This is a genomic window from Paracoccus sp. L-17 (assembly GCF_056857655.1).
Genome location: NZ_JBSXNM010000045.1, coordinates 54,797 through 109,859 on the forward strand (window position 1 = coordinate 54,797; position 55,063 = coordinate 109,859).

Genomic DNA, 55,063 nt, shown 5'->3' on the forward strand with positions numbered 1-55,063 from the left:
GCCGCCATTATCGGCGAGAACGGTCGAGAAATGTTCGATCAGCCCTTCGGCCTGCGTGTTCGACAGGTCCTGACGGGCGATCAGCACATGCTCGTAAAGAGGCATGGCGATCCTTTCGGGTTCGGGCGCACTTCATAGGCGGGCTTCGACCTTCCGCGCCCGCCACGAGAGGTTGCGCGGATTGCATGTCTCGGCGGAAGGATGCGGCCTTATAGCCGGGAATGCTGCGGATGCAAGGCGATTCGGTGCCGCGCGTGTGGGCCAGTCCGCCCCTTGCCGAGCCCGCCGCGCGCCGGCATCGTGGCGGGGACAGCAGACAGGAGGCGGCGGATGGCGCTGGAAGATGCGAAGACCCAGGTCGATCAGGCGTTCACGCGCGACGATGCGCGCGGCCTGTCCTACGAGAATGCCTTTGGCGGCGCGACCAGTTTCCTGCGTCGCCGCTATGCCAAGGATCTGGCGGGCGTCGATCTTGCCGTGACCGGCATCCCCTTCGATCAGGCGGTGACGAATCGTCCCGGCACCCGTTTTGGCCCGCGCGCGATCCGCGAGGCATCGACCCTGCAACCCTATGATCCGCCCTATGGCTGGGGCTATGATCCGCTGAGCCTGCTGAGCGTCGTGGATCACGGTGACATGGCCTTCGATTACGCCAATATCCGCGAGGTGCCGGCCCGGATCGAGGCGCATGTGGGCAAGATCCTGGATGCCGGGGCCGCGCCCGTGACGCTGGGCGGCGATCACTTCATCACCCTGCCGATCCTGCGCGCGGTCGCGGCCCGGCGCGGGCCAGTGGCGCTGATCCAGTTCGACGCCCATTCCGACACCTGGGTCGATGACGATCCGGACCGGATCGACCACGGCACCTTTCTCTACAAGGCAATCCGCGAAGGCGTGGTCGATCCCGCGTCCAGCGTCAGCATCGGCATCCGCACGGAAAATCCCGACACGCTGGGCGTGACCATCCTGGATGCGCCCGGAGTCCATCGCGACGGCATCGACGCCACGCAGATCCGCATCCGCGAGGCGGTAGCAGATCGTCCGGTCTATGTCACCTTCGACATCGATGCGCTGGACCCGGCCTTCGCGCCGGGCACGGGAACCCCGGTCTGGGGCGGGCTGGCCAGTTGGCAGGCGGCGGCGCTGCTGCGCGGCCTGGCGGGTGTGGACCTGATCGGCGGCGACGTGGTCGAAGTCTCACCCCCCTATGACACGACCGGCGCGACGGCGGTGGCCGGCGCCCATGTCGCGATGGAGTTGATCGCGCTTTACGGCTGGACCCGGCGCTGATTGCGTCCCGCGATGGCCGGCGGCCAGCCCACGGACCTGCGGATATTTGAGGACCGAGACAGGACGGGTCGCTTGCCGATACCGTCTGGCTTGGGTAAGCGGTTCGGATGCTTCCCGAAGACCGCCTTGTCCAGATCGTTCAGCGTTTCGAGTTTCTCGAAGCGCGGCTGAACGCGGGGGCCGAGCCTGCCAGGATCGCCGAGATCAGCCGCGAATATGCCGAGCTGAAACCGGTCGTCGACGAGATCGCGGCATGGCGGACGGCGCGCGAGGGCATGGCCGAGGCGCAGGCGATGCTGGCCGATCCCGAAATGCGCGAACTGGCCGAGGACGAAGTGGCCCGACTGCGCGAGGCGCTGCCCGCGCTGGAACAGAAGCTGCGGATCGCGCTGCTGCCGCGAGACGCGGCCGACGCGCGGCCCGCGATCCTCGAAATCCGGCCCGGCACGGGCGGCGACGAGGCCGCGTTGTTCGCGGGCGATCTGCTGGCCATGTATCGCCGCCACGCCGAGGCGCAAGGCTGGGATTTCCAGGTTCTCGAACTGGCCGAAACGGAACTGGGCGGGGTCAAGGAGGCCGTCGCCCGGATCGCCGGCGAAGGCGTGTTCGCCAGGCTCAAATACGAATCCGGCGTTCACCGCGTCCAGCGTGTTCCCGCAACCGAAAGCGGCGGTCGCATCCATACCAGCGCCGCCACCGTGGCCGTCCTGCCCGAAGCCGCCGAGGATGCCGATATCGACATTCCGGCGGGCGATATCCGCATCGACACGATGCGCGCCTCGGGGGCGGGCGGGCAGCATGTCAACACGACCGATTCGGCCGTGCGGATCACCCATCTGCCGACCGGAATCGTCGTCACCAGCAGCGAGAAGTCGCAGCATCAGAACCGCGCCAATGCAATGGCCGTGCTGCGGGCCCGCCTTTATGACATGCAGCGCCAGAAGGCCGATGCCGACCGCGCCGCCGACCGCAAGTCGCAGGTCGGCAGCGGCGATCGAAGCGAGCGTATCCGCACCTACAATTTTCCCCAGGGGCGGATGACCGATCATCGGATCAACCTGACGCTCTATGCACTGGACAGGGTGATGGCCGGTGATCTGGCCGAGATCATCGACGCGCTGACCGCCCATGACCAGGCGGCGCGGCTGGCCGCCGAAGCATGAAACTGTCGCAGGCCCGGCGCGCGGCCGCGGCCGCGCTGCGTGCCGCCGGTATCGAGGGCGGCGCGCGCGATGCCGATCGCATCCTTGCCGCCATCCTGGGATTCGCGCCGCAGCGTTTGCGCCTTGTCGACGACCGCGATCTGAACCCGGTCGAGATCGCGCGTCTTGATCGTGACATCGCCGCCCGCGCCGCGCGGCAACCGGTTGCGCAGATCGTGGGCTTTCGCGACTTCTACGCCCATCGCTTCCGGGTCACCCGCGACACGCTGGACCCACGCCCCGAGACCGAAACCCTGGTTCGGGCGGCGCTGGATCTGCCGTGGCGCAACCTGCTGGACATGGGCACCGGCACCGGCGCGATCCTGATCTCGTTGCTGGCGGCACGGCCCGGCACGGCAGGGACGGGCACCGACATTTCCCAGGCCGCGCTTGACGTGGCGCGGACCAATGCCCAGATGAATGGCGTGCCGGCATCGTTCATGCGGGCCGACTGGTATGACGGCATTGTCGGACGTTTCGACCTGATCGTGTCGAACCCACCCTATCTTGCGCTGCACGAGATGGACGATCTGGCCCCTGATGTCCGGCAGTGGGAGCCGCATTGCGCCCTGACAGATGGCGGCGACGGGCTGGCCGCCTATCGCATCATTGCCGCCGGGGCGGCGGACCGACTGACCGAGGGTGGACATGTTCTGGTCGAAATCGGGCCTGCCCAGGGGCCCGATGTCGCCGGCCTGTTCCGCGAGGCCGGGGCGCAAACCCGCCTGATCCGCGATCTGGATGGGCGGGATCGTGTCGTTCTGGCCGGTTTCCAGCCCTGAAACGGCAGGTTGTCGCGATTTTGCGGGAAATCGGACAAGTTTTCCCTTGTATCGGCCGGTCGCGCATGGTTAGTCGGCATCGTGCCGGGGCCGACAAGCCACCGCACGGGTCAGCCTGACACAGCCGAAACCGACTGGCGCGCGCCGCGTGCCGTCAGGTGCAAGGCCGGGTTGAACGGTATGGCGTCTTTCGCCGCAGATGCCGCCCGCAACGCCGTCCAGACCAAACTGGAACCACTGACAGACAGAGTGATGAGATCATCGAAATCCCGTTCGCGCAACAAGTCGAACCGCCAGCGTTCGCTGGGCAATATCGTAAACCGCGTCTTTGACAGCTCGGGTCCCGAGGGCAAGGTGCGTGGCACGCCCCAGCAGATCATCGAGAAATATCTGACACTGGCGCGCGATGCCCAGCTGTCCAACGACCGCGTGGCCGAGCAGAGCTTTCTGCAACATGCCGAACACTACACGCGGATGCTGGGCGAGGCGCAGCGCGAGATGGCCGAGCGCCAGAATCAGCACCAGCAGAACAATCCGCATCATCAGCAGAACCGCCAGGGCGGCGATGACGAGCAGGGTCGCGATGCGCAGAATCGCGATTCCGGTCGCGGCGAAGTGACGCCGCAGCAGAATGGCCGCGATCATGCCGGCAGGGACCGCGATCAGAATCAGCGCGACGGCCACCCCCCGCGCGATCACGCGCAGTCAGAGAGCGAATCGGTCCCGGATCGGCGCGCCGATGCCCCTGCCACGACCGAAACTTCGGTGGAATCGGTCACGCGTAAATCGCCCGGTCGTAACCGCCGAGCCGCGCCGCCTGAATCCGGCGATGGCCTGCCCGATGCCGTGGGTGCCGGCGAAGACGACAAGACCGGACCGGTCGAGACGCCCGAGGCCGGCGCTGCAAAGCCGGCCCGGTCGCGGGCACCGCGCGGCACCGCCCGCGCACCCGCGACGCGCAGTCGCCGCAAGCCCGCCGCCGAGCCGGACGAAGGCGTCGCGGTTCCCCAGGGCGGCCAGAATGCGGCACCCGAGGAAAACCAGTCCTGATCCACACCCGGAGCCCGTCCGCGCGCGGCGCTGCGGCCCACCGGGGCGGCAGGATCGGCAGGTCGGCGGATCCTCGAGTGTGGCTCGACGGCGCAGCGCCCGCCGTGACCGGATTGCGCGAATAGACCTTGGGTCGACGGCAGGGATGGCTCGATTCTAGCCGCGGGTTTCGGCCAACAGGCGGGCCAGCGCGCAGAAATGGTCGAGGTCGATTTCCTCGGCCCTAGCGGTGGGGGCGATATCCGCCCGTTCCAGCAGCCCTTCGATGGCGGGGTGAAGTCCGCGCAAGGCGGCGCGCAGCATCTTGCGGCGCTGGTTGAAGGCGGCGGCCGTCACCTGCGACAGGATCGCGGGATCGGCCGGGAAGCGCGGCTGCGGCAGCGCGGTCAGCTGGACCACGGCGGAATGAACCTTGGGGGCGGGCACGAAGGCCTCGGGCGGCAGCGTCATCACGATCTGCGCATCGGCCCGCCACTGTGCCAGCAGCGCGAGGCGGCCATAGGCCTTGCTGCCGGGTCGGGCGACGATCCGTTGGGCCACCTCTTTCTGGAACATCAGCGTCAGCGATTGCCAGAAGGGCGGCCATTCGGGCGGGGTCAGCCAGCGGATCAGCAATTCGGTGCCGACGTTATAGGGCAGGTTCGCGGCGATGCGGATCGGCGGTGTCAGAAGCGCCAGCGGGTCGATCTCCAGCGCGTCGCCGTGCAGCACCGTCAGCCGCCCCGGATAGGCCCCGGCGATCTGGGCCAGAGCGGGCAGGGCACGAGCATCCTTTTCGATGGCCAGGACATGACGCGCGCCCTCGGCCAGCAATCCGCGCGTCAGGCCGCCGGGGCCGGGGCCGATTTCCAGCACATCGCATTGGCTGATGTCCCCCGCCTGACGGGCGATCTTCGCGGTCAGATTCAGATCCAGAAGGAAGTTCTGGCCCAACTGCTTCCTGGCCCGCAGATCGTGGCGCGCGATCACCTGCCGCAGGGGCGGCAGATCGTCGATGCCGCTCATGCCGGCGCGGCCGGGGGTTTTGCACCCCCGGACCCCCGCAGGGTATTGGGACAACGAAGAAGCCTCATTCGCGGGCGGCCGCCATGTCGCGGGCCATCTTCAGGGCCGCGATGGTCGAGGCCGGATCGGCGCGGCCGGTGCCGGCGATGTCGAAGGCGGTGCCGTGATCGGGCGAGGTGCGGACGAAGGGCAGGCCCAGTGTGACATTCACGCCGCCCGCGAAATCCAGCGTCTTGATCGGAATCAGCGCCTGATCGTGATAGGCGCAGATCGCCGCGTCCCAGCGGGCGCGGGCCGGAGCGTGGAACATCGTGTCGGCGGGCAGCGGGCCGGTCAGGTCCAGCCCCTCGGCGCGAAGCCGGTCCAGCAGCGGCAGGATGCGCTGACTTTCCTGGCGGCCCATCGCACCGCCCTCGCCGGCATGAGGGTTGAGCCCGGCGACCGCGAGCCGCGGCGCGGGGATGCCGAAATCGCGAATCATCGCGGCGTGGGTGATGCGGATCGCCTGTTCCAGCGCCGCATCGGTCAGCGCCTCGGGCACCTGTTCCAGGGGGATGTGGATCGTCGCGGGCACGACACGGCAGGGCGGCGCCACCGTCGTCGAGGCCAACATCATCGCCACCGGCATGCCGCCCGCCAGATCGGCCAGATATTCGGTATGGCCGGGAAAGGCAAAGCCCGCGCCATCCCTCAGCGCCTGTTTGCTGATCGGCAGGGTGGTGAGCCCCGCCGCCTCGCCGCGCATGACCAGGGCCACGGCCTGCGCGATCACCGCGATCACGCCGGCCGCATTGGCCGGATCGGGGCGGCCGGGACGGGCGAGGGCGGGGAAATCGTGGCGCAGCACCGGCAGATGGCCATCGGGCACCGTGTCGGAGGGGGCGGCGATCTGGGTCCATGCGGTGCCGTCGGGCAGATGGCGCGGATCGCCCATCCAGGCGAAATCGACGCCTGAAGCCAGAGCCAGCGGCGCCAGTTCCGGGCCGATCCCGGCAGGTTCGCCACAGGTCAGGATGATCCGCCCCGGCATCGTCTCAGGGCCGCCGGATCACCGCATCGGCGCGGAGTTCCGCCAGATAGGCCTCGGCGGCCTCGTTGGCCTTGCGGTTGAAAAGATCCTCGCGCAGGGTTTCGCGGCTGGGCAGGCCGCCGGGGGTCGGGACCGCGTTCTCGACCCCGTCGGCGGGTCGCGCGGTGACCGGCACATCGGGTCCGGTGTCTGCCAGAAGCGCGGGCTGGCGCGAACACAGCATGACCAGATCGGCCGCGCCGCCGTAGCTCACCACCGCTGCCTCGTCCGGGTCGAGAGAGGCGAGCCGCGTCGCGATCAGCGTGGGAATCCGGTTCTGCGAAGCGGTCTGCCTGGCAATTTGCGCACCGGCCTGCGGCCCCGCCTGGACGTAGAGATCGTCGCAGGACCGGGTCCGGGCCGCCAGCGTCGCCGCCTCGCTGGCCGAACCCATCCGCAGCGTCATGTAGTCCAGCACCTGTTCACGCGCGCCGGGGCGCAGCGTGCCCTGCGTGTCGCGCAGCAGGAACAGCACCACGGCGCCCTGCACCGTCAGCGGCCGGCTGACCTGTCCCGGTTGCAGCGCGGTCACGATCGGGCGCAGGCTGGGTGGCAGATTGTCCAGCGCGACCCAGTTCAGGCGTCCGCCCTGCGCCGCCGATCCGGCAGCCGAATATTGCCGCGCGGCGGCGGCGAACTGCGCTTCGGACGGGTTCGAGCCGGCGATCTGGCTGGCCCGCGCCATCGCCTGCTGTTCCTGGCCCGGGGGCGCCGGGATGACCAGTTCCGACAGCAGCACACGATTGACGACCGGCGTTTCGACCACGCGCTTCAGTTCCTGATCCAGTTCGGCGTCGCTGACCTTGATCCGGGGCAGCAGACGCTGGCGGATGACCGCCCGCCAGGCGACGCCCGCCTTGACGAAATCGCGATAGGCCTGCTGCTCGACTCCGGCGCGTTCCAGCGCCACGGTGAATTCGGCGGCGCTGAGACCGGCGCGGCTGGCGAATTCCTCGAGCCCGTTCTGCAGGCCTTCCTCGGTCACCTCGATGCCCAGTTGCTGGGCCGCATACATCCGCAGCCGGTCCTGGACCAGCGCGTCCTCGGCCGCTTTGGCATCGACGGCCGGCGCGCCCAGGATCTGCATGAAACGCTGGCGCTGGCCGACTTCGTAGCGGGTTACGGCCTTGTTGTTGACGTAGATCACCGGCTCGAACGGATTTTGCGCGGCCGCGGGCGCCGCTGCGCCGAAAGCCATCACCGCCGCGATGGCCAGGCCGGAAAGGATGTGCCGCATCTGCTGCCCCCAAATCTGTCTTTGGCGCGACACTAGCGCATGCATGTTCGTCGCGCCACCGTGCCCGACGCGTCATCGCTGCGTCCGAACCCGCCCAGCCGCACCGACAGGTCGAAGCTGGTTTCGGGGCGCACGCTGTCCGAGGCGGTGAAGCGCCGCGAGACACCCATTTCCATCGTCAGGCACTCGTTGCGATAGGCCAGATCCAGCGACGCGCTTTGCGCCCGGTCGGCCACGAAGTCGTAGCGGGTTTCCGCGTTGGCCCACCAGCCGCGCCTGACCTGCCAGCCGACATTGCCCGTCAATTCGCTGATATCGCTGTCCCGGCCCTCGGCGGCGTCGCTGTCGATCCACAGATGTCCGGCCGAAACCTGCAGATCCGGCCGCAGCAGGCCAAGCCGCAATTCGTTGCGCGAAATGTTGAAATCGTCGTCGAACAGGGCCCGGTTGGCGATCGCCAGCCCGTTGCCGCTGTCGTAATTCGCGGCCAGCAACCAGTCCGACCGCCGCCCGGCCAGCGGCGAATCGGGCGCGAAGGCCCGATCGGGACGGTTGCGCAGCACGCGGCCGGCGGTCAGGCCCAGCGACCAGCCGGTCGGATCGATCCGGGTCCAGCTGAGTCCCAGATTGGCCCTGAGTCCTGTCTCGCGGGCATCATAACCGGGAAAGCGGTTGTCCGAGAAAAGGTTGCCTTCGTCGAACTCGATCAGGCGACTGTCTTCGTTCGGGATCTCCTTGTCGCTGCCGGGCGGGCTCCACAGCAATTGGGCGACAGGTTCGACCAGATGGGTCGCGCCGCCGCTGCCGCCGATCAGCGGCCAGCGCAGTTCGACGCCGATCCGGGGGTCGACGCGGGTCTCGACATCGTCATATCGGCTGTCCTGCGCGATCCGGTAGAGATCGGCATCCAGCCCCGCGATGGCCGCGCCGACAAGACCGCCCGGCAGGATTTCCTGCCGCCGCCAATCCAGCCCGACCGAGCCGCGCGCCACGTCCCGCCCGACCTGATCGGCATCCGACGGCCGACGATGGGCATGGGCGGACCATTCCATCAGTCCCTGGCCACCGATCAGATCCGGGACGAAGCGGCGCTGCCAGATCACATCGGCGACCTGCGCGGGCGAGGTGGCGTTGTTTTCATCGTCGCGCAGTGATTCGTAGTTCCCGACGCGGCCGAAGAACAGCTTTTCGCGGGTGATCCGCTCCAGCGAGATGCCGCTCCACAGCCGGTCGGCATCGGTAATGCCGTAATCCAGCAGATAGCCGCGATCGGAGGCCGCCTGGACCTGGATGCCCAGCCGGTAGCCGCGCGGCAGATCGAAGGCTGCATTGCCGAAAACATAGCCGCGCGTCTTGCCCGGCATGATGTCGTCTCGGCTGATCGCGCCGTTCCATTCGGTTACGCCACGTGCGAATGCCTGACGATAGCGCAATTCCAGCGTCCGCGTGCGATTGGCCGAAACATAGGGCGTGATGGTCAGATCCGCCTGATCGCCGAGGGTCTGGAAATAGGGGATTTTCACCCCGAAACCCAGATTCGAGGTCGTGCGGATTTCGGGCCGTAGAAAGCCCGATTTCCGATCGACCGTCGGGTCAGGCGCTGTGATCGTGAAAGGCGTTGCGGCAATGGGGATGCCGAAGGCGCGAAGCTGCGGGTTCTCGAAGGTGATCAGCCTGGTCTGGGCGTCATGCGTGATCGAACGGGCGCGGATTTCCCACAACGGGGTGGGATTCTGGGGGCTGACCAGACAGGCCGAGGCGACAACGCGGTCCAGCCTGGTGAATCGCCCCTCGCCGCTGCGGGTGGCCTGGCGTGCCGCCAGTTGCAATTCGCGGGCGATGATCAGCCGCGCGCCGCGGATGATCCCGTCCTGCAACTTGCGGTCAAGCTGCGCGGAATCGGCGATCACGATCGCGTCACGCCCGGGATCGGTGACGCCCGGGCGCGACAGGTGGATCGGGCCCTCGATGGTCAGATCGCCGCTGTCGCCGTTCACGATGATGCGCGAGGCAACGAGGCGCGCATCCTGATACCAGACCACCACGCCACCCGACGCGATCAGGGTATTGTCGGCCTGCAGGATCATCCTGTCGGCCAGCACCGTCGCCGCGTCTGCCGTGGCGCTGCTGGGTGTGAACGGCTGACCAAGGGAATCGCCGGTCGTATCGGGGGCCACCGATTGCAGCGGCGGCTGTTCGGGGGTGCGATCGCCAAGCACCATCCGATCGCTCAGCGGCGTGGCCAGGGGCGCAAGGGCGGGTTGCTGCGCGCTTAGCGTCGACAGCGGCGCGCCGCCCGCGCCCGAAACCTCGCCCGCGCCGCCGGTCGTCATCTGGGCCCAAATCGCGCCCGGCAGCAATGCAGCCGCGATCCCGGCCGTGATCGAAAGTCCTTTTCCGCGTGCGCCGATCATCCATCCTCCCGCGCCAGGATCACGCCCAGGGCCAGCAGCGCACCGACCAGCGGCGGCGCCCAGCCCGCCATGATCGGCGGCACCTGTCCGTTGTCACCCAGAATCTGCGCCAGATTGCGCAGAAAGAACAGCCCGATCCCGGCCCCGAAGGCGATCAGCACCGCAACGCCCGTATTGCGCCCGCGAACGTGGCGCATGGTAAAGGCGGCCGCGATCAGCACCATCGCCGCCATCACGAAGGGGCGGGCCAGTTCCATCTGGAACCAGACCTTGTGTCGCGCGGCCGAGAATCCGGCCCGCTCCAGCCCGGCGATGAAGCCCGGCAATTGCCAGACCGGAACCGCCTCGGGGCGGCCGAACCCGTCGCGAATCCGCTGCGCGGTCAGGTCCGAGGCCAGAGACAGGGTTTCGTCCGTTCGGGCCGAAGCCTCGGGGTTGGGCTGGTCCAGCGGATAATCTCGCGCGTCGCGCAAACGCCATTCGCCCGGCACCAGCTGCGCCTCGGCCGCCTCGATCCGCCGGTCCGGGCCGCTGCCCGCGCCGAAGACGAGGAAGGTGGCATCGTAGAGCGTGGTCGCATCGGGACTGGCGCGTCTGGCGCGGATGACGATCTGCCCGGCCTCCTTGCCGTCGCTGATCAGCGCCTGCCGCAGCCAGACTGCGCTGTCGCCCAGTGAAACCGTCTGACTGCCGTCGCGCTCGATCTCGGCCACGGCCCGGTCGAATTTGGCCCCGGTCGCCGCAACCATGGGGTTCAGCAGGCCCACCGCCAGCGCGCCGACCAGCCCGGCCGTCACTGCAGGCGCGGTCACGACCTTGATCCCGGACCTTCCCGAAGCCCGGATCGCGACCATCTCCGATGACCGCGCAAGCCCCAGAAACAGCGCGATCCCGGCCAGAACCGTGATCAGCGGCAGGATCGAATAGAAGGACGAGGCAATGTTCAGCGCCGCCAGCCGGAAGGCTCCGCCCAGCCCGATATCGCGCCCGGAAAAGCGGCGGATCATCTCGATCATGTCGATCAGCAGCAGGATCAGCAGGAACGCACCCGCGATCAGCAGAAGCCCGCGCAGAAAACGCCGGGCGACATAGCGCGCAAGGATCATGGCGCCGCCCCCGCCGCGCGTGCGGGCCCACGTAATCGCCGGGGTCGCGCCGCCAGCCACAACAGCGCGACCGAGATCGCCGCCCCGGCCAGGGCGGGCACATACAGAACCGGCCAGAGCCGCGGGTCGCGCCCGGCCTGATCGGCCGCGGCATTGCCCAGGAACTGAACCGCGATCAGGCACAGGATCGCCCAGAAGACCTGCCGCCAGACCCCGAATCGCGAATATCCGCCGATCAGCAGCGTGGCAAAGCCGATCATCGCCGCGACCGGCGACAGCAACGGCTTGGCGATCCGTTCATGCGCCTCGCGCAGCGATTCGGCGGCGCTGGCCCCGGTCGCCTGCAACAGCGCCGCATCGGGGTTCAGCAGCCGCCAGGTGCCGTAGTCGCGCAGATCGCGACCGCTGCGGGCGCGGTTCTGGAAAAGGCTGCCGATGTCATAGCGAAATTCGTCAAAGCGCGTCAGCGACAGCCGCCGGTTCTGGTCCCGGACCTGCAGGTTCTGGACCATGCCCGACAGCAGCACCAGCACAGGCCCGGTCGTGGCCCTGACGACCAGCGCCTCCTCCGAGGTATAGATCTTCTGGTCGGCGGGATCGCGCGCATCCTCGATGAACAGGTCCAGCAGGCGGCCGTCGCTGGCAATGTCGCGGATGAACAGCGTCACCCCGTCGGCCGGATACTGAAAGATCCCCGGACGCAGGAATTGGCCGGTGACATTCTCGGCCAGTTCGGCCTGCCGCTCGGCCAGCCGCGCCCGCGCCGCGGGCACGAGACCGTGAACCAGCACCGCCACCATCAGGCCGACGAAGACGCCGAAGATCAGGACCGGACGCGCCAGCCGCCAGGGCGACAGGCCCGCCGCCTGCATCGCCACCATCTCGGACTCGCCCGACATGCGGTTGGTGCCATAGGCCGCCGCCGCGAAAGCCGCCACCGGCAGCACGATCGAGATGACCAGAGGCAGGGTCAGCGCGGTGAATTCCAGCACGACAAGGGCGGTCTGGCCATCGTTCAGAAGCTGATCGAACAGGTTGACCGCGCGATTGACCCAATAGACCGAAACCAGCACCAGGGCGAAAAAGCCGAACAGCGTCAGCAACTGGCTGAGGATATAGCGGTCGATCCGGGGCATCGGGGCGGGCGGGCTTTCGGCTGCGGTGTCGGGCCCTGCTTACCGGCTGGCGCGGCTCTGGCCAAGAGCCGGAAGCAGGACTAGGGTCCGATGCGAACAGATCGCCAGGAGGCCCGCATGACCCAGCCCGTCGAAATCGCCTTTACCGAAACCGCGCCCGGCACGCTGGCCACGCATGAGGGCCGGGTTGCGCTGATCGTCGCGCCCGGCGGGAATCTGCCAAGGGGCCTGCCGCGGTCGGCGCGGGCCGCCGCGCGGCGGGCGCTGGATTCTAATGCCGGCAAGGCGCTGAAGCCGGGCGGGGCGCTGGAACTGGCCTTCCCCGCGGGCATGGCCGCCGAGGCGCTGCAACTGGTTTCGCTGCCGGCCCGCGCCTCGGCCGCCGAAGCCCGAAGAGCCGGCGCCGCCATCGGTGCGAAACTGGGCCGGACCCATACCCTGGTCCTGGCGGGGGCGCACAGGCAGGCCGCCGAGATCGCCCTGGGCCTGGCACTGCGCGGCTATGACTTTTCGGTCTACCGGACCGGTTCCGAAAGCGGCGATTCCGCTGCCGCCGAGAACAGCGAGACGCCGCCGCAAAGCCTGTCTCGTCAGGGTGCGGCCGGCGATGCGCGGCTGTCGGATGCCCAGACGCCGGGAGAGGCGACCGGCGACGACGGCGAGACGCCCGTTTCGGCCAAGGCCCGCGTGACCTTCATGGCCAAGAACCCCGAGGCGCTGGCCAAGTCGGCGAAGGACGGCGCCGCCGTGGCCGAGGGTGTGTTCTTCACCCGCGATCTGGTCAGCGAACCGGCCAACGTTCTGACCACCACGGATTTCGCCGACCGCCTCAAGGCGATGGAAGAGATCGGCCTCGACGTCGAAGTGCTGGACGAGGACAAGCTGGCCGAACTTGGGATGCGCGCGCTGCTGGCGGTGGGGCAGGGAAGCGCCTCGCCCTCGCAGGTGGTGGTTCTTCGCTGGAATGGCGGCGACAGGGATGCGGCGCCGCTGGCCCTGTGCGGCAAGGGCGTGGTGTTCGATTCCGGCGGCATCTCGATCAAGCCGTCGGCCGGCATGGAAGAGATGACCATGGACATGGGCGGCGCGGGGGTCGTGGCGGGCGTGATGCGCACGCTGGCCCTGCGCCGGGCCAGGGCCAATGTCGTCGGCCTCGTCGGTCTGGTCGAGAACATGCCCGACGGCGCGGCCCAGCGACCGGGCGACATCATCCGTTCGATGAAGGGCGATACGATCGAGGTCGTCAACACCGACGCCGAGGGCCGTCTGGTTCTGGCCGACGTCCTTTGGTATGCGCAGACCCGGTTCCAGCCCGCCGCCATCGTTGATCTGGCGACGCTGACCGGCGCGGTGATCATCGCGCTTGGCCATGACAATGCGGGCGTGTTCAGCAACGACGACGATCTGGCCGGCAACATTCTGGCTGCCGCGCGGGCCGAGGGCGAGGGCGCGTGGCGCCTTCCGCTGGGCAAGTCCTATGACGATCTGATCAAGTCGCGTCTGGCCGACATGAAGAATACGGGCGGCCGCGCGGCGGGCTCGATCACGGCGGCGCAGTTCCTGCAACGCTTCGTGCGCAAGGGCCAGCCCTGGGCGCATATCGACATCGCCGGCGTCGCCCTGCCGCCCTCGGCCACCGATCTGGCACCGAAAGGGGCGACCGGCTGGGGGGTGATGACGCTGGACCGGCTGATCCGCGACCGCTTCGAGGCCGAATGAGACGCGCGAGGCTGGCAGCCCGGACATGCGCCGCCGACAAGGAACCGGGCCTTCGCGCCGGCGCCCGACCCGGCGGCGTGCGCCGATCCGACAGCGGATGGTACCCGGTATCCTGAGCGATGGGAAACGCGCTGTTCTATCATCTCACCCGCTCGCCCGCCGAATCGCTGCTGCCGGTTCTCATCGGCAAGTCGCTGGCGGCGGGCTGGCGCGTGGAATTGCGCGGCACCGACCCCGAGCGCATGGACCAGCTGGACCGCCATCTGTGGCAGGGCGACGGTTTTCTGCCCCACGGTCTTGCCGGAGGCCCCCATGATGCACGCCAGCCGGTTCTGCTGACCGTCGCGGGACAGCCCGCCACCAACCGAAGCTCGTGCCTGATGGCGCTGGAGGGGGTCGAGGTCGCGGTGCAGGAGGTCCAGACATTGCAACGCGCCTGCATCATCTTCGATGGCGGGGACGCCGTCGCCACGACCCGCGCTCGCGACCAGTGGAAGGCGCTGACCGGCGCCGGCGTGACCGCCGAATACTGGTCCGAGGAAAGCGGCCGCTGGGAACGCAAACGCTGACCCGCGGATCCGCGCGGCGTGATTCGCGGCGGCGATCATCCGATGCCGGGGTGCCGTCCCTTGCTATGCCGGCCTCGGCGTCAGGCCGCCCTCATGGATCAGGAAATCGGCGATGGCATCGGCGCCCTCGGCCCGGCGCAGCGAAGCCATGATCACCGGACGGCAAGCACGCGATTGCCGCGCATCGCGTTCAAGCAGGGCAATATCGACGCCGACATGGGGCGCCAGGTCGATCTTGTTGACCACCAGCAGATCCGATCGCGCCAGGCCCGGGCCGCGCTTGCGCGGAATGTCCTGCCCGGCGGCGGTGTCGATGACATAGATCGTCAGATCCGCCAGTTCCGGGCTGAAGGTCGCCGCCAGATTGTCGCCGCCGGATTCGATCAGCACCAGATCCAGATCGGGAAAGGCCGCGTTCAGATCGGCGATGGCGGCCAGGTTGATGCTGGCATCCTCGCGGATCGCGGTATGCGGGCAGCCGCCGGTCTCGACGCCCCGGATCCGTTCCGCCGGCAGCACCTGCGCGCGCATCAGCGCCTCGGCATCCTCGCGCGTATAGATGTCGTTGGTGATGACCGCCATCGACAGGCGTTGCGCCAGCGCGCGGGCGAGCTGTTCGGTCAGGGTGGTCTTTCCCGCGCCGACGGGGCCGCCGATGCCGACGCGAAGGGGGCCATGATGGGTCATGATCGGAAAATCCTCGTCTGCATGGTCTCGTGCCGCATGGCGGCGATATCGGCGCCCCATGTCGCGCTGTGAAGCTCGGTTTCGCCGGCCGTCGATGCGCGATGCGCCGCGCGCAGGATCGCCGGCTGCAGCGCGGCCAGCATCGCCTGGCCCTCGACCGGGCCCAGCGGCATGAACCGAACCGCCGTGCTGATCAGCGCCGCCGCCTGCGCCTGAAGGTAGGCCGCGATGCTTTCCGTGTCCGGCAGCGGCATGTCGGCGCAGGCGCGTCCGAAGGCCACGGGCAGGGCGGCGGCGGGCAGCGCCTGGCCCAGGGCCGAGGCGTTGGCGGAAAACGCCGTGCCCTGTTCTACCGTCTCGGCCAACCGCTGCGCGCTTGGGCAGGTCGCGCGCGCCAGATCGTCAAGCGCGTCGTGGTCGGCATCCGCGCGCAGCGACAGCGCGACCAGAACCGCATCCGTCCAACCTGCCCCGTGTTCCAGCCAGTCGCCCAGCCATCCGGGCAGCGTGGCGCGCGTCGCCGCGCCCTGATCAATCGCCCATTCCAGTCCCTGCGACCAGGCGAAGCCGCCCACCGGAAAGGCGGGCGACAGGTATTGGGCCAGACGCAGCCGGGCTGCTTCAGGCGTGGTGATGATCATGATCGTGCTGGTCGTTATGGTGGTGGTGGCCGGGGCCTGCGGCGTGGCCGTGATCATGGCCGAAGGTGCGGCCATGGCCATAGGCGCCGCCTTCGGGGCTGAAGGCCAGACAGGCTTTCTCGATCTTCGCGCCAAGCTGGCGCAGCATCGCCTCCAGCACGTGATCCTGGCGGATGACCAGCTGATCGGGCTGGATTTGGCAGGGGGTGTGGCGGTTGCCGATATGCCAGGCCAGGCGTGGCAGGTCGCCCCGGATCAACAGCACCGGCTCTGGCGCGGCGCGCACGAGGATGCGGCGACCGTCGGACAGATCGAACGCATCCCCATCATTGAGGCTGGTCGCCTCGGCCAGATCGACCATGAAATCGCCCGCATCGCAGACCAGCCGCCTGCGACGCAAAAGCCGGCCTTCGTAATCCAGTTCCACCTGCCCGGCAAAGGGACCCTCGGCTTGGCGGATGATCTTGTGGGCATGGGTCATGGCGGCCTCAGAACAGGAAATAGCGCTGCGCCAGCGGCAGATCGGTGGCCGGTTCGCAGGTCAGAAGCTGACCATCGGCGCGGACCTCGTAGGTTTCGGGATCGACCTCGATGGCGGGCAGGGCGTCGTTCAGCGCCATATCGGCCTTGCCGATGCCACGGGTTTCCGCGACCGCGATCAGGGTCTTGGACAGGCCCTCGCCCGCGCCGTCCTCCAGCCCGGCCCGGCTGACAAACAGCGCCGAGGCGCGGCCGGAATGGCCCCACATCGGCTGCGAATAGACCGGCTGGACCGGGATCGAGCCGTTCGGATCGCCCATCTGCGCCACGCAGATCTGGCCGCCGACCAGCACCATTTCCGGCTTGGCGCCGAAGAAGGCGGGCGACCACAGGACCAGATCGGCGCGCTTGCCCGGCGCGATGCTGCCGATATGGGCCGAGACTCCATGGGCCACCGCCGGATTGATCGTGTATTTGGCGATATAGCGGCGGGCGCGCAGATTGTCGTTCTGGCCCGTCTCGCCCTCCAGCCGGCCGCGCTGGACCCGCATCTTGTGGGCGGTCTGCCAGGTGCGGATGATGACCTCGCCGATCCGGCCCATCGCCTGACTGTCGGACGAAATCACGCTGAACGCGCCCAGATCGTGCAGGATATCCTCGGCCGCGATGGTTTCCCGGCGGATGCGCGATTCGGCGAAGGCCACGTCCTCGGGCACCCGGCGGTCGAGATGATGGCAGACCATCAGCATGTCGAGATGTTCCTCGATCGTGTTGCCGGTATAGGGCCGCGTCGGGTTGGTGGACGAGGGCAGGACATTGGTCATTCCGACCATGCGGATGATGTCGGGGGCGTGGCCGCCGCCCGCGCCTTCGGTGTGATAGGCATGGATGGTGCGCCCGGCGATGGCGGCCATCGTGTCCTCGACGAAGCCGGATTCGTTCAGCGTGTCGGTGTGGATCATCACCTGCACATCCATCCGGTCGGCGACCGACAGGCAATTGTCGATGGCGGCCGGGGTGGTGCCCCAATCCTCGTGCAGCTTCAGCGCGCAGGCCCCGGCGCGGACCTGTTCTTCCAGCGGTGCGGACAGGCTGGCATTGCCCTTGCCCGCAATGCCGATATTGACCGGCAGATCGGACACGGCCTCCAGCATCCGGGCGATGTGCCACGGTCCGGGCGTGCAGGTGGTGGCCAGCGTGCCATGCGCCGGTCCGGTGCCGCCGCCCAGCAACGTGGTGATCCCGGAATGCAGGGCGTGATCGACCTGTTGCGGACAGATATAATGGATGTGGCAGTCGAAACCGCCGGGCGTCACGATCTTGCCCTCGCCCGCGATGATCTCGGTTCCGGGTCCGATGATGATGGTCACGCCGGGCTGGGTGTCGGGGTTGCCCGCCTTGCCGATGGCGGCGATGCGGCCGTCCTTCAGCCCGACATCGGCCTTGACGATACCCTGATGGTCGAAGACCACGACGCCGGTGATGACGGTATCGACCGCGCCGCCCGCGCGGGTGATCTGGCTTTGCCCCATGCCGTCGCGGACGACCTTGCCGCCGCCGAATTTCACCTCTTCTCCGGGGATGGTCAGGTCGCGCTCGACCTCGATCAGCAGCTGGGTATCGGCCAGGCGGATGCGGTCGCCGGTGGTCGGGCCATACATCGCCGCGTAGTCGGCGCGGGACAGGGTCTGCGCCATGCTACAGTGCCCCCATGATGTCCTGGCGGAAGCCCTGCACCACGCGCTTGCCGGCATAGGGGATCAGGCTGACCTCGCGCGACTGGCCGGGTTCGAACCGGATGGCGGTTCCGGCCGGGATTGCAAGGCGCATCCCGCGTGCCGCCCGACGGTCGAAATCCAGCGCCGGGTTTGTCTCGGCAAAGTGGTAGTGGCTGCCGACCTGGATCGGGCGATCGCCGGTATTGGCGACCATGATCGCCACCGGATCGCGGCCCTCGTTCAACACGATCTCGCCCGCTGCGACGAGGATTTCGCCCGGCACCATCATCCTAAACTCCGAAAGCCAGCATCAGGCCGGCCACGGCCGTTCCGCCGCCCAGACCGCGCAGCAACGCGCCTGTCCGGATCAGCCTGCCCGCCTGAATACCCGCCAGGTGCAGCGCCGATGTCATCAGCGCGAAACCGGCCGCATAGGCGATCAGGCCCTCGGCCGGCGCCTCGGCGCCATGCGCCCAGCCATGGGTGAAGCCGAACAGCGCAGCGCCCGGCAGCAGAACCGCCAGCGGCGGCCTTGCAGCCATCGCCACGAGCGCGACCAGAACCACGACCGAGGCAAGGATCATCGGCTCGACCCCCGGAAAGCCGAAGCCGGCATGGCCCGCCACGCCGCCTGCGACCATCGCGCCGACGAAGCTCAGCGGCAGCGCCAGCAGGGCGCGACCCCCGATCTGGGCGGCCAGCAGGCCGACGGCGATCATTGCCAGCATGTGATCGGCGCCGCTGACCGGGTGGATCAATCCGCCAAGGAACCGACCCTGATCGCCGCCGCCATGGGCAAGGGCGGTCCGCGGCACGAGCAGCGTCGCGGCAATGATGAGAAAGCGTGTCATGTCAGACCTCCTGCCGGATCGGATGGTGGACGGTGACCAGCTTGGTGCCGTCGGGAAACGTCGCCTCGACCTGCACCGTTTCGATCATCTCGGGCACGCCGGCCATGCATTGTCCGGCGGTGATGACATGGGCCCCGGCCTGCATCAGATCGGCGACACTGCGGCCGTCGCGGGCGCCTTCGACCACGAAATCCGTGATCAGCGCGATGGCTTCGGGATGGTTCAGCCTGACGCCCCGGGCCAGGCGGTTGCGGGCGACCATGGCGGCCATCGAGATCAGCAGCTTGTCGCGTTCGCGCGGAGTCAGGTTCATCTCAGATCTGCCAGGTGCGAGGAAGCGGAGCGGGACGAAGGACGGCCAGAAGCCGGATGATCTGCCGCCGCAGGGGCCAGCCATCGGCGGCCAGCAGCCGCAGGACCAGCCGGCCGGGCGGCGCGCTGGCCGCCGCCGTGACGCCGGGTTCGTCCAGAACCGCGCGGGCAGAATGCAGCAGATCCGGCGCGTGATCCGCCACGATCGCCAGCGAGGCCATCGCGCGGGCGCCATCCAGCATTGCCGCATGGTCACGTCGCGTCAGCGCCGCATCATCCAGCGCCAGCGTGTCGTGATGCAGCAGACGGCCCTGCCGGCGAACGATCCGACGGTCGCGCAGATGCAGGCGGCGCAGCGTCTCGCCCATCGCCAGCCGGCCCAGAATGACCGTTTCCAGCAACATGCAGCCCGCGCCCGGCGCCAGATCGACCTGGGTCACGCGGTTCAGCCGGGCGCCGTCGAACAGGATCGTCTCTTGCGGCAGCCAGTCCAGCCAGCCGCCTTCGCCGACGCTCAGCGCGACACGCGCCTCTGCCGGCGGGCCCTCGGCGCGATAGGCGCGCTCGGCCGTCTGGGTGGTCGCCAAGGCCCTGCTGCCGGGCCGCAGATCCACCGCGAAGGACAGATCGTCCCCCGAGGCAAGTCCGCCCGAGGTGTTCAGAAAGACGATCTCGGGCAGGCCGGCGGTCACACGCGGCAGGATCGCCCTGGCCGAGCCCGATTGCGCCAGATCCAGCAGCCCCGTCGCCGCCATCGCGACGCGGGCGCGGCCGCGGCTGCGCTGCATGGGAAAAACCTGGTGGCCTGCATCGAACATGATCGGAAAGGGCGCCGCCTCGTGCACAAGGTCAATGCGCGACTTCGGGCCTCTGCCCCTCTGAAAGGCAAAATCCCGTTCGCTGCATCCGTCTGCGGCGATGTGCCCGGGAATTGGGCAGCGTTGCGTCAGCCAGACACCGCGCGCAGCAGGCGCTTGCGGGACGGGGGGATCGCCGCGACCTCGACGCCGGTAAAGACGTGCATGGTCTGCATCGCCGGATCGACGACCGCATGATCGCTGACCCAGCCTCCCATCGCCAGATAGCTGCGCAGCAAGGGTGGCATCGCCGCCATCGCGCGGCGCGGATCGGGCTTGCGCAGGCGCAGGGCGCGGGCGAAACGGAACACCTTGGGTGCCTTGACGCGCGGCAGCCAGCGGCGCGGGGCAAGGTGGCGCTCCTTCAGCATCGCGAAGGCTTCGGCGTGGTCGTCGGGTTCGGTCCCTGTGAAGCTGGAACAGCCGAACAGCATCTGGGTGCCGGTCTCGTCCACATGACGGGTGATCGCGGCCCAGGCGGTGCGGATGATGTCGGGATCTCGCGTCTGCGGATCAACGCAGAAGCGGCCCAGTTCGATCATCGGGCCGTCAAAGCGTTCCAGCGCCCCGAGATTGTAGAATTGCGCGGAATAGGAACGCCCGATCCGGGATCCGTCCGAGAGCGGCAGAAAGCGGAAGCAGCAGACGAGCCGGTGATCACGGATATCCTGGATCAGCACATGACGGTAGCGGGCGTCCAGATCGTCGGCATCCCTTTCGCTGCTTGCCGAAGCGCCGTTTCGCGACAGAAAGCATATCCAGCGCAGCCGCTGCGCCGCGTGCAGATCGGCCTGCGTTTCGGCCATTCTGGCCAGATAGCGTCCCTTGGCGAAAGGCTGCATCCTGCGCTTGTCCCGTCTGTCGCGCCACTGGGTCTAGCCCAATCATGTGTCGGTTTGGCGAAAGCGCAATATCGAAGCGGTGATTTTCCGGCGCTGCGCGGTCTATTCCGGGGAACCGCCGCCGCCGCGCCTGTCGTGCGGGCTGTCGCCCAGCACGTCCTCGACATAGAGCCGCTGGATCAGGATGATCGAGACCAGCAGCAGCGGCGTTGCCAGAACGACACCGAACAGGCCGAACATGCTGCCGAAGGCCACGATGGCCAGAACCGTCAGGACCGGCGGCAGATGGGCGGCGTATTTCTGGATCATCGGCATCAGGATATTGCCCTCGATCTGCTGGATCACCAGGAACAGCAATGCCACGTAGAGGGCCTGATCGACGCCCTGCGTCAGCGCGAACATCACCGCCGGAACGCCTGACAGGAACGGGCCGACCACCGGAATGATATTGGTCAAACCGGCGATCAGACCCAGCAACAGCGCCAGCGGAACACCCAGCAGCCACAGCCCGGTCCCGGTCAGCAGCGCCACCACCAGCATGTCCAGCGCCTGTCCGCCCATCCAGCGCCCCAGCGAACGGCCGCATTCGTCAAGCACGCTGCCCGCCCGTTCGCGGTAGCCAAGCGGGACCAGCCGCAAGAAACCGCTGCGATAGCTGGGTGCGTCAAGACCCAGAAAGATCGCCATGATCAGGATCAGGACAAGATTGGCCAGCCCGCCGAAGATGGTGGTGACGGTGCCCTTCACATAGCCGAAGATCGACGGGATGCTGCCCGTGGCCCCGCCGCCGCCGTCCATGCCGTCGCCGATGCGGCGTTCGACGAACTGGGCGATGCTGCTCTGGTCCAGCCAGTCGCTGATCTGCTGCCAGGCATCGGGCAGGCTGCTCAGCAACTGGCTGAATTGCTTCGAGACGGCCGGACCCACGGCGCTGAACAACGCGGCGAACAGGGCCACGAAGGCCGTGGCCGTCAGCAGGACACCGGGCTTGAAGCCCAGGCCCAGGCTGCGGTGCAGCACCGCCGCGCCTGCGCGCAGCGCGATCGCGACCAGAATCGCGGCAAACCCCATCAGCAGCACGCTGGACCAGGTCCAGGCCGCCAGCAGCAGCAGCACGAGGGCCAGGACCGCGACGATGGTGGCGAAGGGAACGTCGTGGCGCCTCGACAGGCTTGGCTTGTGGTCGGGATCCTGTCTGTCGCGCGGCTCTGTGCTCATGCCGGGTTCCTTCGGTGGCGTGACGATCTGGGCCAAGGACTAGCATGTTTTGGCGCACCCGACAGTGCCGGATCCGCCGCCGCGCCGGCATGGCCGCTGGTCCTTGCCGGGCGCGGGCAAGCCTGCTAACCGGACGCGGATTCATTGCCGCGGGCCCCAGCCGCCTGCCATCAGACAAGGTAGAACAGACATGGCCATCGAACGCACCCTTTCGATCATCAAGCCCGACGCGACCCGGCGCAACCTGACCGGCAAGATCAACGCCAGGTTCGAGGAGGCCGGCCTGCGCATCATCGCGCAAAAGCGCATCAAGCTGTCGCCCGAACAGGCCGGCAAGTTCTACGAGGTCCACAAGGATCGCCCCTTCTATGGTGAACTGGTCGAGTTCATGGCCTCCGAGCCGGTGGTCGTGCAGGTCCTGGAAGGCGAAGACGCCATCGCGAAGAACCGCGACGTGATGGGTGCCACCAACCCGGCCGACGCAGAAGAAGGCACGATCCGCAAGGAATTCGCCCTGTCGGTCGGCGAGAATTCGGTCCACGGCTCGGACGCGCCGGAAACCGCGAGGGAAGAGATCGCCTTCTTCTTCTCGGGGTTGGAACTGGTCGGCTGAACAGCCGGACGTTCAACACTCTCGGGAAAGGGGCCTTCGCGGCCCCTTTTTCCCTTTCGGGAACCAGCCGCCGGGCCGATCATTCCGCGACGCGGCACCCGCGGCCCGGCGCCGCCCCTGTCCCGGGGCTGCTGGCGCGAGTTGCGGCTGCCGCCGCCGCAGGCTAAGTCTCTTTCGGGGATTGTCAGATCAGGGGGCCGCGATGCGCGCATTCGTTTTTCCGGGCCAGGGGGCGCAGACCATCGGGATGGGGCGCGAGTTGGCCGAAACCTATCCGGCCGCGCGCGATGTCTTCGATCAGGTGGACGAGGCATTGGGCGAGAAGCTGTCGGACCTGATCTGGAACGGCGATATCGAGACCCTGACCCTGACCCAGAATGCCCAGCCCGCGCTGATGGCGACCTCGATGGCGGCCTTCCGGGCGCTGGAGGCCGAGGGGATCAACATCCAGGACGCGAATTTTGTGGCCGGTCACTCGCTGGGCGAATATTCGGCGCTTTGCGCGGCGGGCTCGCTGACGCTGGAGGATACCGCGCGCCTGCTGCGCCTGCGCGGACAGGCGATGCAGGAGGCGGTTCCCGTGGGACAGGGCGCGATGGCCGCGATCCTGGGGCTGGATTTCGAGACGGTTGAGCGGATCGCCCGCGACGCCGCGGGCGACGAGGTGGTCGAGGCCGCCAATGACAACGACCCTGCGCAAGTGGTCATTTCCGGCCACAAGGAGGCGGTCGAGCGTGCCGCCGAGGCGATGAAGGCGGCCGGGGCCAAGCGGGCGATGATGCTGCCGGTCTCGGCCCCGTTTCACTCGATGCTGATGCAGCCGGCCGCTGCGGTGATGGCCGATGCGCTGGCCGGGGTCGATATCCAGCCGCCGGCCGTACCGCTGATCGCCAATGTCCGCGCCGAAGCCGTGATCGAGCCCGGCGCGATTCGGCGACTGCTGGTCGAACAGGTGACAGGGACCGTCCGCTGGCGAGAATCGATCGCCAACATGGCCGAGGCGGGTGTGTCGGAATTCTGGGAGATCGGGGCGGGCAAGGCCCTGTCGGGGATGATCCGGCGCATCGCGCGGGACGCGACCGTGCGCAATATCGGCGTTCCGGCCGATGTCGTCGCGCTGCGGGGCTGACCGGTCTGATCGGGTATTTGAACAACGAAGAAGAGGCAGGAATGTTCGATCTGAGCGGGAAGAATGCATTGGTGACGGGCGCCTCGGGCGGGCTGGGCGGAGCCATCGCTGCCGCCCTGCACGCGGCCGGCGCGAACGTGGCGCTGTCGGGCACGCGCGAGGAACCGCTGCGCGCGTTGGCCGACGGGCTGGGCGATCGGGCCTTCGTGGTGCCCGCCAACCTGTCGGACCCGGAGGCCGTCGCGGCCCTGCCCAAGGCGGCGGCCCAGGCGATGGGATCGGTCGATATCCTAGTCAACAATGCCGGGATCACGCGCGACAACCTGTTGATGCGCATGTCGGACGAGGAATGGCAGCAGGTCATGCAGGTGAACCTGACCAGCGTCTTCCGGCTGAGCCGCGCGGTGCTGCGCGGGATGATGAAGGCGCGGTGGGGGCGGATCGTCAGCATCACCTCGGTTGCGGGGCAGACCGGCAATCCGGGGCAGGGCAACTATGCCGCCGCCAAGGCCGGGCTGGCCGGCATGTCGAAAAGCCTTGCCTATGAGGTGGCCAGCCGGGGCATCACCGTCAACTGCGTGGCGCCGGGCGTCATCGAGACGGCGATGACCGGCAGGTTGAACGAAGCCCAGAAAGGCAAGCTGCTGAGCCATATCCCGGCCGGGCGGATGGGTACCCCGGACGAGATCGCGGCCGCGGTGCTGTATCTGGCCAGTCGCGAGGCCGGCTACGTCACCGGCGCCACGCTGCATGTCAATGGCGGGATGGCGATGGTCTGAGCCCGCTCTGGCCGGCCTGTGCCGCGCTGCAACGCGGCGCGGAAATCCATGGAAAAGCGGTTGCATGGGGGCTCATGGGTGCTATATGCCCGCCTTTAGCAGCAGGGAAACCGCCCTGTGCTGGACCGGGCCTTTGCCTGTGTAAAACTTTGGGCGGATGCCCGCGAGAATGAGGATGTGACATGAGCGATATCGCTGATCGCGTGAAGAAGATCGTGGTCGAGCATCTGGGCGTCGAAGAGGACAAGGTGGTCGAATCCGCTTCGTTCATCGACGATCTGGGCGCCGATAGCCTCGATACCGTCGAACTGGTCATGGCTTTCGAGGAAGAATTCGGGATCGAGATCCCCGACGACGCCGCCGAGACCATCCAGACCGTCGGCGATGCGGTGAACTTCATCAAGGGTGCGGTCTGAACCGCCCGATCGCCGACACGCGGATCTTGAACGGCGTCTGTCCCCCGGGGGCGGCGCCGTTTTCCGTTGCGCGTCCGGCCTGGAGGCGTTCGCAGGCCGGCCCGGGTGCACCGCAGCGGGCGTCATGCCTGTTTTGGAACCTCCGCGCCTTGCCGATGTTGTTCAGACGAATGACCGAAAGGAGCCGATCATGGCCGTCAATCTGAAGGGGCTGAAAGACAACGCCCGCAAGACCTCGATCTCGGAACTGAATGCGCGCCTGGCCGATGCGCTGGCGCTTGGCATGGCGATCAAGCAGGCGCATTGGAATGTGAAGGGTCCGAATTTCATTGCCGTTCACGAATTGCTGGACACGGTCTATGCGAACAACCAGGAGCATGTGGACACCATGGCCGAGCGCGTGCAGATTCTGGACGGTGTTGCTGTCGGAACCGCCGAAACGGTGTCCAGGGACGCGACGCTGAAACCCTATCCGACCGACCTGACCAAGGCGCAGGACCATATCAAGGCGATCTGCGAGCGGATGCGCGACCATGGTGAAAAGCTGCGCGCCGCGATCGGCGCGACCGACGACGCGGGCGATGCCAATACAGCCGATCTGTTTACTGCCGCCTCGCGCACGGCCGACAAGGATCTGTGGTTCCTGGAAAGCCATCTGGAATAAGGCCGGCGAACGTCAGGGCGCGCGCCCGCGGGGTCGGCGCGCGTCTTGCCGTCAGCGGCCCAGCCTGGCGTGGATCTCGGCCAGATTGACCTCGCCCAGCGGCATCTTGTTGTCGGGGTCGTCGAAATCGTAGCGGAACAGCTCGAAATCGTCTTTGTAGATCTCCCAGACCAGATGGCGTGACAGGTCGTCGAAATAATCGCTGATCCTGTGCGCCCTTTTCGGGCCGTGGCCTTCGGATTCGTTGAAGCGCGGCACCTTGGCCAGATCGACCTGCACCGGCGTTTCGCAGCCATCCAGAACCTTCTGCATTCCCTCGTCGAACCGTTCGGTAAAGAAGATCCGGTCATAGCTGCCGCCATTCACGATGAAGGTCGAGATATGCGAAGACATCGCCGACCAGTGGATGTCGGGATCCATCGGGCGCCGCCAGCGGATCGTGTCGCGCGCAAACAGAAGAAAACGCCGAAAGCTGGCGATCTGGTCAAAGTCGAACCCGTCCTCGGGGCTGCCGACGGTCACTCCGTATCGCTGCATCAGCTGCGGCACCAGATTGCCGCGATAGCGTTTGCCGTTGCGCTGGATGCCCGCGATCTTGTCGAAGAACGATGACAGGATGCGGCCATAGGGATTGCGCACGCAAGTAAATGTCAGGGCACTGTGGTCGCGGACTGCCCCTGAAATGCGGTCCTGGCTATGTTCCTGAGACCACTTGGCGATGCCTTCGGTTGCATCGTGGATATCGCCGTCGAAAAATCGCCCGTGATCGGAAAAGAACATGATCTGGCCGATGCTGGAACAGGCGCATTTCGGCACCACGCGATAGACCATGCTTCCGGTCTCGGTCATCCAGACGCCGGGAAATCCCATCGCGCGACACTCCGTTTTCTGGGCGAACCGCGCGAGCCCCTGCCCGGCTCGGGCAGGCGGTGCTTGCCCGCGCGCCAGAATTCTTTAGACACAGAAAGCAAATGCCGTGGCAAGTTTCAACTTTTTCCCGTTCTTTCGAAACCTTGCAATCCCATCTTCTTGTCTGACCCATGGCCCGGATCGCTTTCATCCTTCTTGCCCACAAGGATCCCGCAGGCGTTATCGCCCAGGCCCGCCGGCTGTCGCAGACCGGCGATTACGTGGTCGTTCATTTTGACCGTCGCAGCCCCGAGGCCGATTACCGCGCCATCCGCGAGGCGCTGAAGGACGAACCGGGCATCGCCTTCCCCCGGCGCCGGCACCGGTGCGGCTGGGGCGAATGGTCGCTGGTCGCGGCCTCGCTGGAGGCCTTGCGCCTGGCCGAACACCGCTTTCCGCTGGCCACGCATTTCTACATGCTGTCGGGTGACTGCATGCCGATCAAATCGGCCCAATACACGCATGATTTCCTGGACCGGGTCGATTGCGATTATATCGAGGCGGTCGATTTCTTCGACGGTGGCTGGATCAAGACCGGGATCCGCAAGGAGCGGCTGATCTATCGCCACTGGTTCAACGAACGCAGGCACAAGCGGCTGTTCTATGCCGCGATGGCGTTGCAGCAGCGCCTGGGGTTGGAGCGGCCCGTGCCGCGCGGCATCCAGGTCATGATCGGCTCGCAATGGTGGTGTCTCAGGCGGCAGACGGTCGAAGGGGTTCTGGCGCTGCTAAAAGCCCGCCCCGATCTTGTGCGCTTCTTTCGCACGACATGGATCCCCGACGAGACGTTCTTCCAGACGCTCGTGGCCCATGTCGTGCCCCGCGACCAGCGGCGCAGCCAGTCGCCGACATTCCTGATGTTCACCGATTACGGGATGCCCGCGACCTTCTACAACGACCACTACGATCTGCTGACCCGGCAGGGCTATCTGTTTGCTCGCAAGATCAGCGCCGAGGCGATCGAGCTTCGCGACAGGCTTGGCGCGCTGTGGCGGACCGAGGGTCAGGATTTCGCCATTTCGAACGAGGGGCGGCGGCTGTTCGCCTTTCTGACCGGCAGGGGGCGCGTGGGCCGGCGCTTTGCGCCGCGCTTCTGGGAAACCGACGGATCGCTGGGGCGCAGCCATGTGATTCACGTGATCGTGGCGAAACGCTGGCACGTCGCCAAGGAACTGGCTCGCCGGATCCGAGACGCGGGGACGATTCCCGCGGTCGACTACATGTTCAACGAATTGCAGGCGAACCTGCCCGATCTGGGCGGCATCGCCTCCACCCTGTCCAAGCGTCAGCATCACCGCCGCGCCTTGCTGCGCCTGTTGTTCGAGGAGTTCGGCAGCCGCAGGCTGGTGCTGTGCATCGACCCCTCGGCGGTGTCGCTGATCAGCGATTTCGCGGGCGACCGCGCCGAGACGCGGATTCTGTTCATCGAAAGCGATCTGGACGACGACTACATGCGCGGTCACATGCAGCGCATCGGCCTGATCGGCGGCTTGACCCCGCCCGACCTTGTCGATCGTCTGCTGCCCATCGTCCGCGACGACCTGATCCACGAGGCCGAGCAGGTGCGCGACATGGGATTCGAGAGGTTTCAGGTGCTGTCGAACGACCAGGGCGCGGATGAAAACGCCGCCGCCATTGCCGGTTTCCTGGACATCGACCGGGCAGCCGGCGCCGCCCTGATCGCGCATCTGGATCTGCGCTGAGCCGGGCGGCGGGGCATTGTGAAGCGTGCCACGTCCTGACAGGATGCCGCCAGCCAGGGGCCTGCGCGCCCCGTGCCGAGAAAGGGATTGCCATGCCACGTGCCTATGACGACGACAACATCTTCGCAAGAATCCTGCGCGGCGAGATTCCGAACGATACCGTGGCCGAGAACGATCACGCCTTGGCGTTTCGCGACATCGCGCCCAAGGCACCCTCGCATGTGCTGGTGATCCCCAAGGGCAGGTATGTCAGTTTCGAGGATTTCGCGGCCCATGGCACGGAAGCCGAGATCACCGGTTTCATGCGCCTTTGCGCCGAGGTGGTGGCCATCGAGGGGCTGGGCCTGGAAGCCGGCAACCAGGGCTTTCGCGCCATCACCAATGCCGGGGCACATGGCGTGCAGGAGGTGGCGCATTTCCACCTCCATATCATGGGCGGCCGGATGATGGGACCGATGCTCAGCCTGCGGGACTGAATTTCAGCCGCGTGTCATCTCGACGAAGACATCTTCCAGATCGGGCTGTTCGCTGGCCACGTCGATGATCGGCACGCCCGCTCCGCGCAGCGCGTCCAGCAACTGATCGGCCCGGATCCGCGAGGGCGGATAGCTGATCGCCAGCCGCCCGTCTGCCCGCCATTCGGCGCTTGCGCCTTCGGGCAGGGGCGGGATCTCGATCCGTCCGCCGGCATCGATCACCAGCGTCTTGCCATCCGTGCGCGCCAGCAATTCGCGGGTGCCCTGGCGGACAATCAGTTCGCCATGGTTGATGATCGCGATCTCGTCACACATCTGCTCGGCCTCTTCCAGATAATGCGTGGTCAGGATGACGGTCATGCCGGCCTCGTTCAGGCGGCGGACATTCTGCCACAGCATTTCGCGCAGGGTGATGTCCACGCCTGCCGTGGGTTCGTCCAGGACCAGGATCTGCGGGCGGTGGACCAGCGCCTTGGCAAGCAGCAGCCGCCGGCGCATCCCGCCCGAAAGATTGCGCGCATAGGCATTGGCCTGGTCCCTCAGCCCGACGAGATCCAGCAATTCGTCTGTCCAGCGTTCGGATTTCGGCACCCCGTAAAGACCCGCCTGCACCTCCAGGCTGGCGCGGGGGCTGAAGAACGGGTCCATGTTCAGTTCCTGTGGCATGACCCCGATCGCGGCGCGGGACTGGCGCGGGTTCACATCCTGATCGAAACCCCAGATGCCGACCTTGCCGGCGCTCTTGTTGACCAGACCCGCGAGGATGTTGATCAGGGTGGACTTGCCGGCCCCGTTCGGCCCCAGCAGGCCGAAGATGCTGCCCGACGGGATGGCAAGGTCGATGCCCTTCAGCGCCTCCTTCGCGGGCGCGTTGCCTTGGGCGGCATAGGTCTTGCGCAGACCGGCGATATCGATGGCGTTGGGCATGGATCGGTCCTTGCGGTGCTTGCGAAGGCAGGCGGCGCTGCGGTAATGAGGTTAGACCAGATCATCCAAGCCGCCACAAGAAGGCCAGCCATGACCCAGCATGTGACCCCCGAGAATCCGCTGTCCACGGGACAGGAACCCGATGCGGTCCTTATGCCGGCTCCGGAAGAGGTGGTCGTGACGACCTGGAAGGTGGCCTGCGACGGCGATGATGCCGCCGGGCTTGGCCATCCCCGGGTCTGGCTGGCGATCTCGCCCGATCAGGGCTATGTCGATTGCGGCTATTGCGACCGGCGTTTCGTGATCGACCGCGACCACGCGGAGGGCGATCACTGAGGCGGGACACGTGACTGAACCAGCGTCCTCGACCGGCTTTTACCCCAATGCCGCCGCGGCGCCCGGCGCCCCTCGCGCTCTTTGCAAATACCTGCGGGGGTGAATTGGCCGCAGGCCAAGAGGGGGCCGGCGAGGCCCCCTTTGGTCGCGGGACGCAAGCGCGGCCGACTTTGCCGCACGCGTATGCGGCCGGCCGATTTCAGTCGAAGATACCCGCCACACGCCCCAGCAGCATGAAGGCCCGGGCCGAGCGGGTCTGGGCCAGAACCTCGATTTCGGCATCATCGAGCTGTGGCACCAGGCGGCTGATGGCGGTGTCGAACTGGCGCAGGAAATGATGCGCGGCGTCGCGGAAAATCTCGTCTCCGCGCAGGATCCCAGATACGATCTGCAAGGCGGACTGGTCATGGATGCCACCCAGGGACGCGGCGTTGCCGCCCCGCGCGCCTTCGGCAAATCGGCGCCAGACGGCCGGATCCGGGGGCGACGGCTGCAGGTCGTCCATATACAGATCCTGTCCGGCCAGCAGCGTCACCACATCCTGCGCCGCGCGCAGCAGCCGTGAATTGTCGTGGTCCTTCAGCGCCGTGCGCAGGGCCGCGATGGCCTCGGTATCCTCGGGTCCGTTTGGAAAATCCAGCGCCCGGATCAGCGTCCGTGACGGGACGGAAACCGATTCGGGGGCGTCAAAGCGCAGCGCCGCCTGCCGCGTATCAGCGGGCCGAGGCGGCGGCGCCGCGGTCGTCACCGCGCCCGCGGCTCTTGTCGCCGGGCCGGTCGCGGAAACCGGTGCGGGCAGCCCGGCGGGCGCGGCAACCACGCTTGTGCCCGAAGCGATGTCGCCGGTCGCGGCCGGCCGACGCGATTGTGGCGGCGCGCCGCGTGTCGCAGCCATCTCGCGCAGCTGGGTCAGACGCTCGCGCAGGTCTTCGGCCTCGGCCCGCAGGATCGCGATCGACCGCGCCAGCGTCACGGCCATCCAGATCAGCGCCAGCGGCAGGATTGCGCCCGCCGCCGCGACCAGCCGTCCCACGCCCCCGGCCGCGCCATCGCCGCCTGGCGCCAGCACCCAGAACAAGGCAATCAGGAACAGCCACGCGACGCTCAGCGCGATGCCGAGGCGCGTCAGGGCGTCCCTCTGGGTCAGGGATGCGATTTTGGCGACCAGCGACATGGGACCTACTCGAAGCGGATCGCCACGATCTCGTAGCTGCGCACGCCGCCGGGGGTGGTGACATCGACGCTGTCGCCCTCGTCCTTGCCGATCAGCGCGCGCGCCAGCGGCGATCGCAGGTTCAGCAGGCCGCGCTCGATATCGGCCTCGGCCTCGCCGACGATCTGGTAGGTGCGCTCTTCCTCGGTATCCTCGTCGATCAGGTCCACCGTTGCGCCGAACTTGACCGAGCCGGACAGTTTCGCGGGATCGATCACTTCGGACCGCGACAGGATCGATTCCAGTTCCTTGATGCGGCCCTCGATGAAGCCCTGCTTTTCGCGGGCGGCGTGATATTCGGCGTTCTCGGACAGGTCGCCATGTTCGCGCGCCTCGGCGATCTGCCGGATGATGGCGGGCCGTTCCTTCGATTTCAGCTCTGTCAGCTCTGCTTCCAGTGACTGAAAGCCGCTGCGGGTCATCGGTATCTTGTCCATCGCTGCCCAATCCTTCGCGGGTATGCGGTTATCGCGGTCACGCTAATCGAACGCCCCCGCCATTGGGGATGGCCGGGGGCGCGTCAAATCCTGTGCGTGCCGCATCGTGAACCCAATTCCGCGCCATTTGCAAGCCCGCCTTGCGCAAGGGCGGCGGAATACGGCCTTTGCGCGTGGCGTCACGATTGCCCCTGCGGGCCCCGCGCGTTAGGTGTTCTGCCAGCCATACGCAAGGAAAGAGCGGCAGCCATGACGAATGACAGCACGGTCGAACGCGAATCGATGGAATATGACGTCGTGATCGTGGGCGCGGGCCCGGCCGGGCTGTCGGCGGCCATCCGGCTGAAGCAGATCGACCCCGAACTGCAGGTCGTCGTGCTGGAAAAGGGCAGCGAGGTGGGCGCCCATATCCTGTCGGGCGCGGTGCTGGATCCATCGGGACTGGACCGGCTGATCCCCGACTGGCGCGACAAGGGGGCACCGGTCGACACCGAGGTTACCGATGACAATTTCTACGTGCTGGGCGAGGCGGGCGGGATCCGGGTGCCGAACTGGCCGATGCCGCCGCTGATGAACAATCACGGCAACTACATCGTCAGCATGGGCAATGTCTGCCGCTGGCTGGCCCAGCAGGCCGAGGAACTGGGCGTCGAGATCTTTCCCGGCATGGCCGCCAGCGAGGTCGTCTGGGATGGAGAGCGGGTGAAGGGTGTCGTTGCCGGCGAGATGGGGTTGAACGCGGACGGCACGCCGGGCCCTCAATACGAGCCCGGGATGGAACTGCACGGCAGGTATGTCTTCATCGCCGAGGGCGTGCGCGGCAGCCTTGCCAAGCAGATCATGGGCAGGTTGAACCTGTCGGCCGGCCACGAGCCGCAGAAATACGGCCTGGGCATGAAGGAAATCTGGGAGGTTTCGCCCGAGAAGTTCAAGAAGGGCCGGGTCGTGCACACGATGGGCTGGCCGCTGGGCAGGAACGCCGGCGGCGGCAGCTTCATCTATCATTTCGAGAACAACCAGGTTCTGGTGGGCTTCGTCGTCCATCTGAACTACGAGAACCCCTATCTCTACCCCTACGCCGAGTTCCAGCGTTTCAAGCATCATCCGATGGTCGCTGAGCTGCTGGAGGGGGGCAAGCGCGTCGCCTACGGCGCGCGCGCGATCAGCGAGGGCGGCTGGCAGTCCATGCCGCAACTGTCTTTCGCGGGCGGCGTGCTGCTGGGCTGTTCGGCGGGAATGGTCAACGTGCCCCGCATCAAGGGCAATCACAACGCGATGATTTCCGGGATCGAGGCGGCCGAGGCCGCGGCCGCCGCGCTCAAGGCGGGCCGCGAGGGCGACCGGCTGGAAACCTATGACGCGGCGGTGCGCGGCGGCGCCATCGCAAGGGATCTGAAGAAGGTCCGCAACGTCAAGCCGATCTGGTCCCGCCTGGGGCTTTGGCCCAGCCTCGTGCTTGGCGGTTTCGACATGTGGGTGGCGAATCTGACCGGCCGAAACCCGCTGGGCACCTGGAAACATGGCAAGACCGATGCGCAGGCGACCGGCAAGGCCGGGGATTTCAAGCCGATCGACTATCCTCGCCCCGACGGAAAATTGTCCTTCGACCGGCTGACCAACGTGGCTTTTTCCTTTACCAATCACGAGGAAAGCCAGCCCAACCATCTCAAGCTGAAGGACCCCTCGGTCCCGATCGACGTGAACCTGCCGGACTATGCCGAACCGGCGCAGCGCTACTGCCCGGCGGGGGTCTATGAGGTGATCGAGGAAGGCGGCAAGCCACGCTTCCAGATCAACTTCCAGAACTGCGTCCATTGCAAGACCTGCGACATCAAGGATCCCTCGCAGAACATCGTCTGGACCACGCCGCAGGGCGGCGACGGGCCGAATTACCCGAATATGTGATCGTGGGCCGGGGCGCAGCGATTGCCCCGGCCGGACGCCGCGTTTAGGGTCCGCCAAACGCCTTCGTGATGAACGGGATCGACGCCGTGACCCAGACCCGCTTGAACCTTGCCCTGATCGCCGCGCTGAGCGCCGCGACCCTGCCTGCGGTTTCCGCCGTCGCGCAGGGGCGGCCCGAACCGCGCCCGGTCCAGGCCCAGACGCCTGTCGAAACCCTGCCGCAGCCGCCCGTCGATTCCCTGCCCGCGGCTGAACCGGCCCAGGCAGATGCCGCCGGGGGCCGCGCACCCGCACCTCTGACCATGGGTCTGGCAGGCCCCTATTTGGCGGCGCGGCTGGCGACGGTCGAAAATGATTTCAAGGCCGCCGCGCGCTATTATTTTCAGGCTGTGGCGCATGATCCGGGCGACAGCTATCTGCAGGACAACGCGCTTCTGGCGATGGTCTCGGCCGGCGAGATCGACCGGGCGGTGGAACTGGCCGACCGGATGCGCGGCGATGGCCAGCCGACCGAGCTCTCGGCTCTGCTTGTGCAGGCGAAGATGGTCAGGGATGGCGACTGGGCCGGCCTTGTCGAGGCGATCGCTCCGGGCGGCAAGACCGACGACGGCAATCGCCTTATGGACGGGCTGGTGCGGGCCTGGGCGCTGCTGGGCGACGGCAAGGCGCAGGACGCGCTGACCGCCTTCGAAGACCTCGCCAAGCTTCCCGGCGTCGGCCCGGTGGTGAACTACCAGCTTGCGCTGGCCCGCGCGCTTGTCGGCGACTACGAGGGCGCCGAGACGCTGCTGGCGGAACCGGCGACTGGCGGGCATTTGCCGGGAATCGTCGCGCGGGCCCAGATTCTGGCGCAACTGGAACGCCGCGACGAGGCAGTGGCGATGCTGGACGATATCCCCAATATCGAGGCCGAACCGCAATTGCTGGCCCTGCGCGACCGGCTGGCCACGGGCAAGCCGGTTCCCTTCGATGTGGTCAAGGCGCCTGCCGACGGGATCGCGCAGATTTTCCTGACCTTCGCAACCGCGCTGGCCAGCAGCCCAGAACCCGAGCCGCTGTCGCTGATCCATGCGCGGCTGGCCAGTTGGCTTGCGCCCGACAATGCCGAGGCGCGGCTGGTGACGGCACAGCTTTTGCAGGAGCGCGAGCAATTCGATCTGGCGGAACCCGAATTCGAGGCGCTGCGCCGGATGGGGCAGATGCGCCCGGTCGCGGAACTGGCCCGGATCGACGCACTGTCCCGCGCCGATCGCGAGGACGAGGCCGAAAAGGCCGCGCTGTCCTTGACCGCCGCCTATCCCGATCTGCCGCAGGGCTGGATCGCGCTTGGCGATCTTCTGCGTCAGCAGGAAAGGTTCGCCCAGGCAGTGCCGGCCTATGACAAGGCGCTGGCGCTGCTGAAGGATGGCCCTGACGAGGCACGCTGGTTCCCGCTTTACGCGCGTGGCATCGCGCTGGAACGATCGAAGCAGTTCGACCGCGCCGAGGCCGATCTGCTTGCAGCCATCGAGATCAATCCCGACCAGGCCAGCTTGCTGAATTATCTCGGCTATTCCTGGATCGACCGGAACGAGAACCTGGATCGCGGACTGGACATGATCCAGAAGGCCGCCGAATTGTCGCCGGGCGACGGATACATCCTCGATTCTCTGGCCTGGGCCTATTACCGGCTGGGCCGCTATGACGAGGCGGTCGCGCCGATGGAAGAGGCCGTGGGCTCGATGGCCTCGGACCCGCTGGTGAACGATCATCTGGGCGATATCTACTGGATGGTGGGCCGCCATCGCGAGGCCGAGATCCAGTGGCAGCGCGCGCTGTCGCTGAAACCGACCGAGACCGGAGATGTCGATCCCGACCGGATCCGGGCCAAGCTGGATCGCGGGCTGGACGCAGTGCTGCGCGACGAGGCCAGGACCGGCGAGAACGAGACCCCCGTGCCGCAGGCCGAAGCCGCCAGCCGATAGCATGATCTTCGAGGCCGCGCGGGCCAAGCTGAACCTTGCCCTGCATGTCACCGGCCGGCGCGAAGACGGCTATCACCTGCTGGATTCGCTGGTCGCCTTCGCCGATATCGGCGATCGCATCGCGCTGATGCCGGGGCCTCTGTCGCTGAAGATCGACGGTCCCTTCGCGGACGACCTGTCGGCCGGCAACAACCTGTGCCTTGACGCGGCCCGTCTGGCAGGCGGCGCGGCACAGATCACGCTGACCAAGATTCTGCCGGTCGCCTCCGGTGTCGGCGGCGGCTCGGCCGATGCGGCTGCGGTCCTGCGCGGGCTTGCCCGGATGGGCCATCCGCTGCCGGCCGATCCCTGGCGGCTGGGCGCTGATGTACCGGTCTGCATCGCTTCGGTCCCTGCCCGCATGGCCGGGATCGGCGAGAAGGTGACGCCGCTGCCCGCCTTGCCGCCGGTGCCGCTGGTGCTGGTCAATCCGGGCTTTCCCGTGGCCACGCCGCAGGTCTTTTCGGCGCTGACCTGCCGCGAGAATTCCCCCTTGCCGCCCATCCCCGCCTTCGCCGACAGGGCGGCGCTGATCGGCTGGCTGCGCGGCACCCGCAACGATCTGGAAACGCCGGCCCGGACCATCGCGCCGGTGATCGGCACGGTCCTGCGGACCCTCGATGCGACCGGCGCGGCCTTCACCCGCATGTCGGGTTCCGGCGCGACCTGTTTCGGTCTTTTCGACAGCGTGGCGCGCGCGCGCGCATCCGTGGAAACGTTGAAACAGCATGGCTGGTGGGCGGTGGTCTCGGAACTGGCACCGCGGCCCGCGCCCGGATAGGATAGGGCCAGCAACAGGGGAAAGATCGACATGCTGCGTCTCGGCGTCAATATCGACCACGTCGCCACCATCCGCAATGCGCGCGGCACGCCCTGGCCTGATCCGCTGCGTGCGGCCCGAATCGCGCAAGAGGCCGGGGCCGACGGGATTACCGCCCACCTGCGCGAGGATCGCCGCCATATCAGCGACCGCGACATCGATGCGCTGATGGAACACCTGACCCTGCCGCTGAACCTGGAAATGGCCGCGACGCCCGAGATGCAGGCGATCGCTCTGCGTCATCGTCCCCATGCTGTCTGCCTGGTTCCCGAAAAGCGCCAGGAGCGCACGACCGAAGGCGGTCTGGACGTGGCCGGCAACGACAATGCGATCGGCGATTTCATTGCGCCGCTGCGAGAGGCGGGCTGCCGTGTGTCGCTGTTCATTGGCCATGACGCCGCCCAGATCGAAGCCGCCGCCCGCATCGGCGCGTCGGTGGTGGAACTGCATACCGGCGCTTATTGCGATCACGACACCGAAGGCCGGACCGCCGAACGCGATGCCGAATTGTCCGGTCTGGCCGAGGGCGCCCGCCTTGCCGCCAGCCTGGGGCTGGAGGTCCATGCCGGCCACGGCCTGACCTTCGACACGGTCGGTCCCATCGCCGCCCTGCCACAGATCGCCGAACTGAACATCGGCCATTTCCTGATCGCCGAATCGGTGTTTACCGGTCTTGGCCCCGCGATCCGCGAAATGCGCCGCCATATGGAGGAGGCAAGGGGATGATCCGCCACGCCGTCGTCCTGACCCTGCTTGCCGCCGCGCCCGCGCTTGCCCGGGACGGCCCCGTGACCGTCAGACCCTGTGACGACACCGCCCGCGTCGATACCATCGCCGAACCCTGGCAGAAGAACACCGCCACCTATGCCGACGGCCAGGTCCGCATCGCCCTGCTGGACATGGTCGAACCGGAAGGCGGCGCGCTGCGTCTGCTGGTCGTCAGCCCGCCGCGCGACGAATTGGGCCTGCGCCGATGCCTGATTGTCGGTCTCGAGAACGGTCTGGGCTTCTACGACATGGATTTCGCCCGGCATCAGGCCAGCTATGACCCGGCGCGCGGTCTGACCATCACGCTGCCCGCGCGCCACTATCCGGTCGATGGTGAAACCGGTGCCGATGATGGCTGGTTCCGGCTTTCCGTCACCGTCAACCGGCAGACCGGCGCGATCGCGACGCAGGGTTTCAAGTGATCATCGTGCGTTTCTCCGTTGTCCAAATACCCGTTGTCCCGCCGCGGATTTCAGGCGCATGATCCTGGGGATCGGCACCGATCTGGCGAATATCGAACGGATCCGGAACACGCTGGACCGGTTCGGCGACCGCTTTCGCAACCGGGTCTTCACCCCCGTCGAACTGGCCAAGGCGGCCAGACGCAAGGACGATGCCGGGACGCTGGCCAAACGCTGGGCCGCGAAAGAGGCGTGTTCCAAGGCGCTTGGCACCGGGCTTGCGATGGGGATCAGCTGGCGAGACATGGCGGTCAGCAACCTGCGCAGCGGCCAGCCCGTCATGGAACTGACCGGCTGGGCGGCCGACAGGCTGGCGCGGATGACGCCCCCCGGCCATACCGCCATCGTCCATGTCACGCTGACCGACGATCACCCCTGGGCGCAGGCCTTCGTGGTGATCGAGGCGCGGCCGCAAAGCCCGTCTATCGCTTGACTTTGCCCCCTGCGGCGGACCATCAACGCAGCCGAACGCGGCCGCCGTGCCACGACAGGACAGGGGACGACATCATGGCCGACAGCGCGGCGGGCAAGAAGAAGGAAGGCATCTGGGAGACGGTCAAGACGATCTTCTGGGCGCTTCTGATCGCGGGCATCTTCCGGACCTTGTTCTTTCAGCCTTTCTGGATCCCCTCGGGCAGCATGAAGGACACGCTGCTGATCGGCGACTTCCTGTTCGTCAACAAGATGGCCTATGGCTATTCCCGGTATTCCTGTCCCTTCTCGCTATGCCCGATCGATGGCCGGATCATGGGCTCGGAACCCGAACGCGGCGATGTCGTCGTCTTTCGCCATCCCACGCGTGGCGTCGATTTCATCAAGCGCGTGATCGGTCTGCCGGGCGATACGGTGCAGGTCCGTGGCGGTCGCCTGTGGCTGAACGGCGCGGAGGTGCCGCTTCAGCGTCAGGACGATTTCATCGAGATCAAGGAACAGCAGGGCCCGCAGGGCCTGATCCCGCGTTGCACCAACGATCCGGTCCCCGAGGGCGGCGAATGCGTCAAGGAACGCTTTACCGAAACCCTGCCCAATGGTGTCAGTCACGACATCCTGAACATCGTCGATGGTTGGGTGGCCGACGACACACCCACCTTCACCGTTCCCGAGGGGCAGTATTTCTTCATGGGCGACAACCGCGACAATTCCGAGGATTCGCGCTTTCCCCAGGAGGTCGGCGGACTGGGTTTCGTGCCGGCCGAATTCCTGATCGGTCGTGCCGATCGGATCATGTTCTCCTCGGCCGGACGCTCGCTTCTGTATTTCTGGACCTGGCGCCCGGACCGGTTCTTCAAGGCGGTCGATTGAGACCGGGCGCCGATATCGTGGGTTTCATGACCCGGCTGGGCCATGATTTCGCGCGTCCCGAATTGCTGGTGCGCGCGCTGACCCATGGCTCGATCGCCACGGCGACGCGGCCCGACAACCAGCGGCTGGAATTTCTGGGCGACCGGGTGCTGGGCCTGGTGATGGCCGAGGCGCTGTTTCAGGCCGATCCGGCCGCCACCGAGGGCCAGCTCGCGCCGCGCTACAACGCGCTGGTGCGGGGCGAGACCTGCGCCGCCATCGCGCGTCGGATCGGGCTGGGCGAGGTGCTGAAACTGGGCCGGTCCGAGATGATGTCGGGCGGCCGCCGCAAGGAGGCCCTGCTGGCCGACGCGATGGAGGCGGTGATCGCCGCGATCTATCTGGATGCGGGTTTCGATGCCGCGCGGCAGGTGGTCCTGATCCTGTGGCGGGACCGGCTGGACACGCTGGAAGACGATCCCCGCGACGCCAAGACCGCGCTGCAGGAATGGGCGCAGGCCAACGGGATGCCGCCGCCCGTCTATGAACAGACCGCGCGCAGCGGTCCCGATCACGCGCCGGTCTTTCACGTGACCGCGCGGCTGGCCGATGGTCGCGAGGCACAGGCGCAGGGTGTGGGAACCAAACGCAGCGTGGAACAGGCCGCGGCCCAGGCCCTGCTTGCCAGGCTGGAGGACCGCTGATGACAGATCCCATCACGCGCGCGGGTTTCGTCGCCCTGATCGGCGAGCCCAATGCCGGCAAGTCCACGCTGCTGAACCGCATGGTCGGCGCCAAGGTCAGCATCGTGACCCACAAGGTCCAGACCACCCGCGCGCGCATCCGCGGCATCGCCGTCGCCGGCGCCGCCCAGATCGTCTTCGTGGACACGCCGGGCATCTTCCGTCCGCGCCGCAGGCTGGACCGTTCCATGATCGCCGCCGCCTGGGGCGGGGCCGCCGATGCCGACATCATCCTGTTGCTGGTCGAGGCTCATCGCGGCCTGACCGAGGGTACGCAGGCGATCATCGACAACCTGAAGGCGCTTGAGGTCAGGACGCCGGTCGCACTGATCATCAACAAGATCGACCGGGTCAAGGCCGAGGCGCTGCTGGCCCTGTCGCAGCGGCTGAACGCGGAATTCGGCTTTGAACGAACCTTCATGATCTCGGCCGAAAGGGGACATGGCTGCGACGATCTTCGCGACTGGCTGGCCACGACCCTGCCTGCCGGACCGTGGCTCTATCCCGAGGACCAGATCGCCGATCTGCCGATGCGCATGATCGCGGCCGAGATCACGCGCGAAAAGCTGACCCTGCGCCTGCACGAGGAAATTCCCTATCAGTTGACGGTCGAGACCGAGGGCTGGGAGGAGAAGAAGGACGGCAGCGCGCGGGTCGATCAGGTGATCTATGTCGCCCGGCAGGGACACAAGGGCATCGTTCTGGGCAAGCGTGGCGAGACGATCAAGGCGGTCGGTCAGGCGGCCCGCGCCGAGATGGAGGAATTCATGGATCGCCGGGTTCACCTGTTCCTGCAGGTCCGCGTCCGCGAGAACTGGCAGGACGAGGCTGAACGCTATGGCGAGATGGGCCTCGATTTTCGCGACGGCGATCCGGGCCGCTGATGCCCGAGCCCAGGCTTGCGGCGGGGATCTGGGTATCCGCCTATCTGGCGCGGCTGGGGCTGGCGAACATCCCCGCCTATGTGATCGCCCATGGCGATGACACCGCCGGCGCGGTGCTGGTCAAATGCGTCCGTCCGGATGGCAGCGCCCGGCTTTACGCCCGCGAATGGGACTTCGACACCGATACCCGGCCCTGGCAGTTGACCGGCGAGGGGCCCGAGGCCCGGATAGACGAGACCATCCGCCGCCAGCGCGGTTTCGATCCCGATCTGTGGGTGATCGAAATCGAAAGCCGCGATGGAAGAACCCTGCTGGACGAGGTCGGGCTGGACTGACGCCCTCGCGCCTGTGCCTTGCCGGGTCCGCAACCGGGCCGCCTCGCGGTCCCGTCTGGCGTTACCGCGATCTGCAGCATATGCAATTCGCATGGGCAGATCCTCGAACATCGATTCGCCGCAAGGCTTCACCTATGCGCTGGCCGCCTATCTGAGCTGGGGCCTGCTGCCGATCTACATGAAGGCGCTGGCGCATCTGCCCGCGATCGACGTGATCGCGCATCGGATCCTGTGGTCCCTGCCCATTGCGGCCGCGGTGCTGATCTGGCAGCGCCGCACCGGGGATCTGGGCGTGGCGCTGCGCGATCCGCGTCTGCTGGCAATGGCCGGGGTGACGGCTGTCCTGATCTCGATCAACTGGCTGACCTATGTCTGGGCGGTGGGAAACGGTCATGCCCTTGACGCGGCGCTTGGCTATTACATCAATCCGCTTTTCAGCGTCGCGCTTGGCGCGGCGCTGCTGGGCGAACGGTTGAACCGGCTGAAATGGATCGCGATCGGGCTGGCTTTCGCCGCGGTCGTGGTCCTGAGCATGAAAGCCGGGCGGCTGCCACTGACGGCGGTGGTGCTGACACTCAGCTGGGGCCTTTACGCCTATTGCAAGAAAAGCCTGCCGCTGGGTCCCAATCAGGGCTTCACGCTGGAGGTTCTGTTGCTGAGCCCGCTTGCCCTGGCCTGGCTGGTCTGGCGATCCGCGCAAGGCGGGGCGTTCTTCGGCACCGGCACGGGCCTTGACATGTTGCTTTTGCTGGGCTGCGGTCCGGTCACCGCCATCCCGCTGCTGTTTTATGCCAACGGCGCCAAGCTGCTGCGCCTGTCCACCATCGGTATCCTGCAATACATCACGCCGACGATGATCTTTCTTGTCGCGGTCCTGCTGTTCGGGGAATCCTTTGGCATCGCGCGCATGATTGCCTTCCCGATGATCTGGATCGCGCTTGCGGTCTATACCCTGTCGCTGCTGCGCGAGGCGGGCGACAGGCGGCGCGCGCGGTTGCGAGGCGTCTGAAATCGTCTTGCGCCGCCTGCACGCGGCCTTGCCCTGGGTCTTGCCGATGCGCCGGCGCCGTGACAGCCTGATACCTTGTCCAAGCGAGAGAGCCATGACCTTACCCCGACAGCGCGTCACCCTGATCACGCTTGGCGTGACCGATCTGGACCGGTCGGCGGCCTTTTATGCCGATTGGGGCTGGACGCCGCATCCGGCCTCGCAAGAGGGCGTCCTGTTCTTTCAGATGAATGGCGCGGTTCTGGCGCTGTTCGGACGCTCCGACCTTGCCGCCGATCAGGGCCGCCCCGATGCGGATCTGGGAACCGGCGCGATCACGCTGGCGCAGAATTGCAGTAATGACGCGGAAACGGATACGGTCTTTCAGGCCGCGCTTGCAGCCGGGGCGGGCTGCCTGAAAATGCCCGAAAAGGTGTTCTGGGGCGGCTATTCCGGCTATTTCGCCGATCCCGACGGCCATGTCTGGGAAATCGCGACAAATCCGTTCTGGCCGCTGGCCGAAGATGGCGGGCTGACCCTGCCGCAGCCCGGCTGACACGGGGCGATGGAATGGCAAGCCGAGGGCACGGTGCTGGCGCGCAGGCCGCATGGCGAATCCGCGGTGATCCTTGACGTGTTGACGGCGCGGCATGGTCGGCACGCGGGTCTTGTGCCCGGCGGCGTCTCGCGCACGCGCGCGGCGATGCTGCAGCCGGGGGCGCGGCTGGATCTGCGCTGGCGGGCACGCCGGGACGATCAGCTTGGCCATTTCGCGGTCGAGCCGGTGCGGCTGCGCGCGGGGATCATGGGCGATCCGCTGGCGCTGGCCGGCCTGAACGCGATCTGCGCGCTGCTGGTCTTCGCGCTGCCCGAACGCGATCCCCATCCCGATCTCTTCTTCCGGACCGAGGCGCTGCTGGACGCGATCGAAACCGGCTCTGACTGGGGCGTCGCCTATCTGCAATGGGAGATGCGGCTGCTTGACGAGATGGGTTTCGGGCTGGACCTGTCATCCTGCGCGGTCACCGGCGCGACCGAGGGGCTGGCCTATGTCAGCCCGCGTTCGGGCCGCGCGGTCAGCCTTGCCGGCGCGGGGGAATGGGCCGACCGGTTGTTGCCGCTGCCGCCGCTTCTGGGCCGGACGGGCGACGACCGGCCCGAAGGCCGGGCGCGGGGGCTGACGCAGGGCCTGGCCATTACCGGTCACTTCCTGCGCAGCCGAATTGCCGCCGAACTGGTGGGGCGGCCGCTGCCCGCCGCGCGCGACCGGCTTGTCACGCGCCTGCTGCCGCCACCGGCTGGCACGGATTACTGAGTGCCGCGTGCCTGTTCCAGTGCGCTGACGCCGCTGGTGTCGCGCATCCCGCGTTCGAATATCAGCCAGGTCGAAGGAGACTTGACCCGCAGCACGCCGCCGTAAAAATCGGCCGAATTCGCCTGTTGCAGCACCGAAAGGAAACGGGTTTCCAGCTTCATGTCCTTGCAAGCCACCTTCGTCGCCACGATCGGCGACAGCGCAATCGCGGGCAATTCCGCATTGTTCGTGGCCGAATAGCCGTTGCAGGGCGCCTGGCCGGAGAGCCGGTTCTCTTCAACCACCAGCGTCACGTTGCGCAGCGGCACGGTCTTGCCATCCATGCCGACCAGCACATAGCTGCCACCGGGAATGAAACCGCGATCCTCGCCCGGCGCGAAGCCGCCGGGCGCGGTGGCCGGCGCGCAGGCGGCAAGCGCCACACCGGCGAATGTCAGGGCGCCGACAAGGGCGAAACGGCGGGCGGGACGGGACATGGGCGATCTCCTTCGGGCCGGAATCGGAAACGAACGCTTCGAAACCGCTTTGGTTTCCGAAGTCTAGCCTGAAACGGCCGGGGTCAAAAGCCGTCTCGCGATGACCTGGGCCTGTATTTCGGCCGCGCCCTCGAAGATGTTCAGGATCCGGGCATCGCACAGCACCCGACTGATCGGGTATTCCAGCGCAAAGCCGTTGCCGCCGTGGATTTGCAAAGCATTGTCGGCACAGGCCCAGGCCACCCGCGCGCCCAGCAGCTTGGCCATCCCCGCCTCCAGGTCGCAGCGATGGCCGTGATCCTTTTCCCAGGCGCTGTGATAGGTGAGTTGCCGCGCGATCATGATTTCGACCGCCATCATCGCCAACTTGTCGGCGACGCGCGGAAATTCGATCAGGGCCTTGCCGAATTGCCGGCGGTCCAGCGCGTATTTCAGGCCCAGTTCCAGCGCGTTCTGGGCAACGCCGATGGCCCGCGCGGCGGTCTGGATGCGGGCCGATTCGAATGTCTGCATCAATTGCTTGAAGCCCTGGCCGGTGGTCCCGCCCAGCAGGTTCTCGTCGCCGACCTCGAATCCGTCGAAGCCCAGTTCGTATTCCTTCATGCCGCGATAGCCCAGCACCTCGATCTCGCCGCCGGTCATGCCGGGGGTGGGGAAGGGATCGTCGGCGGTGCCCGGCGTCTTTTCGGCGATGAACATCGACAGGCCGCGATAATCGTCGCTGTCGGGATCGGTTCTGGCCAGCAGCGTCATGACATGCGCGCGCGCGGCATGGGTGATCCAGGTCTTGTTGCCGGTCACCTTCCAGACATCGCCTTCCCTGACTGCCCGCGTCCGCAGCGCGCCCAGGTCACTGCCGGTATTGGGTTCGGTGAAGACCGCCGTGGGCAGGATTTCCCCGCTGGCCAGTTTCGGAAGCCAATGTTCCTTCTGCGCGGCGGTGCCGCCGCCAAGGATCAGTTCGGCCGCGATCTCGCTGCGCGTGCCAAGGCTGCCCACGCCGATATAGCCGCGCGACAATTCCTCCGAAACCACCACCATCGCCGCCTTGGACAGGCCCAGACCGCCCAGATCTTCGGGAATGGTCAGTCCGAAGACCCCCAGTCCGGCAAGTTCCTCGACGATCTCGATCGGGATCAGTGCGTCCTGCAGATGCCATTGATGGGCATGGGGAACGACCCTGTCATCGGTCCAGCGGCGGAACTGGTCCCGGATCATCTCCAGGTCCTCGTCCAGGCCGGTTGCACCGAAGGTGGCGCTGCCTTGCCGTTCGGCGATCATCCGCGCCAGGCTGGCGCGCGCCTCGGGGGTGTTGCCGTTCATCAGGGCGCGGGCGGCGTCCGAGGGCTGCCAGGTCACCCCCAGATCCGACAGCCGGGCGAATTCGTTCTGGCTCATCATGATGCCGCCGGCGATCTGGGTCAGGTATTCGCCGAACCCGATCCGGACGATCAAATCCTCCATCTCGCCCGATACGCGGGCCGACCAGGCCGACAATTGCGACAGCGATTCGACGTAGGTGGCCAGCCACGACAGGGCATGAGCCGCGTGCTGATGGACCTCCAGCAGCGCCGAATCCACCTTGCCCGTCGGTGCGACCCTTGCGCAAAGGGTCTCGACGGCGCGGGCCTGAAGGGATTCGATCTCGGACAGGACGGTGGCGGTCGTTTGCATGTCTTTCATCGGGGCATCCTCTTGCGGCATCGCGGCATAGCTAGAGCCTTCGCAGGCGCAGCGCAACTATAATGCGCAAACCCAGTCTTGAAAGAACGAAAATGTCTGATGAATTTGCCGCGACGTGCCATTTCCATTCCCGTGTCGCGGGTCTAGCGTCGCGGTCATGTTCGGGGTCGAACCATGGCAGATGCTGGCCGTCGTCGCAGTCACGGCCTTTGCGGGTTTCGTGAAGGGAACCATCGGTTTCGCCATGCCGGTGATCATGCTGTCGGCCTTCGGCTCGATCCTGCCGCCGACCACGGCGCTGGCCGCGCTGATCATTCCGACGCTGGTGACCAACATCCAGCAAACCTTGCGGCAGGGGCCGCGCGAGGCCTGGCGTTCGGTCCGCGATTTCCGCTGGCATATCACGATGCTGCTGGTCTTCATCGCCGTCTCGGCCGGCTTTGCCCGCGCCATTCCGCAAAGCATCATGTATGCGCTGCTGGGCGTGCCGATCGTGGGCTTTGCGATCTGGCAATTGTCGGGGCGTCCGCTGGTCGTGCCGTCGCATCACCGCCGAAGGGCCGAGATCGCGACCGGCATTATCGGCGGCCTCTATGGCGGGATCTCGGGGATCTGGGGACCGCCGCTGATCGTGCTGCTGATGTCGCTGGGTGTCAGCAAGCGCGAACAGGTCCGCGTCCAGGGCGTCGTCTTTTTGCTGGGCGGGATGGTGCTGACGGGCGCACATCTGGCCTCGGGGGTGCTGAACGCGCGGACGCTGCCGCTGTCGGTGCTGCTGGTGCTTCCCGCCTTTGCCGGAATGCTGGCCGGCTTCGCCTTGCAGGACCGGCTTGATGTGGTGCAGTTTCGGCGCTGGACGCTGGTGCTGCTGGTCGTGACCGGGCTGAACCTGGTCCGCCGCGCCTTCGAGACCGGGATATGAGATGATTGACGCCGCCGACCTGACCGCCCGCCTGATCCGCTGCCCTTCGGTCACGCCGGAAGAGGGCGGCGCCTTGGTCCTGCTGGGGGACATGCTGCACCAGGCGGGTTTCGAGACCCACCGCATCGATCGCGGGGGCACGCCGAACCTGTTCGCCCGCTGGGGCGCAAAAGGCCGGCCGGCTCTGGGGTTCAACGGCCACACCGATGTCGTGCCGCCCGGAGATCTTGGATCCTGGACCCATCCGCCCTTCAGCGGCCATGTCGAGGACGGCCTGATCTGGGGGCGCGGTGCGACCGACATGAAATCGGGCGTCGCGGCCTTTACCGCGGCCGCCATCGATTTCGTCACCGAAACACCCCCCGACGGCGCGGTGATCCTGACCATCACCGGCGACGAGGAGGGCCCGTCGACACACGGCACCAGTGCGATCATCGACTGGATGGAAGAAAACGGCGAACGAATGCAGGCCTGCATCGTCGGTGAGCCATCGAACCCCGATGCGATGGGCGAGATGATGAAGATCGGCCGGCGCGGATCGGCCACCTACCGAATCCGCGCCACGGGGTTGCAGGGCCATGCCGCCTATCCGCATCGGGCCAGGAATCCGCTTCACACGCTGACCCGCTATCTGAACGATCTGATCGCCGCACCGCTGGATTCGGGGTCCGACCATTTCGAGCCGAGCGGTCTTCAGATCGTGTCGGTGGATTGCGGCAACCCGGCCTCGAACGTGATCCCCGAACGTGCCTCGGCCGTGGTCAATATCCGCTTCAACGACCTGCATACCGCCGCCTCGCTGGCCGAGGAGCTGACCCGGCGCGCCGCGGTGCTGGGCGACGAAACCGGCGTCGTCCTGAACATCGATGCCGACGTTTCGGGCGAGGCATTCGTGACCGAACCCGGCCCCTTCGTCGATCTGGTCCGCGACGTGGTCGAACAGCAGACGGGACGCCGGCCGATCCTGTCCACCTCGGGTGGAACCTCGGACGCACGGTTCATCAAGGATCTTTGCCCGGTCGTGGAATTCGGACTGGTCGGCCATTTCATGCACCAGGTCGACGAGCGCGTGCCTCAGGCGCAGGTCCGTCAGTTGAAGATGATCTACCAACGCATTCTGGAAAGATTTTTCGCATGAAGATCGAGGAGACGCGCGATCTGGACCGCTGCCGCGCCCTGCGCCGAAAGGTCTTCATCGAGGAACAGGGTGTCGCGGAGGCCGAGGAATGGGACGGGCTGGACGGGCAGGCGCTGCATCTTCTGGTCTGGCAGGACGGCACCGCCATCGGCACCGCGCGGATCCTGATCAAGGACGGCACCGGCAAGATCGGCCGCGTCTGTGTCCTGCCCGAGGCGCGCGGCGCGGGCCATGGCGCGGCGCTGATCCGGGCGGCGGTCACGATGCTGCAAGCCCGCCCCGGCATCACGCGAGCCATGCTGGGGGCACAGACCCATGCCATCGGCTTTTACCAGAAGCTTGGGTTTTCGGTTTGCGGTCCCATCTATGACGATGCCGGCATCCCGCACCGGGACATGAGCCGCGATCTGTGATTGCGTTTCTTCCGCCATCCTGACAGGGCGATCTTCATGACCCAGCTACCCGACAAGCAGCAGATCCTGGATTGGGTTTCGGACCATCCCGACGCCAATTCCAAACGCGACATCGCGAAAGCCTTCGGCATCAAGGGCGCGCAGCGGATCGAGCTGAAACGCCTGCTGAAGGAACTGGAGGCCGAAGGCCAGCTGGAACGCCGCCGCCGTCACTATCTGGACGCCGAAAAGCTGCCTGCCGTGACCGTTCTGGAATTGCTGGCCCCGGACGGCTCGGGTGATCTGTTCGCGCGTCCGCTGGAATGGCGCGGCGAGGGGCCCGTGCCCAGGATCCTGTATACGCCGCGCCAGACCGACCCGGCACTGGGGCGGGGCGAGCGGTTCCTGGCCCGGCTGGTCGAGGTCCACGGCGAGGATCATCAATATCAGGCCCGTCTGATGCGCCGCATCACCGCCGCACCCAACCGTATCACCGGCATCTTCCGCAAGGACACCGAGGGCGGCCGCATTCTGCCCATCGACAAGGGCCAGGACAAGGAATGGCGGATCCGCGCCGACGCCACCCAGGGCGCGCAGAACGGCGAACTGGTGCAGGCCGAACAGGTCGGGCCCAGGGCGCGGATGGGCCTGCCCCAGGCGCGGATCATCGAACGGCTGGGCGATCCGTCGGCCCCGCGGTCGGTCAGCCTCATCGCCATCCATCAGCACGGGATTCCCGACGAATTTCCCGAAAAGGTGGTCGAGGAAGCCGAATCGCAAAAGCCCGCCACGATGAAGGGGCGCGAGGATCTGCGCGACCTGCCGCTTGTGACCATCGACCCGTCGGATGCGCGCGATCACGACGACGCGGTGGCGGCCATGATCGAGGATGACGGCGGCGCGACGATCTGGGTCGCCATCGCCGATGTGGCCCATTACGTCCGGCCCGGCTCGGCGCTGGATCGCGAGGCATGGACGCGCGGCAACTCGACCTATTTTCCCGACCGCGTGGTCCCGATGCTGCCCGAGGCGCTGTCGGCGGATCTGTGTTCGCTGCACGAAGGCGTGGACCGCCCGGTGATTGCGGTCAGGATGCGGCTGGATGCCCAGGGCAACAAGATCAGCCACAATTTTCATCGCGGGATGATGAACAGCCGCGCCAGCCTGGCCTATGAACAGGCGCAGGCGGGCGCGGACGGGGATCCCGATCAACAGACCAGACCGCTGATGGACAGCGTGATCAAACCGCTTTGGCATGCCTACGGCCTGTTGCGCGATGCGCGCGCGCGCCGCCAGCCGCTGGATCTGGACCTGCCCGAACGGCAGATCGAGCTGACCCCGGATGGTCGCGTTAGATCGGTGAATTTCCGCGACCGCTTCGATGCGCATCGCCTGATCGAGGAATTCATGGTCCTGGCCAATGTCGCCGCGGCCGAGGAACTGACCCGGCGTCGACGGCCGCTGCTGTTCCGCGTGCACGAGGAACCCAGCCTCGACAAGATCGACGCGCTGCGCGAGGTGGCGCAGGCATCCGGCTTCAACCTGGCCAAGGGGCAGGTGCTGCATACCAGCCACCTGAACCGGCTTCTGGCCCAGTCCGAGGGCACCGATTTCGATGAACTGATCAACATCTCGACCTTGCGGTCGATGACGCAGGCCTATTACCACCCGGAAAATTTCGGCCATTTCGGGCTGGCGCTGAAAAGCTATGCGCATTTCACCTCGCCCATCCGCCGCTATTCCGACCTGATCGTGCATCGCGCGCTGATTTCGGCGCATGGCTGGGGCGGCGGGCGCGGGGGCAGGGCGGACGGGCTGTCTGATGGCGACATGGACCGCCTGTCAGAGACCGCGACCCATATCAGCGAGACCGAGCGCCGGTCGATGGCGGCCGAACGCGACACCACCGACCGCTATCTGGCCGCCTACCTGTCCGAGCGTGTGGGCACCGAGATGACGGGTCGGATCAGCGGCATCCAGCGATTTGGCGCCTTCGTGAAACTGGACGAGACCGGAGCCGACGGCCTGCTGCCGATCCGCGACCTGGGCCGCGAATATTTCCATTTCGATCCCGATGCACAGAGACTTCTCGGCGCCGATACCGGATTGGAAATCGCCCTGGGCCAGCGTGTCACGGTGCGCCTGACCGAGGCGGTGCCGGTCACCGGCGGGCTGACGCTGGAATTGCTGGAACTGGACGGCAAGGCACTGCCCGCAGGTCCGCGAAAGGGCAAGAACAAGGGCGGCGGCGCCCGGCGCATGTCCACTCAGGCACGTCTGTCCGAGGTCAGGCGCGCGTCCAGCCGACGCAGGAAACGATAGCGCAATGGCCGCGGCCCGGCGCGTTTTTTGCGACGAACCTGCCGAGTTGGACCGGGGGCGAAGGGGCCAAGGGCCCCGAGGCTATAGCAGATACAGAAGGCCCCCGATCACCAGGCCGGTGATCAGCAATTGCACCACGCAGAAGCCCATGATGTCGCGCGGTTTCAGCCCGGCAATGCCCAGCATCGGCAGCGCCCAGAACGGTTGCAGCAGGTTCGTCCAGGCATCGCCCCAGGCCACGCCCATCACCACGCGCGGAATATGGGCGCCAAGCGCCTCGGCCGCGGGCAGCATGACGGGCGCCTGAACCGCCCATTGCCCGCCCCCCGAGGGAACGAAGATGTTGACGATTCCCGCGCTGATGAAGGCCCAGAAGGGCAGCGACTCGGCGGTCGAGATCGAGACGAACCATTCCGACATGCTGGCGGCCAGGCCGCTGCCGGTCATGATCGCCATGATCCCGGCATAGAAGGGAAACTGGATGACGATCCCGGCGCCGCCGCGCACACCCTGGTCCAGTGCCGCCAGCAGGTTTCGCGGCGTGCCATGGCAGAGAATGCCCAGGAACAGGAACAGGAAATTCACCGTGTTCAGGTTGATGCCGCCGCCGCCGAGGAAATAGATCGCCAGCCAGACCAATCCGGGCAACCCGATCAGCCACATCAGGATCGGGCTGGTTTCCAGCCGCTCGGCGGGTGTGGCCCTGCGTTCCGCGGAGGCCGGTCCGGCATCCTCGCCAAGTTGCGCCGGATCGACAAGGACCTGTTCCTCTTCGGTCGGCAGCATCGCACGATTGACCAGCGGAACGGTGATCAGGATCGCGACCGCGATGGTCAGATTCCAGGCCGAGAAGATCGTCTGCGAGGTCGGAATCACGCCGATCTGGTTTTCGGTGAAATGGCCCGGCGTCGCGATGGTCAGCGGGATCGAGCCGGACAAGCCGCCGTGCCAGATGACGAAGCCGGAATAGGCCGCCGCCACCAGCAGACGATAATCGACGCGGACCTGCCGTGCGAGTTCCTTGGCGAAGATGGCGCCGACAACCAATCCGAAGCCCCAGTTCAGCCAGCTCGCGGCCAGCGACACCACACTGACCAGCACGATCGCCGAGCCGCGCGAGCCGGCGAAGCCGGCGATCCATTGCAGGACGCGGCGAACCGGAGGCGAACTTGCAAGGATGAAGCCGGTGACCAGCACCAGCAGCATCTGCATCGAGAATTGCAAAAGCTCCCAGAAACCGTCGCCCCAGATCCGGATCAGCGTCACCGGATTGGTGCCCTGTGTCGCGACCGCCGCGATCGCCGCGATCAGCGTCAGGACGATGACGAAGATGAAGGCATCGGGCAGCCAGCGCTCCATCATCCGGGTTGCGGGGCGGGACAGGGCTCTCAACATGCTGGCTCCTTGCTTTGTATCGAGGTCCGAGGCTGCGTCAGCCGGGGCGCAGGCGCAACCCATGGGTGATGTTCGGTCAGGCCGCCGGGCCGGTCGCGGCCCCCGAGGCCAGCCGCCATCATCAGAGGCCGGCCTTGACGGGACCTTCGAGGATGGCCGGATCAGCTTTCGCGGAAGGCGCGGTTGAAATAGTCCGCCAGCGGCTTCAGCAGATAGGCCATGGGGCTGCGTTCGCCCGTCTGGATGAATACCTCGACCGGCATCCCCGGGATCAGCGCCATGTCGCCCAGCTTCTCGAGTTCTTCGGGCGGAATCGTGACCTCGGCGCGGTAGTAAGGGGTCCGGGTGCCCTCATCGACCAGTGCGTCGGCCGAAATCCGGCCCAGCCGTCCGTCAATTTCGGGCGTCGTGCGCGACGAGAAGGACGAGAAGCGCAGCACGACCGGCTGGCCGATCATCACCTCGTCCACGTTGATCGTGGCGATGCGTGCGCCGATGACCAGCGGGCGGTCCTGCGGTATGATATACATCAGGGGCTCGGCCGGCCGGATGACCGAGCGGGGCGTCGTCACCTTCAGATCGTAGATCAGGCCGGCGACAGGGGCGCGGATGTCCAGCCGGCTGATCTGCTCGGTCAGGCTGCGGCGGCGTTCGGCCAGTTCCAGTTCGCGATAGCCAAGGTCGCGCAACTGGGTTTCGGCATCCTCGCGGCGTTGGGCCGTCATCCGCAGCCTTTCGACGTCGATCTCGGTCTGCTTGGTTTCCGAGGCCGCGCGGCTGGCCTTCAACTCTCCGATCTGGCCATCGATCCGGGCCGCCTCGCGCTGAAGACCCAGCACGCGCGATGCCTGCGCCAGTCCGCGATCCAGCAGGCTTTGCTGGTCCTTCAGTTCCTGTCCGATCAGGTCGCGCTGCTGGCCCATCGCGGCAATCTGCGCGTCGATCCCTTCGACCTGCTGGGCCACCTGCTGCGATTGCTTGGCAAGCTGGTCCAGCGATTGCGCCTGCGTATCGCGGCGGGCCTCGAACAGGCTGCGCTGGCCCGCGATCAGGTCGTCAAGGCCTGCGTCCCTGGCGGCCGCCTCGGTCAGCGGACGCGGAAAGGTGATCTCTTGCGCCGCCGCGCGTTCGGCCTCGAGCCGGCCGCGTCGGGCGAGGATTTCGAAATACTGGCCCTCGACGATGGTCAGTTCGGTTTTCACAAGCGAGCCGTCCAGCCGGATCAGCAGATCGCCGGCGGCGACGGATTGCCCGTCCGTGACGGCGATTTCCTCGACCACGCCACCATCGGGATGCTGGACCACCTGTCTTTGCTGTTCGACCTCGACCTGGCCCGGCGCGACGACCGCGCCCGCGATGCGGCTTTCCATCGCCCAGAGACCGAATCCGCCGAACAGGATCAGGATCGCCAGAAGGCCGACCATCAGCGGCCCGCGCACCGGCCAGCGGCCTGGATCGGGCGCCGCGATCGGGCGCGGTGGTGGTGGCGGCGAGGGCGGCGGCGGCGGCGCGGGGGTCTGGGCTTCGCGGGTTCGGACCAGTTCGCGAGATTCGCGGGGCTGATCGTCGCGCACCCGCGCCGGTTCGGGGGCCGGTGGCTTCGCCTGCTGCGGCGCGGCGCCCTGCGCCTGGGCGCCGACGCCGATTCCGATCCCGGCCAGCGAATATCCGCTGCCTTGGCGCGGCCCGGCCTGATCCGCGGCGGTTTCGGGCCTGTCTTCGTCCCGCCGGCCTTCTTTCCGCCGGCCTTCGTCCTCGTCACTGTCCTTGCCCGGATCGGGCGAAGGCGCTGGCTGATCGGGCGTCAGAAGCAGCGGCTTCTGCCTGCCGTTCTCGCGATCCTCGCGGTCGTCGTCGCCGTTCTCGTCGCTCATGACACACCTCCGACGCGGCCGGATTCCTGCGCCTTCCTGATCTGGGCCGAGTTCTGCACCATCTCCTGCAACACCTTGTCGCGCGGCCCGAAGGCACGGCGGACGCCCTGTTCCATTACCATCAGCAGTTCGCATTCGTTGATCGCGGCGGGCCGGTGCGCCATGATCACGACCGCGCCGTTCTGCGCCTTGACCCTGCGAATCGCCGCATTCAGCGCCTCGGATCCCTGATTGTCGAGATTGGAGTTCGGTTCGTCCAGAACCAGCAGCACCGGATCGGGATACAGGGCGCGGGCAAGGCCGATCCGCTGGATCTGGCCCCCCGAAAGCCGTCCCGAGCTTTGGCTGATCCGGGTATCATAACCCTGCGGCAGATCGAGGATCATCTGATGCGCCGCCGCCGCCTGCGCAGCCCGGACCACGCGGGCGGGGTCGGGTTCGGGCGACAGGCGGGCGATGTTCTCGGCGATGGTGCCGTCGAACAGCGTCACCTGCTGCGGCAGATAGCCGATCAGGTTGCCCAGAACGTCGGGATCATACTGGTCCAGCGTCGCGCCGCCCAGCCGGACCGAGCCGGCGCCGACCGGCCACGATCCGATCAGCGCCCGCGCCAGCGTGGTCTTGCCGGCGCCGGACGGGCCGATCACGCCAAGCGCCTGACCGGGCCGGATCTCGAAACTGACGCCGCGGATCGTCGCGATGTTCTGGCCCGGCGGGGCGACGGACAATTGCCGGACGTCGATATGCGCCTCGGGGCGGGGCAGGGGGGTGTGTTCGACCTGCGGCGGCTGCCGGGTCAGCAGCCGCGACAGCCGGTCCCATCCGTCCTGCGCCGCCTGGAACAGCGCCCAGCCGCCGACCAGTTGCTCGATCGGGGCCAGCGCCCGGCCCATCATGATCGAACTGGCGATCATCGCGCCCGGCGTCACCTCCTGGCGCAGCACCAGAAGCGCGCCGGTCGCCAGCATCGCGCTTTGCAGAAACAGCCGGAAGCTGCGCGAAAACACGGTGAAACCCGAGGCCCGGTCGGCCCCGCGCACCGACTGCACCTGCGCCTCTTCGCGGGCCTTGCGCCAGCGCGCAAAGGTGGCGCCGCGCATCCCCAGGGCGCCGATCACCTCGCCCTCGTCGCGATAGAGATCGGCCATCCGCTGCGCCTGCGTCGACGAGGCGTTCGACTGCTGCAACGGGGCCTTGGTCATGATCCGGTTGGCGATGGTCGAGACAATCAGGATCAGCCCGCCGATCGTCGCCACCGCCCCCAGCAGCGGATGGAACATGAAGACAGCGGCCAGAAACAGCGGCGCCCACGGCAGATCGAACATCGCCAGCAGCACCGGCGAACCGATGAATCGCTGCACCGAATCCAGATCGCGCATGCCGCTGGCAGCGGCGGCCGATTCGTCGCCGGTGATGGCGCCCTCGCGCAGGGCGGCGGTAAAGACGCGACCTTCCATCCGGTCCTGAAAGCGCGCGGCGATCCGCTGGGTCACGCGGTTGCGGGCCAGATCGACCACGCCCATCAGCAGAAACAGGAACACGACCAGCACGAAAAGCGCCGTCAGCGTCTC

57 protein-coding genes (2 of these 57 cut by a window edge) are annotated in these 55,063 nt (G+C 67.0%); 31 read left to right on the top strand and 26 right to left on the bottom strand.

Translation table 11 applies throughout. The features are described from left to right. Nucleotides 1-105, bottom strand: the 5' portion of a protein-coding gene (gene rpsF / locus AC13CR_RS16080; protein WP_292951820.1) for a 30S ribosomal protein S6. It extends 273 nt beyond the left edge of the window; the window shows 105 of its 378 coding nt (coding positions 1-105); the start codon lies at nt 103-105; its stop codon lies beyond the left edge, outside the window. Between the two features lie 225 nt (nt 106-330). Between rpsF and speB the strand changes: the two genes are divergently transcribed. From speB to AC13CR_RS16100, 4 genes are all read left to right on the top strand, one after another. After that, nucleotides 331-1,290 carry an agmatinase gene (gene speB / locus AC13CR_RS16085; RefSeq protein ID WP_292978035.1) on the top strand — a complete coding sequence of 320 codons (960 nt, stop codon included), beginning with the start codon at nt 331-333 and terminating at the stop codon, nt 1,288-1,290. A 107-nt stretch (nt 1,291-1,397) separates the two neighbouring features. Continuing rightward, on the top strand, nt 1,398-2,453 hold the full coding sequence (gene prfA / locus AC13CR_RS16090; RefSeq protein WP_292978034.1) for a peptide chain release factor 1: 1,056 nt from the start codon (nt 1,398-1,400) through the stop codon (nt 2,451-2,453). Further along, nucleotides 2,450-3,274, top strand: coding sequence for a peptide chain release factor N(5)-glutamine methyltransferase (prmC, locus tag AC13CR_RS16095; RefSeq protein ID WP_292951829.1), 825 nt, complete (start codon nt 2,450-2,452; stop codon nt 3,272-3,274). The genes prfA and prmC overlap by 4 nt, the downstream gene beginning before the upstream one ends. A gap of 252 nt (nt 3,275-3,526) precedes the next feature. Next, a complete protein-coding gene (locus AC13CR_RS16100) occupies nt 3,527-4,324 on the top strand; it encodes a DUF4167 domain-containing protein (RefSeq protein ID WP_292951832.1) in 798 nt (265 codons plus the stop codon). 156 nt (nt 4,325-4,480) lie between these two features. Here AC13CR_RS16100 and rsmA read toward each other — a convergent pair whose 3' ends face one another. From rsmA to lptF, 6 genes are all read right to left on the bottom strand, one after another. Continuing rightward, a complete protein-coding gene (gene rsmA / locus AC13CR_RS16105; RefSeq protein WP_292978033.1) occupies nt 4,481-5,329 on the bottom strand; it encodes a 16S rRNA (adenine(1518)-N(6)/adenine(1519)-N(6))-dimethyltransferase RsmA in 849 nt (282 codons plus the stop codon). A 64-nt stretch (nt 5,330-5,393) separates the two neighbouring features. Continuing rightward, a complete protein-coding gene (gene pdxA, locus AC13CR_RS16110; RefSeq protein WP_292978032.1) occupies nt 5,394-6,359 on the bottom strand; it encodes a 4-hydroxythreonine-4-phosphate dehydrogenase PdxA in 966 nt (321 codons plus the stop codon). 4 nt (nt 6,360-6,363) lie between these two features. Continuing rightward, complete coding sequence (locus tag AC13CR_RS16115; protein ID WP_446232103.1) at nt 6,364-7,635, bottom strand: peptidylprolyl isomerase; 1,272 nt, start codon at nt 7,633-7,635, stop codon at nt 6,364-6,366. Between the two features lie 32 nt (nt 7,636-7,667). After that, nucleotides 7,668-10,049, bottom strand: coding sequence for an LPS-assembly protein LptD (locus AC13CR_RS16120; RefSeq protein WP_292951844.1), 2,382 nt, complete (start codon nt 10,047-10,049; stop codon nt 7,668-7,670). Then, nucleotides 10,046-11,155: an LPS export ABC transporter permease LptG gene (gene lptG / locus AC13CR_RS16125; protein ID WP_292951847.1), complete on the bottom strand. Its 1,110-nt coding sequence runs from the start codon at nt 11,153-11,155 to the stop codon at nt 10,046-10,048. Before lptG ends, AC13CR_RS16120 begins: the two co-directional genes overlap by 4 nt. After that, nucleotides 11,152-12,291: an LPS export ABC transporter permease LptF gene (lptF, locus tag AC13CR_RS16130; RefSeq protein WP_292951850.1), complete on the bottom strand. Its 1,140-nt coding sequence runs from the start codon at nt 12,289-12,291 to the stop codon at nt 11,152-11,154. The genes lptG and lptF overlap by 4 nt, the downstream gene beginning before the upstream one ends. 117 nt (nt 12,292-12,408) lie before the next feature. On the opposite strand from lptF, the gene AC13CR_RS16135 reads away from it, so the two are divergent. Next, nucleotides 12,409-14,010, top strand: coding sequence for a leucyl aminopeptidase (locus AC13CR_RS16135; protein WP_482900692.1), 1,602 nt, complete (start codon nt 12,409-12,411; stop codon nt 14,008-14,010). A gap of 119 nt (nt 14,011-14,129) precedes the next feature. Further along, nucleotides 14,130-14,579 carry a DNA polymerase III subunit chi gene (locus tag AC13CR_RS16140; protein ID WP_292951856.1) on the top strand — a complete coding sequence of 150 codons (450 nt, stop codon included), beginning with the start codon at nt 14,130-14,132 and terminating at the stop codon, nt 14,577-14,579. A 63-nt stretch (nt 14,580-14,642) separates the two neighbouring features. Here the strand turns inward: AC13CR_RS16140 and ureG are convergent, their stop codons facing one another. The 10 genes from ureG to AC13CR_RS16190 form a co-directional block, all read right to left on the bottom strand. Beyond that, complete coding sequence (gene ureG / locus AC13CR_RS16145) at nt 14,643-15,266, bottom strand: urease accessory protein UreG (RefSeq protein WP_292951859.1); 624 nt, start codon at nt 15,264-15,266, stop codon at nt 14,643-14,645. Beyond that, complete coding sequence (locus tag AC13CR_RS16150; RefSeq protein ID WP_292951862.1) at nt 15,263-15,964, bottom strand: urease accessory protein UreF; 702 nt, start codon at nt 15,962-15,964, stop codon at nt 15,263-15,265. The genes ureG and AC13CR_RS16150 overlap by 4 nt, the downstream gene beginning before the upstream one ends. Next, complete coding sequence (locus AC13CR_RS16155) at nt 15,888-16,388, bottom strand: urease accessory protein UreE (RefSeq protein WP_482900693.1); 501 nt, start codon at nt 16,386-16,388, stop codon at nt 15,888-15,890. The genes AC13CR_RS16150 and AC13CR_RS16155 overlap by 77 nt, the downstream gene beginning before the upstream one ends. 7 nt (nt 16,389-16,395) lie before the next feature. Beyond that, entirely contained in the window at nt 16,396-18,084 is a 1,689-nt protein-coding gene (ureC, locus tag AC13CR_RS16160; protein ID WP_292951867.1) for an urease subunit alpha, read from the bottom strand. 1 nt (nt 18,085) lies between these two features. Then, nucleotides 18,086-18,391 (bottom strand): urease subunit beta, encoded by a 306-nt coding sequence (locus AC13CR_RS16165; protein WP_292951910.1) that lies wholly within the window; start codon nt 18,389-18,391, stop codon nt 18,086-18,088. Between the two features lie 4 nt (nt 18,392-18,395). Next, complete coding sequence (locus AC13CR_RS16170) at nt 18,396-18,956, bottom strand: HupE/UreJ family protein (RefSeq protein ID WP_292951869.1); 561 nt, start codon at nt 18,954-18,956, stop codon at nt 18,396-18,398. Nucleotide 18,957: 1 nt separating this feature from the next. Further along, complete coding sequence (locus tag AC13CR_RS16175; RefSeq protein WP_292951871.1) at nt 18,958-19,269, bottom strand: urease subunit gamma; 312 nt, start codon at nt 19,267-19,269, stop codon at nt 18,958-18,960. Nucleotide 19,270: 1 nt separating this feature from the next. Next, nucleotides 19,271-20,086, bottom strand: a complete 816-nt coding sequence (locus AC13CR_RS16180; RefSeq protein WP_414692483.1) for an urease accessory protein UreD — start codon at nt 20,084-20,086, stop codon at nt 19,271-19,273. A 128-nt stretch (nt 20,087-20,214) separates the two neighbouring features. Then, the gene (locus AC13CR_RS16185) at nt 20,215-20,967 is read right to left on the bottom strand and encodes a GNAT family N-acetyltransferase (RefSeq protein WP_482900694.1); all 753 of its coding nucleotides are present in this window, start codon (nt 20,965-20,967) and stop codon (nt 20,215-20,217) included. A 102-nt stretch (nt 20,968-21,069) separates the two neighbouring features. Further along, nucleotides 21,070-22,185, bottom strand: a complete 1,116-nt coding sequence (locus AC13CR_RS16190; protein WP_292951877.1) for an AI-2E family transporter — start codon at nt 22,183-22,185, stop codon at nt 21,070-21,072. 190 nt (nt 22,186-22,375) lie between these two features. Between AC13CR_RS16190 and ndk the strand changes: the two genes are divergently transcribed. The 5 genes from ndk (at nt 22,376) to dps (ending at nt 25,786) form a co-directional block, all read left to right on the top strand. Beyond that, nucleotides 22,376-22,798, top strand: a complete 423-nt coding sequence (gene ndk, locus AC13CR_RS16195; protein WP_293015430.1) for a nucleoside-diphosphate kinase — start codon at nt 22,376-22,378, stop codon at nt 22,796-22,798. Between the two features lie 202 nt (nt 22,799-23,000). Next, nucleotides 23,001-23,927, top strand: a complete 927-nt coding sequence (gene fabD, locus AC13CR_RS16200) for an ACP S-malonyltransferase (protein WP_292951881.1) — start codon at nt 23,001-23,003, stop codon at nt 23,925-23,927. A 41-nt stretch (nt 23,928-23,968) separates the two neighbouring features. Continuing rightward, a complete protein-coding gene (gene fabG / locus AC13CR_RS16205) occupies nt 23,969-24,706 on the top strand; it encodes a 3-oxoacyl-[acyl-carrier-protein] reductase (RefSeq protein WP_292951883.1) in 738 nt (245 codons plus the stop codon). Between the two features lie 182 nt (nt 24,707-24,888). After that, nucleotides 24,889-25,122, top strand: a complete 234-nt coding sequence (locus tag AC13CR_RS16210; RefSeq protein ID WP_292951885.1) for an acyl carrier protein — start codon at nt 24,889-24,891, stop codon at nt 25,120-25,122. 190 nt (nt 25,123-25,312) lie between these two features. Further along, entirely contained in the window at nt 25,313-25,786 is a 474-nt protein-coding gene (gene dps / locus AC13CR_RS16215) for a DNA starvation/stationary phase protection protein Dps (protein ID WP_292951887.1), read from the top strand. A gap of 51 nt (nt 25,787-25,837) precedes the next feature. Here the strand turns inward: dps and AC13CR_RS16220 are convergent, their stop codons facing one another. Further along, nucleotides 25,838-26,656 carry a sulfotransferase family protein gene (locus tag AC13CR_RS16220; protein WP_292951889.1) on the bottom strand — a complete coding sequence of 273 codons (819 nt, stop codon included), beginning with the start codon at nt 26,654-26,656 and terminating at the stop codon, nt 25,838-25,840. Between the two features lie 170 nt (nt 26,657-26,826). Here AC13CR_RS16220 and AC13CR_RS16225 point away from each other — a divergent pair, with 170 nt between their 5' ends. Then, nucleotides 26,827-28,398, top strand: coding sequence for a DUF5928 domain-containing protein (locus AC13CR_RS16225; protein ID WP_293015432.1), 1,572 nt, complete (start codon nt 26,827-26,829; stop codon nt 28,396-28,398). A 92-nt stretch (nt 28,399-28,490) separates the two neighbouring features. Then, entirely contained in the window at nt 28,491-28,874 is a 384-nt protein-coding gene (locus tag AC13CR_RS16230; RefSeq protein WP_292951892.1) for an HIT domain-containing protein, read from the top strand. Between the two features lie 3 nt (nt 28,875-28,877). Here AC13CR_RS16230 and AC13CR_RS16235 read toward each other — a convergent pair whose 3' ends face one another. After that, nucleotides 28,878-29,801: an ABC transporter ATP-binding protein gene (locus AC13CR_RS16235; RefSeq protein WP_292951894.1), complete on the bottom strand. Its 924-nt coding sequence runs from the start codon at nt 29,799-29,801 to the stop codon at nt 28,878-28,880. A gap of 153 nt (nt 29,802-29,954) precedes the next feature. Between AC13CR_RS16235 and AC13CR_RS16240 the strand changes: the two genes are divergently transcribed. Continuing rightward, nucleotides 29,955-30,137, top strand: coding sequence for a zinc-finger domain-containing protein (locus tag AC13CR_RS16240; protein ID WP_292951912.1), 183 nt, complete (start codon nt 29,955-29,957; stop codon nt 30,135-30,137). A gap of 199 nt (nt 30,138-30,336) precedes the next feature. Here AC13CR_RS16240 and AC13CR_RS16245 read toward each other — a convergent pair whose 3' ends face one another. Further along, the gene (locus tag AC13CR_RS16245; RefSeq protein WP_482900695.1) at nt 30,337-31,311 is read right to left on the bottom strand and encodes a hypothetical protein; all 975 of its coding nucleotides are present in this window, start codon (nt 31,309-31,311) and stop codon (nt 30,337-30,339) included. A 5-nt stretch (nt 31,312-31,316) separates the two neighbouring features. Next, nucleotides 31,317-31,787: a transcription elongation factor GreA gene (greA, locus tag AC13CR_RS16250; protein ID WP_292951898.1), complete on the bottom strand. Its 471-nt coding sequence runs from the start codon at nt 31,785-31,787 to the stop codon at nt 31,317-31,319. A gap of 249 nt (nt 31,788-32,036) precedes the next feature. Here greA and AC13CR_RS16255 point away from each other — a divergent pair, with 249 nt between their 5' ends. From AC13CR_RS16255 to recO, 13 genes are all read left to right on the top strand, one after another. Next, a complete protein-coding gene (locus AC13CR_RS16255; RefSeq protein ID WP_293015435.1) occupies nt 32,037-33,692 on the top strand; it encodes an electron transfer flavoprotein-ubiquinone oxidoreductase in 1,656 nt (551 codons plus the stop codon). Between the two features lie 68 nt (nt 33,693-33,760). Then, complete coding sequence (locus tag AC13CR_RS16260) at nt 33,761-35,656, top strand: tetratricopeptide repeat protein (protein ID WP_292951902.1); 1,896 nt, start codon at nt 33,761-33,763, stop codon at nt 35,654-35,656. Nucleotide 35,657: 1 nt separating this feature from the next. Next, nucleotides 35,658-36,476 carry a 4-(cytidine 5'-diphospho)-2-C-methyl-D-erythritol kinase gene (locus AC13CR_RS16265; protein ID WP_446232405.1) on the top strand — a complete coding sequence of 273 codons (819 nt, stop codon included), beginning with the start codon at nt 35,658-35,660 and terminating at the stop codon, nt 36,474-36,476. Between the two features lie 30 nt (nt 36,477-36,506). Next, a complete protein-coding gene (locus AC13CR_RS16270; RefSeq protein WP_292978023.1) occupies nt 36,507-37,241 on the top strand; it encodes a pyridoxine 5'-phosphate synthase in 735 nt (244 codons plus the stop codon). Further along, on the top strand, nt 37,238-37,705 hold the full coding sequence (locus AC13CR_RS16275; RefSeq protein ID WP_293015441.1) for a hypothetical protein: 468 nt from the start codon (nt 37,238-37,240) through the stop codon (nt 37,703-37,705). Before AC13CR_RS16270 ends, AC13CR_RS16275 begins: the two co-directional genes overlap by 4 nt. Nucleotides 37,706-37,763: 58 nt before the next feature. Continuing rightward, on the top strand, nt 37,764-38,177 hold the full coding sequence (acpS, locus tag AC13CR_RS16280; RefSeq protein WP_292954560.1) for a holo-ACP synthase: 414 nt from the start codon (nt 37,764-37,766) through the stop codon (nt 38,175-38,177). Nucleotides 38,178-38,251: 74 nt separating this feature from the next. Next, nucleotides 38,252-39,046, top strand: coding sequence for a signal peptidase I (gene lepB, locus AC13CR_RS16285; RefSeq protein WP_482900697.1), 795 nt, complete (start codon nt 38,252-38,254; stop codon nt 39,044-39,046). After that, nucleotides 39,043-39,729: a ribonuclease III gene (rnc, locus tag AC13CR_RS16290; RefSeq protein WP_292954554.1), complete on the top strand. Its 687-nt coding sequence runs from the start codon at nt 39,043-39,045 to the stop codon at nt 39,727-39,729. Before lepB ends, rnc begins: the two co-directional genes overlap by 4 nt. Next, complete coding sequence (gene era / locus AC13CR_RS16295) at nt 39,729-40,652, top strand: GTPase Era (RefSeq protein ID WP_292954551.1); 924 nt, start codon at nt 39,729-39,731, stop codon at nt 40,650-40,652. Before rnc ends, era begins: the two co-directional genes overlap by 1 nt. Next, nucleotides 40,652-40,987, top strand: a complete 336-nt coding sequence (locus tag AC13CR_RS16300) for a DUF1491 family protein (RefSeq protein WP_292954548.1) — start codon at nt 40,652-40,654, stop codon at nt 40,985-40,987. Before era ends, AC13CR_RS16300 begins: the two co-directional genes overlap by 1 nt. 91 nt (nt 40,988-41,078) lie before the next feature. Further along, nucleotides 41,079-41,996, top strand: coding sequence for an EamA family transporter RarD (gene rarD / locus AC13CR_RS16305; protein ID WP_292954545.1), 918 nt, complete (start codon nt 41,079-41,081; stop codon nt 41,994-41,996). 94 nt (nt 41,997-42,090) lie between these two features. Beyond that, entirely contained in the window at nt 42,091-42,531 is a 441-nt protein-coding gene (locus AC13CR_RS16310; protein WP_292977948.1) for a VOC family protein, read from the top strand. Between the two features lie 9 nt (nt 42,532-42,540). Beyond that, complete coding sequence (gene recO / locus AC13CR_RS16315) at nt 42,541-43,290, top strand: DNA repair protein RecO (protein WP_292954539.1); 750 nt, start codon at nt 42,541-42,543, stop codon at nt 43,288-43,290. Here the strand turns inward: recO and AC13CR_RS16320 are convergent. Then, a complete protein-coding gene (locus tag AC13CR_RS16320; protein WP_292977949.1) occupies nt 43,284-43,766 on the bottom strand; it encodes an META domain-containing protein in 483 nt (160 codons plus the stop codon). The two genes, recO and AC13CR_RS16320, sit on opposite strands and share 7 nt — an antisense overlap. Nucleotides 43,767-43,829: 63 nt before the next feature. Beyond that, nucleotides 43,830-45,449, bottom strand: coding sequence for an acyl-CoA dehydrogenase family protein (locus AC13CR_RS16325; protein WP_482900698.1), 1,620 nt, complete (start codon nt 45,447-45,449; stop codon nt 43,830-43,832). A 157-nt stretch (nt 45,450-45,606) separates the two neighbouring features. On the opposite strand from AC13CR_RS16325, the gene AC13CR_RS16330 reads away from it, so the two are divergent. The 4 genes from AC13CR_RS16330 to rnr are packed head-to-tail and all read left to right on the top strand — an operon-like array spanning nt 45,607 to nt 50,223. Beyond that, nucleotides 45,607-46,371 (top strand): sulfite exporter TauE/SafE family protein, encoded by a 765-nt coding sequence (locus AC13CR_RS16330; RefSeq protein WP_292954530.1) that lies wholly within the window; start codon nt 45,607-45,609, stop codon nt 46,369-46,371. Between the two features lies 1 nt (nt 46,372). Then, complete coding sequence (gene dapE / locus AC13CR_RS16335; RefSeq protein ID WP_292954527.1) at nt 46,373-47,509, top strand: succinyl-diaminopimelate desuccinylase; 1,137 nt, start codon at nt 46,373-46,375, stop codon at nt 47,507-47,509. Next, entirely contained in the window at nt 47,506-47,922 is a 417-nt protein-coding gene (locus AC13CR_RS16340) for a GNAT family N-acetyltransferase (RefSeq protein ID WP_292954524.1), read from the top strand. Before dapE ends, AC13CR_RS16340 begins: the two co-directional genes overlap by 4 nt. Before the next feature lie 36 nt (nt 47,923-47,958). Further along, a complete protein-coding gene (gene rnr / locus AC13CR_RS16345; RefSeq protein ID WP_446233550.1) occupies nt 47,959-50,223 on the top strand; it encodes a ribonuclease R in 2,265 nt (754 codons plus the stop codon). 81 nt (nt 50,224-50,304) lie between these two features. Here the strand turns inward: rnr and AC13CR_RS16350 are convergent, their stop codons facing one another. The 3 genes from AC13CR_RS16350 to AC13CR_RS16360 all read right to left on the bottom strand — a co-directional run. Then, nucleotides 50,305-51,618, bottom strand: coding sequence for a short-chain fatty acid transporter (locus tag AC13CR_RS16350; protein ID WP_293015457.1), 1,314 nt, complete (start codon nt 51,616-51,618; stop codon nt 50,305-50,307). A 161-nt stretch (nt 51,619-51,779) separates the two neighbouring features. Beyond that, nucleotides 51,780-53,042: an HlyD family type I secretion periplasmic adaptor subunit gene (locus AC13CR_RS16355; RefSeq protein ID WP_446236273.1), complete on the bottom strand. Its 1,263-nt coding sequence runs from the start codon at nt 53,040-53,042 to the stop codon at nt 51,780-51,782. Between the two features lie 446 nt (nt 53,043-53,488). Continuing rightward, nucleotides 53,489-55,063 carry the 3' portion of a type I secretion system permease/ATPase gene (locus tag AC13CR_RS16360; RefSeq protein WP_292954512.1) on the bottom strand. The gene runs 177 nt beyond the window's last position, so only the last 1,575 of its 1,752 coding nucleotides appear in the window; its start codon lies beyond the right edge, outside the window; its stop codon occupies nt 53,489-53,491.

Bases quoted from the DNA above. Each gene is read 5' to 3' on its own strand.
- speB (WP_292978035.1), top strand. From the start codon at position 331: ATGGCGCTGGAAGATGCGAAGACCCAGGTCGATCAGGCGTTCACGCGC.
- prfA (WP_292978034.1), top strand. From the start codon at position 1,398: ATGCTTCCCGAAGACCGCCTTGTCCAGATCGTTCAGCGTTTCGAGTTT.
- prmC (WP_292951829.1), top strand. From the start codon at position 2,450: ATGAAACTGTCGCAGGCCCGGCGCGCGGCCGCGGCCGCGCTGCGTGCC.
- AC13CR_RS16100 (WP_292951832.1), top strand. From the start codon at position 3,527: ATGAGATCATCGAAATCCCGTTCGCGCAACAAGTCGAACCGCCAGCGT.
- rsmA (WP_292978033.1), bottom strand. From the start codon at position 5,329: ATGAGCGGCATCGACGATCTGCCGCCCCTGCGGCAGGTGATCGCGCGC.
- pdxA (WP_292978032.1), bottom strand. From the start codon at position 6,359: ATGCCGGGGCGGATCATCCTGACCTGTGGCGAACCTGCCGGGATCGGC.
- AC13CR_RS16115 (WP_446232103.1), bottom strand. From the start codon at position 7,635: ATGCGGCACATCCTTTCCGGCCTGGCCATCGCGGCGGTGATGGCTTTC.
- AC13CR_RS16120 (WP_292951844.1), bottom strand. From the start codon at position 10,049: ATGATCGGCGCACGCGGAAAAGGACTTTCGATCACGGCCGGGATCGCG.
- lptG (WP_292951847.1), bottom strand. From the start codon at position 11,155: ATGATCCTTGCGCGCTATGTCGCCCGGCGTTTTCTGCGCGGGCTTCTG.
- lptF (WP_292951850.1), bottom strand. From the start codon at position 12,291: ATGCCCCGGATCGACCGCTATATCCTCAGCCAGTTGCTGACGCTGTTC.
- AC13CR_RS16135 (WP_482900692.1), top strand. From the start codon at position 12,409: ATGACCCAGCCCGTCGAAATCGCCTTTACCGAAACCGCGCCCGGCACG.
- AC13CR_RS16140 (WP_292951856.1), top strand. From the start codon at position 14,130: ATGGGAAACGCGCTGTTCTATCATCTCACCCGCTCGCCCGCCGAATCG.
- ureG (WP_292951859.1), bottom strand. From the start codon at position 15,266: ATGACCCATCATGGCCCCCTTCGCGTCGGCATCGGCGGCCCCGTCGGC.
- AC13CR_RS16150 (WP_292951862.1), bottom strand. From the start codon at position 15,964: ATGATCACGGCCACGCCGCAGGCCCCGGCCACCACCACCATAACGACC.
- AC13CR_RS16155 (WP_482900693.1), bottom strand. From the start codon at position 16,388: ATGACCCATGCCCACAAGATCATCCGCCAAGCCGAGGGTCCCTTTGCC.
- ureC (WP_292951867.1), bottom strand. From the start codon at position 18,084: ATGGCGCAGACCCTGTCCCGCGCCGACTACGCGGCGATGTATGGCCCG.
- AC13CR_RS16165 (WP_292951910.1), bottom strand. From the start codon at position 18,391: ATGGTGCCGGGCGAAATCCTCGTCGCAGCGGGCGAGATCGTGTTGAAC.
- AC13CR_RS16170 (WP_292951869.1), bottom strand. From the start codon at position 18,956: ATGACACGCTTTCTCATCATTGCCGCGACGCTGCTCGTGCCGCGGACC.
- AC13CR_RS16175 (WP_292951871.1), bottom strand. From the start codon at position 19,269: ATGAACCTGACTCCGCGCGAACGCGACAAGCTGCTGATCTCGATGGCC.
- AC13CR_RS16180 (WP_414692483.1), bottom strand. From the start codon at position 20,086: ATGTTCGATGCAGGCCACCAGGTTTTTCCCATGCAGCGCAGCCGCGGC.
- AC13CR_RS16185 (WP_482900694.1), bottom strand. From the start codon at position 20,967: ATGCAGCCTTTCGCCAAGGGACGCTATCTGGCCAGAATGGCCGAAACG.
- AC13CR_RS16190 (WP_292951877.1), bottom strand. From the start codon at position 22,185: ATGAGCACAGAGCCGCGCGACAGACAGGATCCCGACCACAAGCCAAGC.
- ndk (WP_293015430.1), top strand. From the start codon at position 22,376: ATGGCCATCGAACGCACCCTTTCGATCATCAAGCCCGACGCGACCCGG.
- fabD (WP_292951881.1), top strand. From the start codon at position 23,001: ATGCGCGCATTCGTTTTTCCGGGCCAGGGGGCGCAGACCATCGGGATG.
- fabG (WP_292951883.1), top strand. From the start codon at position 23,969: ATGTTCGATCTGAGCGGGAAGAATGCATTGGTGACGGGCGCCTCGGGC.
- AC13CR_RS16210 (WP_292951885.1), top strand. From the start codon at position 24,889: ATGAGCGATATCGCTGATCGCGTGAAGAAGATCGTGGTCGAGCATCTG.
- dps (WP_292951887.1), top strand. From the start codon at position 25,313: ATGGCCGTCAATCTGAAGGGGCTGAAAGACAACGCCCGCAAGACCTCG.
- AC13CR_RS16220 (WP_292951889.1), bottom strand. From the start codon at position 26,656: ATGGGATTTCCCGGCGTCTGGATGACCGAGACCGGAAGCATGGTCTAT.
- AC13CR_RS16225 (WP_293015432.1), top strand. From the start codon at position 26,827: ATGGCCCGGATCGCTTTCATCCTTCTTGCCCACAAGGATCCCGCAGGC.
- AC13CR_RS16230 (WP_292951892.1), top strand. From the start codon at position 28,491: ATGCCACGTGCCTATGACGACGACAACATCTTCGCAAGAATCCTGCGC.
- AC13CR_RS16235 (WP_292951894.1), bottom strand. From the start codon at position 29,801: ATGCCCAACGCCATCGATATCGCCGGTCTGCGCAAGACCTATGCCGCC.
- AC13CR_RS16240 (WP_292951912.1), top strand. From the start codon at position 29,955: ATGCCGGCTCCGGAAGAGGTGGTCGTGACGACCTGGAAGGTGGCCTGC.
- AC13CR_RS16245 (WP_482900695.1), bottom strand. From the start codon at position 31,311: ATGTCGCTGGTCGCCAAAATCGCATCCCTGACCCAGAGGGACGCCCTG.
- greA (WP_292951898.1), bottom strand. From the start codon at position 31,787: ATGGACAAGATACCGATGACCCGCAGCGGCTTTCAGTCACTGGAAGCA.
- AC13CR_RS16255 (WP_293015435.1), top strand. From the start codon at position 32,037: ATGACGAATGACAGCACGGTCGAACGCGAATCGATGGAATATGACGTC.
- AC13CR_RS16260 (WP_292951902.1), top strand. From the start codon at position 33,761: ATGAACGGGATCGACGCCGTGACCCAGACCCGCTTGAACCTTGCCCTG.
- AC13CR_RS16265 (WP_446232405.1), top strand. From the start codon at position 35,658: ATGATCTTCGAGGCCGCGCGGGCCAAGCTGAACCTTGCCCTGCATGTC.
- AC13CR_RS16270 (WP_292978023.1), top strand. From the start codon at position 36,507: ATGCTGCGTCTCGGCGTCAATATCGACCACGTCGCCACCATCCGCAAT.
- AC13CR_RS16275 (WP_293015441.1), top strand. From the start codon at position 37,238: ATGATCCGCCACGCCGTCGTCCTGACCCTGCTTGCCGCCGCGCCCGCG.
- acpS (WP_292954560.1), top strand. From the start codon at position 37,764: ATGATCCTGGGGATCGGCACCGATCTGGCGAATATCGAACGGATCCGG.
- lepB (WP_482900697.1), top strand. From the start codon at position 38,252: ATGGCCGACAGCGCGGCGGGCAAGAAGAAGGAAGGCATCTGGGAGACG.
- era (WP_292954551.1), top strand. From the start codon at position 39,729: ATGACAGATCCCATCACGCGCGCGGGTTTCGTCGCCCTGATCGGCGAG.
- AC13CR_RS16300 (WP_292954548.1), top strand. From the start codon at position 40,652: ATGCCCGAGCCCAGGCTTGCGGCGGGGATCTGGGTATCCGCCTATCTG.
- rarD (WP_292954545.1), top strand. From the start codon at position 41,079: ATGGGCAGATCCTCGAACATCGATTCGCCGCAAGGCTTCACCTATGCG.
- AC13CR_RS16310 (WP_292977948.1), top strand. From the start codon at position 42,091: ATGACCTTACCCCGACAGCGCGTCACCCTGATCACGCTTGGCGTGACC.
- recO (WP_292954539.1), top strand. From the start codon at position 42,541: ATGGAATGGCAAGCCGAGGGCACGGTGCTGGCGCGCAGGCCGCATGGC.
- AC13CR_RS16320 (WP_292977949.1), bottom strand. From the start codon at position 43,766: ATGTCCCGTCCCGCCCGCCGTTTCGCCCTTGTCGGCGCCCTGACATTC.
- AC13CR_RS16325 (WP_482900698.1), bottom strand. From the start codon at position 45,449: ATGAAAGACATGCAAACGACCGCCACCGTCCTGTCCGAGATCGAATCC.
- AC13CR_RS16330 (WP_292954530.1), top strand. From the start codon at position 45,607: ATGTTCGGGGTCGAACCATGGCAGATGCTGGCCGTCGTCGCAGTCACG.
- dapE (WP_292954527.1), top strand. From the start codon at position 46,373: ATGATTGACGCCGCCGACCTGACCGCCCGCCTGATCCGCTGCCCTTCG.
- AC13CR_RS16340 (WP_292954524.1), top strand. From the start codon at position 47,506: ATGAAGATCGAGGAGACGCGCGATCTGGACCGCTGCCGCGCCCTGCGC.
- rnr (WP_446233550.1), top strand. From the start codon at position 47,959: ATGACCCAGCTACCCGACAAGCAGCAGATCCTGGATTGGGTTTCGGAC.
- AC13CR_RS16350 (WP_293015457.1), bottom strand. From the start codon at position 51,618: ATGTTGAGAGCCCTGTCCCGCCCCGCAACCCGGATGATGGAGCGCTGG.
- AC13CR_RS16355 (WP_446236273.1), bottom strand. From the start codon at position 53,042: ATGGTCGGCCTTCTGGCGATCCTGATCCTGTTCGGCGGATTCGGTCTC.